This is a genomic window from Pseudarthrobacter sp. MM222 (genome assembly GCF_947090775.1).
GTDB lineage: Bacteria > Actinomycetota > Actinomycetes > Actinomycetales > Micrococcaceae > Arthrobacter.
The window spans coordinates 57,332-112,008 of sequence record NZ_OX352321.1 but is presented as its reverse complement, the minus strand read 5'-3'; the positions used below and the strand labels follow the sequence as shown (position 1 = coordinate 112,008).

The window sequence follows — 54,677 nt, the reverse complement described above, 5'->3', positions numbered from 1 at the left end:
GCGTTCGAGGTCGGCATGCAGAACTCGGGCCTGGCCGCGACGCTGGCCACGGCGCACTTCAGCCCGCTGACCGCGCTGCCCTCCGCTGTATTCTCGCTCTGGCACAACATCTCCGGCGCGATCGTCGCTGCCTGGTTGGCGCGGCGCCCGCTGCGCGACGCCTAAGCCAGGGCAAGGCGGCGGTCAGGCGCGCAGCCGCCCGGCCAGGGTGGCGACGGCCAGCTCGAAAAGCGGGCCGGCCCCGTCCGGACCAGGAGTTTCCGGCGGGAGGACGTCGACGCCGTCGATGTCCAAAGTGTTTGAGAAGACCAGCTGGGCCACGCCCCGTGTGACAAGTTCGGCCATTGTCTCGAGGTCGGCGGGGCTCCGGTCGGCAGGCACGGAGCCGAGGATGACGCCGTCGGCCCCGCCGGAAAGCATGAACGGCCGCCAGCTGTCACCCACAAGAACCACCGGCTGGTACCCGTACCGGGGGAGGATCCCTGCTGCGGCGGAAGCCAGCTCCCGGTCCCAGTCGTCCTCGAGGTCTGTGACGGCGACGGCCACGAGGTCCGTCCGCCCGCGGCGCATGCCGCGGGCGGCCCGGTTGGGCACGTAGCCGAGTTCGCGGGCTGCGGCGTGGACGCGGTCCTGGGTGGGCTGGCTGATCCGGGTGGTCCCGCCGCCCCGGCCCGAGAGCACGTAGGAGACGGTGGTCAGGGACACCCCTGCTGCCTCCGCCACGTCTCGGATGGTCGGTGTGGATCCATACCGCACTGCTTGCTCCCCGGGTGCTTCCCCGCCGCGAAACCGGGGCGGTCCTGAAAATGCCGTTCCGGGTTGAACTTTAGCCGGTGGGGCCTCCTGCGGAATCCTGGTGCAAGTTCTTGGTGAAGGCCAGCGGACCGATGGTTTCCGGATCGGCGGACAGGTCGAACTGGGGCTCGTAGCCGGAGCTGAGGTACAGGTGCTTTGCCTCGGGCTGGCGGGGCCCGGTGGTCAGGTAGATCCCCCGATAGCCGCGCCGGGCCGCCAGCACCTCGAGCTCAGCGAGCACAAACCGGGCCAGTCCGCGGCGGCGGTGGCCGGAGTGGGTCCAGATCCGCTTGAATTCAGCAGTCTGCGGATCTCGCCGGCGGAACGCGCCGCCGGCCACGGATTCACCGCCCTCCTGCACGATCAGCAACGCGCCGCCGGGGCCCGCGAATTCGCAGGCCGGGTACCGGTTGAGCTCCTCCGCGGCGGCTCCCCGGCCGAAGAGATTGCCGTACCGGGTGTCGTATTCGACGGCCAGTTCGTCCAGGAGCGGCCGCACGCGGGGATCGCTCATCGGCAGGTTGAGGACGGTCAGCTCGGCAGGACGCAACGGCGCTGCTGCGCGGGCAGTTGCAGAGTTCATGGTCGGGCCTTTCCGCCGGCGGCCGCCGGCGACGCGGATTCGGACGTGGTTTCGGGTGCGGTTTCAGACGATGTTTCGGGTGCCGGCTGGCCGGAGTGATCGCCGGCGAGGATCGTCAGGATACGCCGGGCCAGGGCGTCGTTTTCGCGGAACGGCGCCGCGTTGGTGCCGGGCCGGGCGAACGCCCCTGCCCCCCACCCCGAGGTTCCCGGGCCGACGCCGAACAGCCGCGGCTGGCGCTCCCCCACCGGGTTGAGCAGCTCGTTGTGCTCTGAGACGAGCAGCCGCCCGGTTGCGTGCAGGCCATCGGCGCTGAGCAGTTCCTGGCCGGCGCCGATCCCGGCCCGGTGCAGCTGGCGCAGGAGCGGGTTGGTCGAGCCGGCGACGGACGGTGCGGGCAGCCTGGCCTCGATGAACGCGGTGGCCGTTAGGGTGCTGCCGGCGGCAGCCGAGGTGGCGACGAACAGGCCGGAGGCCTCGTCCGCCGTCACTTCCAGCCCGGGGCCAAGGAAGCGCAGGACGCCGGCCCGGTGCAGCGCCAGCATCTCCCGCAGGCGGCGCGGCGGCGGGCCGGAATCCACGAAGCTGAAGAAGCCGTGCCACCAGCCGTGGACGTGCTGCTGGGAGCGGGAGTTCAGCCGTTCCGGCGGGACCAGCCGGCCCAGCTCCATGTAGACCTTGAGCAGCGCCGTAAACAGGGCCAGGGTTTCGGAATGGTCCGGGCTGGTGCGCAACCGCAGATCCGTTTCGATGTAGGCGGTGACGGCCTCCTGAACGTCGTCCGCGCCGGTGAAGCTGCGGCTGCCGAAGGGGTGGTCCAGGTGCTCGAGGTCCAGGTGCAGCCCCGGATCCGGGACAGTCTCACAAACCAACTGGCGGCGTTCCGGGCTGTACCAATCCACCGCGGCGAAACGCCCGGCGAACTGGTCCCAGGTAGCGCTGACTCGGTCCGGATAGCCCGTGAAGAGCTCCCGGTAGTAGCCGTACCCGGCGTCCTTGGCGATCAGCGGCCAGAGCTGGGTGCGGAAATCGAGTTCGCCATGTTCGGACAGGAGCGCCTCAACCTCCCCGGCGGTGAAGAACCGCGGCGACCCGGCCGGTTCGCCCCGCAGGGCGGAAGAGATCTTCGAGTGGTAGGGCACGCCCCGCCGCGAGCCCGCCCAGATCCGGGGCTCGGCACCGGACGGGAGGTAGCGCAGGCCGCCGTCCGGAGCGTCCTCGAAGCGCCCGCCCCGGCCTTCCATCAGCAGGACCAGCAGGTCCACGAACGCCAGCCCCATGCCGGAGACGATCACGTCCTGACCGGCGCGGATCGCGGAGTAGTCGACGTCGGTGGTGTAGCTGGGCGGGGCGTGGAATCCCCCGCGGCGGGCGGCGAATTCTGCCCAGGCCGCGGATTCCGCCCCGGGCAACGAGTCCGTGTGCCCGAGCGCGGAGACCACGACGTCGGCCCGCAACGACGCGCCCGTGGCCAGCCGCACGGTGTAGGCCGCCTCTCCCTCGCCACGTGCCGGCACTCCGGTTCCCGCCGGTGTTGCCGGCTCGACGGCGACGGCAGTGTCCCGGTGGACGGTGACGGCGGCATCCGGGGCGAGCTGCGCCACGGCGCGACGGAAGAACCATTCGAGATAGCAGCTCTGGAGCTGCCTGGTGGGGAACGTGGCGCCGGAGAGTTCCTTCAGCTGATCCCGCAGCGCCGCGGTGAACTCCGGAACGTCAGGAATGGACCCGTCCAGCACTCCGGCGGCCCAGTCGGCGAGCGCGGGCCCCTCCGCTGCGGGGCCCTCGCACTGCACCGAGGCGTCGGTGAACATGGTGACGTCCGCCGCGGCCGAGTTGAGCATCAGCCCGGGGTGCTGTTCGTAGCGCCAGATCCGTCCCGAGCCGGCAGTGTGGGGCTCGACGACGTGGACGTCCAGGCCGCCGCTGAAAAGCTCAGCCCGGTTGGCGGCCAGACGCTCCAGAATGCCGGCGGTGCGGGGGCCGCCGCCGACAAAGACGACGGAGGGCAGTTTCGCGGGCATGGGACTCCTTTCGGGACAGGTCCAATTCAGGTGCTTCAGGGCCCTCATGCTAGGCACCGGAAACGGTGCCGGGCGACGCTGCGGTAATGGCCGTTCACGCCGCGTCACGAGGCGTCAGAAAGCGCAAGAAACCGCCTCATGACGCCGCGTGTAGCCGCGTGAACCAATGCAACCTGCCGCCTTGCTGGGCCTTCGGGGCGCCCCTAGATTTGCAGCCAAGCCAACCCAAACGAAGCGAATGGAAGCGAGGTGGCGCATGAGCCCGATAACAACCACGGCGACGCAGTCCGCACCCGAACCTGCGGTGACAGACACCCGGGCGGGTGCTGCGCCGGCCATCGACAGCAGCACCGTCGGCGGCACGGACGGCACCGACGGCACCGGCGGAGCACGCCCGGGTCTCCGCGGGCCCGCCACCGACTACGCCGACTATCGGGTGGTTGCGGCCCGGCATCCTTGGCGCTGGGTGGGCACGGCCGTCGTCGCCCTCGGTGTGGCCGCCGTCGCCTGGTCCCTCGCCACCAACCCGCGCTGGGAATGGGGCGTCGTGGCGCAGTGGTTCACGGCGAAGTCAATTGTGGACGGCCTGCTGGAGACGCTGAAGCTGACCGCCATCTCCGGAATCCTGGGCTTTGTGCTGGGGTTCATCCTGGCGCTCATGCGGCTCTCCGCGTCGCCGCTGCTGGTGTCCGTGTCCTGGACGTTCTCCTGGATCTTCCGCTCCACGCCGTTGCTGGTGCAGATGCTGCTCTGGTACAACCTCGGCTACCTCTACGAGAAGATCAGCCTCGGCATCCCTTTTACCGATGTCCGCTTTTTCGAGGTCCAGACCACCACCCTGATCAGCCAGTTCGCGGCAGCCGTCCTCGGCCTGACGCTGAACCAGGCGGCCTACTCGGCCGAGATCATCCGTGGAGGCATCCTCTCCGTGGACCAGGGCCAGCTGGAAGCCGCCGCGGCCCTCGGCATCCCGGCCTGGCGGCGCTCCACCCGGATCGTCCTGCCCCAGGCGATGCGCGCCATCCTGCCCACAGCCTTCAACGAAATCATCGGCCTCGTCAAGGGCACCTCGATCGTTTACGTGCTGGCCTACTCCGAACTCTTCTACACCGTCCAGGTGATCTACAACCGCACCCAGCAGGTCCTGCCGCTGCTGCTCGTGGCGACCCTCTGGTACGTCGTGATCACGTCGGTCCTGAGCGTTTTCCAGTACTACATCGAGCGGCACTACTCCAAGGGCGCGGTCCGCACCCTGCCGCTGACGCCGTTGCAGAAGGTCAAGAAGTTCCTGTCCACCCACGCCACCCCGGCCACCAGCCGAGGGAAGGGAACCCGATGAGCACCACAGCCTCCGCCCCCGCCGACACCCTCCAAGAGGGTGCTCCCGCCGACACCGCCCTCCACAACCCGCCCGGATCTACCCCGGGCGAGTCCACCCGCGGGCTGGTGGAAATCACCAAGGTCCGGAAGTCCTTCGGCGCGGTAGAAGTACTCAAAGGCATCACGCTGACCGTGGAGCCCGGCGGGGTGGCCGTGATCGTGGGGCCCTCCGGGTCCGGCAAGTCCACCCTCCTGCGCACCATCAACCACCTGGAAAAAGTCGACGGCGGCTTCATCGCAATCGACGGCACGCTGGTGGGCTACGAGATCCGGGGCAACACGCTCCATGAACTCCGCGAGAAGGAGGTCCTGAAACAGCGCACCGAGATCGGCATGGTGTTCCAGAACTTCAACCTCTTCCCGCACCTGACCGCGCTGGAAAACGTGACCGAAGCCCCCGTCGTCGCGCCGCGCGCCGGCAAACCGCGCCTCTCCAAGGCCGAAGCCCGCGAGCGCGGCCTGGAACTGCTGGACCGCGTGGGCCTGAAAGACCGGGCGGGCGCCTACCCGCGCCAGCTCTCCGGCGGCCAGCAGCAGCGCGTGGCGATTGCCCGGGCCCTGGCCCTGGACCCCAAAATCCTGCTCTTTGACGAGCCCACTTCCGCCCTGGACCCGGAACTGGTCAACGAGGTCCTCGACGTCATCCGCGAACTCGCCACGTCCGGGACCACCCTGATTATCGTCACGCACGAGATGGGCTTCGCCCGCGACGTTGCGGACACCGTGGTGTTCATGGACCAGGGCCAGATCGTGGAACAGGGCAGCCCGCAGGACATCTTCACCCGCCCGCAGGAAGAACGCACCCGCAGCTTCTTCTCCAAGGTGATCGAACCCGCTTTCAACATCTAAGGACCACCCAAAATGGCATCTCCCATCACTCCCCGTCCCGCCGGCCGCCGCAGACTCGCCGCACTTCCCGCCGTCGCGCTCCTCGGCACGCTGGCCCTCAGTGCCTGCTCCGACCCCGGGGCCGCTGCGGCCGACGCCCGGCCGGCTACGACGGCGGCGCGCAACGGAGTCGTCTACAACACCTCACCGGAGCAGCAGCGCATCCGCTCCGAGAAGGACGCAGCCCTGGCCGCAAAGGTCCCGGAACTGATCAACAAGGACGGCAAGCTGACCGTGGCCACCACGGCAGGTTCCATCCCCCTGTCCTTCCATGCCAGCGATGACAAGACCCCGATCGGCGTCGAGCTGGATATCGCCCAGCTGGTCGCGGACAAACTGGGCCTCGAGCTGGACATCCAGGTCACGTCCTGGGAGAACTGGCCGCTGAAGACGCAGTCCGGCGACTTCGAGGCCGTGTTCTCCAACGTGGGCATCAACGCCGCCCGGGTGAAACTGTTCGACTTCTCCAGTTACCGGGCGGCGTACATGGGCTTCGAGGCGAAAAAGAGCTCCACGTATGACATCAAGGGCTCCGACGACATCTCGGGCCTCAAGATCTCGGTGGGTTCCGGCACAAACCAGGAGAAGATTCTTCTCGCCTGGAACCAGGAACTGCAAGCCAAGGGCAAGGCCCCCGCCGTGCTGCAGTACTACTCCTCCGACGCGGACACGATCCTGGCGCTTTCCTCCGGCCGGACCGACCTGAACATCGCGCCCTACCCCTCGGTGACGTACCGCGAAAACACCCGCGATGACCTCAAGGTGGTCGGCAAGGTCAACGCCGGCTGGCCGTCCGAGACCCTGGTGGCCGCCACCACACTCAAGGGCAACGGGCTGGCACCGGCGGTCACGGACGCGCTGAACTCCGCGATCAAGGATGGTTCCTACGCCAAGGTCCTGGAGCGCTGGGGCCTTTCGGAGGAAGCCCTGCCCGAGTCCAAGACTGTCACCGAGGCCAACTTCGGGGCGAAGTAATGAAATTCCAGGTTTTGGACATCATCCCGCATCTGAAGAACCCGGTGACCGGAGAGATCGTTTCCACCGCCGATCGGCTCAACCAGGTGATCGAAACCGCGCAACGCGCCGAGGAACTCGGTTATGACGCCTTCTCGGTCGGGGAACGGCATGCCGGTGAGTTCATTTCCTCCTCCCCCACCACCGTGCTGGCAGCCATCGCCGCGGTGACCACCAGCATCCGGCTGCAGAGTGGCGTCACGGTGCTTTCCCGTGCTGGATCCGGTCCGGGTGGCGGAGGACTACGCGACGATAGACCAGCTCAGCCGGGGCCGGCTGGAACTCGTGATCGGCAAGGGCAACGAAGTGCTGCAGTATCCGCTGTTCGGCCTGGACCTGAGGGACCAGTGGGACCTGCTGGCGGAAAAATATGGGCTGCTCCGGCGGCTCTGGACGGAAGAAGACGTCACCTGGTCCGGGAAGTTCCGTCCCGCCCTGACCGAGCCCACCACCACGACGCCCCGCCCGTTCGCAGGCTCACCGCGCGTCTGGCATGGCTCCGCCACGAGCCTGACCTCGGCGGCCCTCGCCGCGAAGTGGGGCGATCCGCTGTTCACCGCCAACGCGATCCAGCCGCGGGAGAATTACGCCGTGCTGATCGAGCACTACCGCGAGGAATACGAACGCCACGGCCATGACCCGCGGCTCCGTTACCTCGGCGCGGGCGCCGGCGCGGGCGGCGTGTTCATTGCGGACACCACGCAGGAAGCCAAGCGCCAGTTCGGCCCGGTTTATGAGGCGCTAACTGCCGGCCGCAACGTCCCCGGCAACAACTCGCCGTACCGGGACATCCACCATGCCGTCGCCGAAGGACCGGCCCTCGTGGGCAGCCCGGAGCAGGTCATCGACAAGATCCTCAGCTACCACGAGCTCTACGGTCACGACCTGCAGTCCATTTCGCTGCCCACCACGCAGCCGTTCGAGCAGCAGCTGGACATCCTGGAACGCTTTGCGCTCGAGGTCATCCCTGCCGTCCGCGCGGCCGCCCGCACCACGCTCTGGGGCGAGGGCGATCCGTTCGCCGGGCGTCCCGAGGCTGCCGCCGCCTCTCACACCCACGCAACCGCCTCCGCCTCCGCCTCCGCCAACCACAGGAGATCCCATGTCTACGCGCACTGACACCGCCGCCGGAGAACCGCCTGCCGGTCGCCGTCGAAGCGGGCGAGCAGATTCCCTACGAACGTCAGGACGCCTCATGAGCACCTCACAGCACAACGGCGCTGCCCGCCCCGCGGCACACGGCACTTCCGCCTCCGGCACGTCCGCGCCGGGCCGGGGCCTGCTGCTGCTGGAGCTCGACGGCGCCGGCAGCCACCCCGCCGCGTGGCGGGCCGCCGGAACTGCCCCCGCGTCGGTGCTAACCCCGGCCCGGCTCCGCGCCGTGGTGCTCGCGGCCGAAACCGCCGGTTTCCACGCCGCGACGTTCAGCGATCCCTCCCCGTCCGGGCAGAGGGGCGGCGAGAACACCGCCGCGCGCCTGAACGCGCTGCAGCGCGCGGCTTTCGCCGGTCCGATCACCCGGTCGATCGCGCTGATCCCGGAAGTGGACACGGTCTACACCGAACCGTTCCACGTCTCCACCCAGCTCGCCAGCCTCGACTACGTCTCCGGCGGCCGGGTTGGCTGGCTGGTGGCCGCCTCGACCGACCCGGCCGACGCCGCCGCCGTCGGACGGAACGTCGTGGGCGCGGACGGCGTTGCGCAGGAAGCCGCTGACTCGATCGAAGTCAGCCGCAGGCTCTGGGATACCTGGGAGGACGATGCGGTGATCCGGGACGTCGCCACCGGGCGCTACCTCGACGTGGACAAGTTGCACTATGCCGACTTCCACAGCACTGCCGACACTGAGGGACGCAGCTACTCGATCAAGGGCCCGTCCATCATTCCGCGCCCGCTCCAGGGCCAGCTTCCCGTGCTGGCACCGGCCGGTCTGCTCGCCCCGGAGGCGGTGGCCAGCGGCGCCGTCGACGCACTCCTGGTCTCGGCGCCCACGCCGGAACTTCTCACCGCCGAAATCACGGCCACCCGGGATGCCTTCACTGCCGCGCCCGGCGCACCGGGCGCACCGGCGCTGATCGCCGAGCTCGACGTCGTCCTGGACTCCCGCGGCCAGAGCGCAGCCGGGCGGCTCGCTCGGCTGGATGCGCACGCTTCCTGGGAGAGTCCGCGCGCACGCTTTGTCGGAACGGCGGCCGAGCTGACCGAGTTGCTCGAGGAAGTCCTGTCGGTGGCGGACGGGATCCGCCTGCACCCGGCAGTGCTGGACACGGATCTGGAAGAACTGGCCACGCTGGTGCTGCCGGAATTGCGCCGCCGCGCCGTCCTCGCCCCGCTTGAACGGGATGCCACCTTCCGGGAGCAGCTCGGCCTCGCCCGGCCCGCCAGCCGCTACGCCGCCGACCCCGCCGCCTTCACCGCCAGCGCAGGAAACTAAGGAGAATACCGTGAGCCATTCCACCAACCCGGCCCGGGACTTTACACCGTCCGGGCAGCTCAGCCTCGGCGTCTTCTTCCAGGGCGTCAACTCCGGGACCATCTGGAAATCGGACGAGTCCGGCTCGCAGACAGATTTCGCATCGTTCCGCAGGATCGCACAGACCGCCGAGCGGGGACTGTTCGCGGCGTTCTTCCTCGGGGAAGGGCTGCGGTTGCGTGAACACCTGGGCCGGCCGCACGCCCTCGACGTCGCCGGGCGGCCGGACGCGCAGACGGCGCTGGCAGCTCTGGCCGCGGTGACCACCCATATCGGGCTGGTGGCCACGCAGAACACCACCTACAACGATCCCGCGGACCTGGCCCACCGGCTCTCATCGCTGGACCTGCTCTCCGGGGGACGCGCCGCCTGGAACATCGTCACGACGGACAACGCCTGGACCGGCGCGAACTTCCGCCGTGGCGGCTACCTCGACCATGCCGACCGCTACATCCACGCGGAAGCCTTCGTGGAGACCGCCAAACAGATCTGGGAGGCCTGGGACGACGGCGCCATCGCCTCCTCGCCGTCCGCGCCGCGCTGGGCAGCCGCCGGCGCGGTCCGCCGCGTGCAGCACGCCGGGCAGCACTACACGGTGGACGTGACGCCGCGGCTGCCGCGGAGCGCCCAGTACCGGCCGGTCCTTTTCCAGGCAGGGGACTCCCCGGATGGCAGGGACTTCGCCGCCCGGCAGGCGGATGTCATCTTTTCCGCGCATCCCGAGCTCAACGACGCCTTGGCGTTCCGCCGTGACATCGTGGACCGCACGCTTAAGGCCGGCCGGGGCGCCAACGACGTCAAGATCATGCCCGCTAGTGAGTTCATCCTGGCCGCTACCCCGCAGGAAGCGCTGGACAAGAAAGCCTGGGTGCGGAGCCTGCAAATCGGCCCGCAGCAGGCCCTTGCCTACCTGGAGCAGTTCTGGGGACGCGAGCTGCAGGACTTCGATCCGGACGGTCCGCTGCCGGCCATCGATCCCGTCGTGGAGGAAACCTCGGAAACCCGCGGCAGCGGCTTCCACGGCGCGAAGGCCCGGCAGCTGGCGGACCAGTGGCGGGCCGAGGCCAAGGAAAAGGGCCTCTCCATCCGTCAGTTCGTCTCCGCCAAGACCTCCCGCGGGGACTCCACCTTCACCGGTTCGTACTCGGAGGTGGCGGACCGCCTCGTGGAATACGCCCGCACCGGCGCCGTCGACGGTTTCAACATCTCCCCGTGGCTAATCCCGAGCGGGCTGGACGACATCGTCAATCATCTGGTTCCTGCCCTGCAGGAGCGCGGCATCTACCCGACCGAATATGCCGGAACCACCCTGCGGGAAAACCTGGGCCTCGCGGCGCCCGTCCGCGCTCCGGACCAAACACCGGATCAACCCGCGGACCAAACGGCGGACCTGCACGCGGACGAAGCCGAAACAGCCTCGACTCCGGCGCGGGAATAGCGGTGGACAACGTGGAGTCCGGCGTCGAGCGCGGCGGCCAGGGAAGCGCCGGGGCGGGCACGGTCCGGCTGCAGCTCACCGTCTGGGAACAGCTCCTCTAGTCCGCTCCTGCCCTCGACACGTTCCGGGGTCGCGGCTAGGTTGTGGAGGGAACCGCACCACACCGCAATCCGCAACTGGAGGCACCCATGGCCGAACGCGTTGTCGCTGACGTGATCGTCGATCGCTTGAAAGCCTGGGGCGTGGACCGCGTCTTCGGCTACAGCGGCGATGGCATCAACGGCTTCATGGGCGCCCTGCGCCGGGCCAGGGCGGACATCGAGTTCGTGCAGGCGCGGCACGAGGAGACTGCCGCCTTCATGGCCGTGGGACATGCCAAGTACACCGGCCGGGTCGGCGTCGTGACCTCCACCCAGGGCCCCGGGGCCGTGCATCTCCTCAACGGGCTCTACGACGCCAAGCTCGACGGCGTGCCGGTGGTCGCGATCGTCGGACAGCAGGCGCGCAGCGTGCTGGGTTCGGCCTACATGCAGGAGATCGACCTCGCGACGCTGTTCAAGGACGTCGCCGCCCAGTTCGCCCAGCTGGTGAGCACCCCCGAACAGCTCCCCATGGTTTTGGACCGTGCCTTCCGGACGGCCCTCGCCACCCGCTCCCCCTGCGTGGTGATTGTTCCGCATGACATCCAGTCGGCTCCCGCCCCGGAGCTGGAGCAGGAACATGGCATCGTGATCACAGCGCCGCGGTGGGGCACCGCCGTCGCCGTCCCCCGCGAGGAGGACCTGGACGCCGCCGCGGAAATCCTCAACGCGGGAGAGAAGGTAGCGCTGCTGGTGGGGCAGGGCGCCCGGCACGCCCGGGACGAAGTGGTGGCCATCGCGGAGAAGCTCGGCGCCGGGATCGCCACCAGCCTGCTCGGCAAACCCTACGTGGACGAGAACCTACCCTTCGCGGCCGGAACCATGGGCCACCTCGGCAGCACCGCCAGCGCACACCTCCTGGGCAACTGTGACACCTTGCTCATCATCGGTTCCAACGATCCCTGGACCGAGTTCTACCCGCCGCCGGGCGCGGCGCGGGCGGTCCAAATCGACCTCGACGAGCGCAAGATCGGCAACCGCTACCCGGTGGAGGCCGGACTGCCGGGTGATGCCGCACGCACCATCACGGAGCTCCTGGGCAGGCTACGGCAGCGGGATTCCGGACCGTGGCGTCAGGACGTCGAAAGCGAGGTCCGCAGCTGGCACCGGCTCCGCGGTGAGCGGGCCGCAGTTCCGGCGCGGGCGGTCAACCCGGAACGCGTCGTTCATGAGCTCAACGGGCGGCTCCCGGACAACGCTCTGGTGAGCGTCGACGTCGGCAGTTGCGTTTACTGGTACGCCCGGCAGCTGCTGCTGCCGCCGGGGGTACCGGCGCACCTTTCCGGAACGCTGGCGAGCATGGGCTGCTCCATCCCCTACGGGCTGGCTGCGAAGCTTGCCTACCCGGACCGGCCGCTCGTCGCGCTGTCCGGTGACGGCGCCATGCAGATGGCCGGCGTCGCGGAATTGATAACCGTGGCCCACCGCTGGCGCGACTGGCAGGATCCCCGGTTTGTAGTCTGTGTCTTTAACAACCGCGACCTGGCCGAGGTGACCTGGGAGCAGCGCGAGACCGAGAGCGAGCCGAGGTTCCAGGACAGCCAGGAGCTGCCCGACTTCCCCTTCGCGGGCTACGGCGAGCTGCTCGGCCTGACGGGTATCAGGGTCGAAGCTCCGGAGCAGCTCGCCGACGCCTGGGAACGTGCCTTTGCAGCGGACCGGCCGGTGGTCCTCGAGGTAGTGACCGATCCGGATATCCCGCTGCTGCCACCGTTCCCCGCGGGCGGTGAGAAAGCCGAAAACATGCGGACCGCCCTCGCCGCCGAAGGCGAGGACGGGCGCGGAGCTTCCCGGCTGCTGGAGACCTACACCGCCCAGGAAGAGAGGCAGTAGGGCTACTTCTTGGGCAGGCCGGCCGGGTTCAGCTCGGACTTTGGAACCGCTTCGGAGCTCAGCCCCCAGCGGTCCAGGATCTTGGCGTAGCTGCCGTCCTCGATCAGGTGGTTCAGGCCGGCCGTGGCGGCGGCGGCGAAGCCGTTGCCCTTCTTGGTGGTGGCCGCGATGCTGGCCTTCAGCGGCCAGCCGCCGTCCACGAGCCCCACCAGCTTGGTCTTGGCATCCGTGGCCGCCTTATAGGCTGCCGTCGCGTTGGGGCCGAAAGTGAGGTCTGCCCGGCCCGACTGGAGGGCCAGTGCGGAGGCGGAGTCGTCGTCGTAATACTGGAACTCGACCGGCAACAGGTCCTTTTTCTTGTTCTCCTCGTCCCAGCGCAGCAGGATGGATTCCTGGTTCGTGCCGGAGCCCACGATGACGCGCTTGCCGGCCACATCCTCTGCCGTCTCCACCTTGGTGATGGCGCTGCTGGCCGTGGCATAAAAGCCCAGGTCGTCGCGGTAGCTCGCGAAGTCGAACTTGAGCTTGCGCTCCTCCGTCACCGTCACATTGGACAGCACGGCCTCGTACTTGCCGGACTCGACGCCGAGGGGCCAGTCGGCCCAGGCAGTCGGAACGATCTCCGCTTCCAGGCCCAGGGCCTGGGCCAGCGCGACGGCGATGTCCACCTCATTGCCCACCGGCGTCTTGTTGTCGGTCGCGTACACGGCCAGCGGGGCGGCGAACGGGCTGACTGCAACGGTCAGCTTGCCGTCCTGCTTGATTGCTTCCGGGACCAGGGCGGCCGCTTCCGTGCTGACGGTAACCGGCACCCGGTCCTGCTGCGGAGAGAGGTTGAACTGCTTGACCCCGGCGGACACCGCGGTCGCGGCGGGGTTGGCGCCGGCGGCAGCTGACGCGCCGGGATCCGAGCAGGCTGTCAGGCCCAGCAGGGTGGTGGCGGCAAGGGCCGCGCTGACGCCGGATAGAAGCGTGGTTCTGGACATTGTTCTCCTTTGGAAGTCTGCGGATTGGTGCTGATGCCAGCAACTATCCGACGCCGCCGGAAGCCGGTCAAAGCGCCTCGAAACCAAGGGATACGGGGGGTCACGGTGCTTCACAGGGGCGCCCCGGGGATGAACCGGGGTGGCCCAGTGTTACCTGAGGTTTCCCAGCGTGACGCGCCGGGAAGATTACCTGCGCGGCAGGGCATCACTGACCTAGCCTGCTAAGTAGGTCCGCGGAACTTAGGAGGTGTGGGACTTGTCGAAGACCACGCGCCGGACAACTCACCGGCTCAGCATCGATGCGCCAGGCGAGCTGATCTTCCGCATATTGCGGGACTCCTCACACTGGCCGTACCTGGACGGACTCACGGCGTACTCCGAGCGGGTCAGCGGCGACGATTCGAGCCATGAGCTGCGGACCTCCGTCGTGTCCAACGGCTCACTGAATTCCACGCACTGCCACCGGGTTCTAAATGACGCGGAACTCCGTGCCGACTTCCGCCAGCTCGGGCTGGAGGCTCCGCTGGTGCATCTTGGCGGCGGCTGGGTGATCCGCCCGTCCGAGGGGTTCTCCGAGGTAACGCTGGATCACGAGTTCGAGGTGGACGATGACGCCGGGGAGCTCCTCGAACTGATTCACCACAACATCGACGAATACAGCCGGCGTGAACTCGAGGCCTTGCGGCTGAGCTGCGAGCGCCTGGCGCTGCTGCTGGAGCAGCACCTCGGGAGCACCGCCGCGCCGGCGGTCGCCAGCGCACCCGTACCGTCAGCCGCAAGCGCAACCGCGCCCATCGTCGCATGGGAAGCCTAGCTCCGATGGCGGAAGACAGGTTCACCACGGAACGGGACGGCTTCGGGCGTCTCCTTGCGGACCGGGAGGTCTGGCGGCAGGCGGCCAGCATTCCGGCCGCCGGCGAGCTGACCGCTCGCTGGCTCGAAGGCAGGAGTCAGTACCAGCCGGGCACCTTTGCGTCGAGTTTCGACGACGAAACCCGGCCGATCGCCCTCGAGCTCGCCCAGCTGAACCGCAACGGGCTGTTCACCAAGGAGTCCCAGCCGGGCGTGCTCGCCGGGGGGCATGCCCAGCGCGCCTACGTGACGGGCTTCTGCACTGTGGAGTCGGCGGCGGCGCTCCTTGAGCTTTCCGGCCGGACCGGCCTGGTCACCGTGGCGCATGCCCCCGGCGAAGCCAGCCAGGCGTCCATTCCCGTGACCCTAAGGGACGGTGAAGTCGTGACCGTGCTGGGTAGCAGCGAGGGCCCGGTGGGCGACGATCAGCTCCGCGACTGGGCCGAGGAGGCAAATGACGGCCTGGCACTGGTTCTGGCCGAGTCCTGGTATGTCGAGATCTTCGATCCGGTCTGGGGCCGGAACGGCGTGTTGTGGTCCGCGGTGCTCGGTGCCCTGACCGACGAAGAACCCGCGAATCGGGCGCCGGGCGGTTAGGCCGTATCGCGTCCGATGCTGGCGGCCTCATCCAGGGTGTGCGGCTCGAAGTGTTCCAGCATGTCCTTCATCGCCTCGACGCCCTGCTTGTACATCGATGAGGCCCGCCACTGCTCAATCTGCTCGATCGATTCCCACGGTCCGGTGCTGATGAACCGGTTGGGAACATCATGGTCGTGCATCAGCACGCCCTTGGCGTGCGGGAAATCCTCCTGGGTCTTCCTGGCCAGATCCCGCCAGGCCTGCACGAAATCGTTCTCACGGCCCGGGTGGACCAGCCAGATTCCAAGCGTATAGACCGACACGTCAACCGCCTCCTTGTTTGCGCTGGGTGGATAGTCCTGATTATGTTCCCGGCGCCGGGAAGACGGTAGGGTCCATTTGCCCGAGGGGCCGCACCGTCAACTTTCGGCCGGACTCTGATTCGGCCGGGAAGTTGAGTGCCATTCTGCCCAGTCCCGGGGATGCACGGAGGGCCTGCCGAGGAGGTAGCCCTGCCCCGCGGTCATGCCGATCCCGGTGACCGCGACGAGATCCGCCGGTGACTCGATGCCCTCGGCCACCAGGGTGGCCCCGATCTGGCTAGCAAATTCGACCATGGCGGCGCCAAGGGCGCGTTGGCCCTGGTCATCATTTATGCCCGCGATAAGGCTGCGATCGAGCTTAATGATGTCAGGCCGCAGATGGAGGACATGGCGCATGGAGGCGAAGCCCGAGCCTGCGTCGTCAACGGCAATACGCAGGCCGCGCGCCCGCAGCGGCGCGAGGGCTGCGATCAGCGGACCATACTCCGACACTTCAAGCCGCTCCGTCAGCTCCAGGACGATCCTGTGCAAGGGAACGCAGGAAGCTTCGAGGATTGCGGGCAGTCGCCAATCGAGGCAGGTGCCCGGTGAGATGTTCAACGCTACATAGATGTGCGGCGGCAGCTGCTTCGCAGCCGCGAGCGCTGATTGCAGGGCAGCAATGTCGAGCTCTGCGGCGAGGCCCACAGCATCGGCCTCGCTGAACCAATGTTCCGGGCCGGCACCGTCGTCGCTGACAAAACGCGATAGCGCCTCGACGCCGATCACGTCTCCGCAGTCCAGTCCACGAATCGGCTGGAACGCGGTCAGCAACAGGCGCCCGTCGATGATTTCCGTGATGCGTGCACTGCGGTGTGCTGCCATTGCTTCCTGCGCGGTCTCGTGCGGGACGGACCGGCTGGTCCCCTCAAATCCGCCTCGTTGCCCGTCCTGGGGAAGGCGTGCCGTGCCGGACACGTCCATCCAGACGGCGTTGCCGTTGCGGTGCCGACAGCGCACGAGGATGCCGCTCCACCCGCCAGCACCTGCCTGCGGGAAGGATTTTACGTCGCCGCGGGCCCGGCCGAGATCCTTCAGATTGATGACCAGACTGCAGTGCCTCCCAACGAGTTCCGAGGGCAAGAAGCCCAACAATGCGGCGCTGGCCGGGCTGCAGAAGGTGAACACCCCCTCGTCGTCTACGGCCCAAACCCATTCATGGCTTGTTGCGAGAACCGTGTCCATCAGGCGAGCGTCGCCTCTGGCGCGGTGTCGCTCCAGGACGTGGCCCCGGTGGAACCTCAGGACCAGCAGGCACGCCACGACGATCGGTGTGAGAATGAACGGCGCGGCCAGGACCCGCGTGACGGGGTGGTCAAACATCCCGGCCGGGTCAAGGATGAGGGCGGCCCCGGCAGTCAGGGCGAACACCACTTGGACCGTCAGCACGCCAAGCAAAACGTCCCGCACCCGCGACTTGCCGGGTTCATTGCCCCGCATCCCGTCGCCCCCTGAAACGTCGGCTGGGCCGATGGCATGCCGGAGCTTTCGGGAACGGCGTTGGCCGAATACCAGCGACGCATGAGTGCGGCGATTCAATGGATTGGTGCCCTCCCTGGATCAGACGATTCTCCAGGTTGGAACCTGGCCGGTCCGCGGAGGATGCGCTGCCAAACAGAACCGCCCCCACAGTTCCTTCAACGTTACTGGCACCGTGAGCCCTGACGCTGGAGTTGCGGCAATACTGCCCAGTTCCTGTGCTCCGTGCGGGTATGCACAAGCCTTGGGCCTAGCGGGCTTGGCGTAGGAGGGCCCGTCCGATGATGCGCGCACCCTCCGGGAACGCTCCTGGATTGGGACCGGCGTAGTTGAGCCGGATGAACGGGCCTTCCGGTTCTGCCGGGAACCATTCCGTGCCGGCGGCGATGATGACTCCGGCGCTCTCACAGTCACGGGTGAGCTGTTCGAGGTCGGTTCCATCGGGCAGGCGGGCCCATAGGTTCAGCCCACCGTTTGGAATACGTTCGAGGTGCGCCTGCGGGGCGAATTCCCGCAGGCCCGCGACCAGCAGGTCGCGGCGCGATTGGAGCTGGTGCCGCAGGCTGCGCAGATGCGTCTGCCAGCCGGGCTGCGTGACGACGTCGAGCGCCGCGGACTGGAGCAGGCCGCTGACATACATCGACTCGGCTGCGCGGTCCGCAAGGATGCGTTCACGCGCCGGGCCGCGGGCGATCACGGCAGCCACGCGGATGGCCGGCGATACGCTCTTCGTCAGCGAACGAAGATAGATGACGTGACCTGACTCGTCGTGCGCTGCGATGGGCACGGGCGTAGTGCTGATGCCAAAGTCATGCGCCCAGTCGTCCTCAACGAGGAACGCGCCGTTCCTGCGCACAACGTCCAGAACTTGTTCTCCGCGCCGGGCGGGCCACTGCGCTCCGGTGGGGTTGGCGTAGTTGGGTTGGGCATAAAAGACCCGGGCTCCGCTCGTCTCGAAGGCACGTGCCAGCTCTTCCGGGTCGGGGCCGTCGGGCCCGCTGGGCACCGGGATGAGGCGGACGCCCGCCTGCGCGGCCGCGTGGATGGCTCCCCAGTAGCTTGGGGATTCCATCAGCAGGGGCTGCCCATGACCGACCAGCGCCCGGAAGATCGAGCTGAGGCCGCTCTGGCTCCCTGGCAGCACGATGACGTCGCTCGGTGTGGGCGGCGTGACCCCGACCGGAGTTGAAGCGCCGAGTTCCCGCGCGAACCAGGACTGCAATTCCGGAAGCCCCGGCGCCGGTGGGCGCGACAAGGCCGCGTCGCTGCGGGATGCCCGGGCGAGCGCTGCCCGCACTAGGCGCTCCGGCAGGAGGTCCCGGTCCGGGTAGCCCGAATGGAACGGGATGACGTCGTTCGTGGTGCTGCGCATGGTGCTGGAGGCCGATCGCGGCGGCGCCTGGGGTGAACCCAGTGCCGCCGTCTGCCAGCCGTAGTCCGCCGGCCGCGCGGTCCGGACAGCCCGCACGAAGGTCCCGACGCCCGGGCGGCTCTCGATCAGGCCGAGCGTGGTCAGGGATTGCAGGGCCTTCTGCACCGTCACCGGGCTGGCTTGGTACTCGGCCACGAGGGATCGGGTGGACGGCAAACGGGATCCCGGTGAAGCCCCTGCGATCCACTCGCGCAGTCGCGCCGCAATCCGGGAACTGCTATCGTTGTTCATGAAAGACAATAGTAGCGCTACTACGCTTATCCGCCCAGCGATACCGCCCCGGGAGCCTGATGGTCTGTGGTGGGGTCTCATTGGAGTAGCGGCGTTCTCGTTCACCGTACCCTTGACCAAGGTGGCGGTCGCGGGGCTCTCACCCTTGTTCATCGGATCAGCCCGCGCGGTCATGGCCGCGGTCCTGGCCGCCCTGGCCCTCTCACTCACCCGGCAGCGCTTTCCTCGCGGCGCGCAGTGGGCGCGGCTTGCGGTGGTCGCCGGCGGGATCGTTGTGGGCTTCCCGCTCCTCACCTCCTTCGCCCTCACGACGGCGCCCGCCACCCACAGCGCCGTCGTCATCGCGCTGCTTCCGGCCGCGACCGCAACGGCCGCGGTCCTCCGTGCCCGCGAGCGTCCGCGGGCAGCCTTCTGGGTGGCGACAGCCGTAGGTGCGCTGGCCGCGACAGCTTTCGCCTTCACGCAGTCCGGCGGCTTCGGGCAGCTGCACTGGGCAGACCTGCTGCTACTCGGCGCCGTGGTGGCCGCCGCCATCGGCTATGCGGAAGGCGGCCTGCTCGCCCGCGAGCTGGGACCGTGGCAGACCGTGTCCTGGGCACTTGTCCTCGCGTCCCCCCTGATGGTCTTTCTGGCAGCGCTCTCGGTGGCCCAGCATCCGCCGTCGGGCACGCCGGTGCAGTGGGCGGCCCTTGCTTACCTCGGCGTCGTCAGCATGTTCCTCGGTTTCTTCGCCTGGTACCGCGGCCTGGCCATCGGCCCCATGGCCAGGGTCAGCCAGATCCAGCTCATCCAGCCAGTACTGAGCATCTGCTGGGCCGGACTCCTGCTGGGCGAAACCTTGACCGTGACCACGATCATCGGCGGCCTCGCCGTCATTCTCTGCGCCGGCATCGCGGTCAGCGTGCGCCAAAACCCGCCGCCTGCCGCATCGAAGCCCTGAGGGCACTGCCCACCATCCAAGACCCGAACCTCCATCCAACGAAGGAAGCGACCCATGTACACCCCAGCACACTTCGCAGCAGACCCCGACGCGGTCCGGGCGCTCCTGGCCCGGCCGGTCGCCGCCAACCTGATCACCATGACCTCGCAGGGCCTCCTGGCCACCCTGCTGCCCTTCGTCTTCGACCCCTCGGTCGGTGAGCACGGTGCACTGCTGGGGCACCTTGCCCGGAACAACGTCCAGTGGTCCGAACCCGCGATCGGGGAGTCACTCGTACTGATTCAGGGGGCGGACGCCTACATCTCACCGTCCTGGTACGCGTCGAAGGCCGAACACGGCCGCGTTGTCCCGACCTGGAACTACTCCACGGCCCATGTCTACGGCAATCTCGTCGTCCACGACGACCCGGCATGGCTGGACAGCCTTGTGCGACGGCTGACAGACCTTCACGAGGCCGGCTCAGAGCGGCCCTGGGCCGTGGACGATGCGCCCGAACGCTTCATCGCCGGCCAGCTGCGCGCCGTCGTCGGCGTCGAGCTGCGCATCATCAGGATTGAAGCAAAAACAAAACTCAGCCAAAACCGGCCGGACGCCGACATCGACGGCGTCGTTGCGGGTCTGGCCGCCCGGGGGCAGGCGGAGAGCGCCGACGACGTCGCGCGGGCGAGGCGGAAAAGATCCGACCGGGAGTCCGGCTAAGCACTCGGAAGCCATTTGGCTCCGCTTAGCCTCGTCCGGGCCGCCCGGCCGGACGGCTCAGGTTCCGCAGAAGGTACGGTAGGGGCCAAAGCTTTCCGGTGCGGCGGCGGCGTGGCGCTCGAGACCGGGACGCTCGTCGTAGGGGGCAGTCACCGCAGCCAGTAGACGATGCAGCGGATCCAGGTCACCCCCGGTCGCGGCGGCGAGGGCCTCTTCGACAAGGTGGTTGCGCGGGATGTAGACAGGGTTGACCCGGCCCATCGCCTCGGCGTCGGGGCCCCGGGCACGCCAGCGCACCGCCCAGGCATCAAACCCCACCGGGTCGGGGAACATGCCTCGCGCGGGTTCGTCCCGGCCGCTGGCAGCCGTGCCGAGGCTCCGGAAGAACGAGGTGTAGTCAACCTGCCCCTCCTGAAGGAGGGGCAGCAGCTCGTCCACCAGCGCTGAGGTCTCCTCGTCGTCGGGACCATCGGATAGCCCGAGCTTGGCCGCCATACCGGCGGACCAGGCGGCGCTGTACTGCCGGCGGAAGGCGCCGAGTGATTCAACGGCGAGCGCGACCGCCTGCTCCTCGTCATCATGGAAGAGGGGAAGCATTGCCTCCGCGAGCCGGGCAAGGTTCCATTCGGCCACTACCGGCTGTTTGCCGTACGCGTAGCGCTTGCCCTCGTCGATCGAACTGTAGACCGCGGCCGGGTCGAAAGCTTCCATGAAAGCGCACGGCCCGTAGTCGATCGTCTCGCCTGAGATGGTCATGTTGTCTGTGTTCATGACCCCATGGACGAAGCCGACAAGCATCCACTGCGCCACCAGCGCCGCCTGGGCGGCGACCACGGCCTGGAACAGCGCGAGGTACGGGCGCTCGGCGTCCGTGGCCGTGACGCAGTGCCGGGTGATGGCATGATCGGCGAGGCGGCGCAGGAGGTCCAGGTTGCCAGTGGCGCGGGCGTACTGGAAGCTGCCCACGCGCAGGTGGCTGCTCGCGACCCTGGTGAGCACAGCTCCGGGCTGCAGGGTCTCGCGTTGCACCGAGCGGCCCGTCGCCACCACGGCGAGCGACCGCGTCGTGGGGATACCCAAGGCGTGCATGGCCTCACTCACGACAAATTCCCGCAGCATCGGGCCGACCACGGCCCGGCCGTCGCCATTTCGCGCGAACGGCGTGCGCCCGGAGCCCTTGAGGTGGACGTCGAGAAGGCGGCCGTCGGCATCGGCGAGCTCACCGAGCAGGAGTGCGCGCCCGTCGCCAAGACGCGGGGCGTACCAGCCGAACTGGTGCCCCGCATAGCCCTGGGCGACCGGTGTAGCTCCAGGCGGGACCAGATTACCGGTCAGCAGCAGCAGTCCCTCGGGACTCCGCAGGAAGAGGGGATCAAGGCCGAGCTCGGCGGCCAGCGGCTCGTTGAGTACGAGCAGCCGCGGGTCAGGGGCCTCCTCGGCCTTCCACGGAAGGGCCATCTCCGCCAGCTCCCGGGCGAAGAGACCGTTCAGGGCGACGACTGACTGCGCTGCGGCTTCCATCCATCAACAATACCGGTGAACCCGTGTGCGGTGCCCGTTTCCATCAGCCTCGTGCGAGGCCTTCGGTATGCAGATCCGGTGGTGGTGGAGGTTCCCGGAAACCTCCACCACCACCGTATCTGGAGGGGGTCGTTAGCGCTCGGAAGTCGCTGCTTCCACCCTTGCCAAATTTTCAGCTGCCGGGTCTCCCGCAACCAGGTGATGCAGCTTCTCCGCGTGCCCGCGCGGAGCGTGCGCCTTGTCCTCGCCATTCTCATAGGCATTTTCCGCGTGCAGTACGACGTCCAGTCCCACAGACTCCGTCTCGGCCGGCACCCGGATGCCCATGGTCTTGTCCAGCACCTTCGCGATAACCCAGGTCACGGTAAACGTGTAGGCAAAAACCGCGAGAATGGCGACGGCTTGCCGCCCAAGGAGCTCGAAACCGCCTCCGTAGAACAGGCCGGCAGCCCGGCTGGGAGCCTCCGGGGTCGAAAGGATGCCGATGAGGAGTCCGCCGACAACGCCGCCGATGAAGTGCAGGGCTGTCACGTCCAGGGCGTCGTCGAAGCCCAGCTTGTACTTGAGTGAGACCGCGAAGTAGCAGACCGCACCGGCAGCACCGCCGATGGCCAGCGCTGCGAGCGGGGTGACCGCGCCACAGGACGGAGTGATGGCGACCAGCGCGGCGATCGCGCCGGAGGAGGCGCCGAGTGTGGTGGTGTGCCCGTCCCGGACCTTCTCTACCAGCAGCCAGACAACGACGCCGGCGCAGGTGGCGGCGACTGTATTGAAGGCGGCGACGGCAGCGTTGTTGTCTGCAGCCCCCAGGCCGCTACCGTCGAAGCCAATCCAGCCGGTGAACAGGAGCCCGACGCCGAGGAGGGTCAAGGGCAGGTTGTGCGCCTTGGGCTGGACGGGCCAAGTGCGGCGCTTGCCCAGCACGAGGGCCAGGGCCAAAGCGGCTACACCCGAGTTGACGTGGATTGCGGTACTGCCGGCGTAGTCAATCGCACCGAGCGTGTTGGCGATCCACCCTCCTTGGAACGAGCCGTCCTCAGAGTCGAAGGAGAAAACCCAGTGGGCCACCGGGAAGTACACCAAGGTGGCCCAGATTCCGGCGAAGGCCAGCCAGGCGCTGAACTTCATGCGGTCTGCAGCCGCGCCGGCGACGATGCCCGCCGTGAGGCCCGCGAACATCAGGTGCAGTGCCGCGAGCGCCAGGGGAGGCAGGGCTGCATCGTCGGGCGCTGTCAGCAGTTGTCCCAGCCCGGCGTACTCGAGCGGGTTGCCGAGCAACCCCAGCCCGCCGAGGGAGTTTCCGAAAACAGCGGAATATCCAAAGGCAACCCACAGCACTCCGACAACGCAGAACGAGCCGAAAACCATGAGCATCATGTTCATTGTGGTCTTACGGCTGACCATTCCGCCGTAGAAAAGGGCCAAGCCGGGCAACATCAGGGCGACTGCAATGATGGCGGTCAAAACCCACGCCGTATTGCCCGCGGTGGTGGCAGTGTCCATAGGGGTCTCCAAGGATGGCTAGATGACAAGCACGCCGCACAGGGAGCGGGCGCCAGCGTTTCGATACGCTATCTAAATACTCGGAGACGACCTTTTCTATGCGGTATCGAATTCGTTTCCGGTTCGTTAACTCTCGTCCGCCGCCTCGGTGCTGGCGCCCGGGCCAGGCTGAGCACCTGCGAGCCCGCGCGCCGTCGCACGGATGTCCGGCAGGGTTCCCGGCGCGGACAGCAGCGAGGAGAGGCTGGTGTCAGCGCTGAGTTTCGAGACCTCCTCCGCTGTGTACGGCCGGAGGCCGGGCAGCGGCTGTCGGTAGTGGCGCTGAAGTCCCTCGTTAAGGCCAAGGGCGGCGGTCGCGGCGGCTTCCGGGTCGGCCTGCCGGAACTCCCCCGCAGCGACGCCTTGGCGCACGATCGACGCAGTCAGGCGGTGGAGGGCGGCGTAATCATCGAAGAAGGCGCCGAAGTTCTGGGGCTGGGACCTCGCCACCCGTTCAAACTCGTAGAAATCCAGGGGCGCGGAGCAGAGCTGGATCACATCTGTGTGCAGTACGGCGTAAAGCCGCGGTCCCGCCGGGCCGGGTGCGGCCTCAAGCGCCTGAGCCAATACCAGCGAGCTTCGGTTGTCCTCCAAGAGGGCGTGCAGGATGTGCTCCTTGCGGGCAAACCAGTAATAAAGCGAGGACTGCCGGAGGCCGGCGGTGCGTGCGATCTCGCTCATGGTCGTTTCGGCGTATCCCTTGGCAACGAAGAGCGCGGTGGCCTCGCGGACGATGTCCTCCCTTGGCGATCCCGTCGGGGTGCCACTGAGCCGCGGCCGCCCGGCCGGCGAAGCCGCCACATCTTTTGTCATCACTGCTCTCCTGTTGCCGTTGTCGCGTGCCTGCCCTAGAAGAGTATCGGTCGAGAGTTTACCGGCCCGAAATAATTTCGACACGGTATCGAAATTGGCGTCAGTCAGAGTTTCTATAACTTATCGAAAGGCATTCACCAGTGGTGCCGGACAAGCCCAACGAGGAGACAACATGAGTGTCGAAACAGCACAGACCGCCGTGGAAGCCGTCCAACGGAAGCTCCGGGACGCCGGCGTGAAGTACGCCATGTCCAGTTTCGTTGATTTGCACGGGAACATTAAGACCAAGTTTGTCCCGCTGGCGCATCTGCCGCAGATGGCTGCCGGCTCGGAGCTGTTCACCGGGGCCGCCCTCGACGGGCTCCCGCAGGACATCAGTGACGAGGAGCTCTCGGCCCGTCCGGACCTGAATAGCGCGGTGCAGCTGCCGTGGCGCAAGGAGGTGGCCTACTTCTCCAGTGACCTCTACAGCGAGGGGAAGCCCTTCGAGGCCGCCTCCAGGAACATCCTGAAGCGACAGCTCGAAGTGGCCAAGGACCTCGGGTTCACCTTCAATCTGGGCATTGAGACGGAGTTCTTTGTCCTGAAGGACACCCCGGAAGGTCCCACCGAAGTCAGTGACCGCGACACCCTGAGCAAGCCCTGCTATGCCGCCCCGGCGGCCCTGGACAACTTCGACTGGCTCACCGAAATGGTCGAGGCCATGAACGACATGGGGTGGGGCGTGTACTCCTTCGACCACGAAGATGCCCAGGGGCAGTTCGAAATCGACTTCAAGTACTCCGACGCCCTGACGATGGCTGACCGGGCCGTGTTCTTCCGGCTGATGGCCAACGAAATGGTGCGCAAACACGGGTATTTCGCCACGTTCATGCCGAAGCCCTTTGCCGACCGCAGCGGCTCCGGCGCACACTTCAACATGTCCCTTGCAGACGCCGAAACCGGGGTCAACCTCTTTGAAACCGACGACGACCCCCGCGGCTGCGGCATCTCTGAGCTGGGCTACAAATTCATCGCCGGCGTGCTGAAGCACGCTCCGGCCATCTGCGCGGTCATCGCACCAACCGTCAACAGCTACAAGCGGCTGGTCCGCAAGGGCAGCATGTCCGGATCAACCTGGGCGCCCGTGTTCGTCAGCTATGGCAACAACAACCGGACGAACATGATCCGTGTGCCCTTGGCCGGCGGGCGGGTGGAGTGCCGGGCCGCCGATATCAGCTGCAACCCCTACCTTGGCGCCGCCATCATCCTCGCCGCAGGCCTGGAAGGTATTCGGGAAAACCTGGACCCGGGAGAACCGCACACCGAGAACATGTACAACTACACGGAGACTGAAATCCTGCAGAACGGCCTCGGCCTGTTGCCCCGCAGCCTCGGGGAAGCCATCGACGAGTTTGCTGCCGACAGCCTGTCCCGTGATGTCTTTGGGGAATCGATGTACAACGCCTACATCGATTACAAGGGGCAGGAATGGAATGAATACCAGGCCCACGTCTCCGAGTGGGAGACCAAGCGCTACCTGAAGTTCTTCTAGGCCGGTCCTGCATGCACCAGGAATTTGAACTCGGCAGGTTCGAGCTGGTCTCCGGCTCGGACCTGCCGTCCGCCCGGCTGGCCTACCGGAGCTACGGCAAGCTCAACGAGGCAGGAGACAACTGCATCCTCCTGCCCTCCTATTACACCGGCACCCACGCCAGCTACGAGCCGTGGATCGGCGAGGGGCGGCTGCTGGATCCGTCCCGCTGGTTCGTTGTGGCCGTCAACATGTTCGGTAACGGGCTCTCGACCTCCCCCTCGTACGCTGATCCGACCGTGCGGGGGGCGGTCTTCCCTGGCATCGACGTTGCCGACAACGTAATTGCCCAGCACCGGCTGCTGACCGGCCTGGGGGTGCGAAGGATCCGAATGGTGGCCGGCTGGTCGATGGGGGCACTGCAGGCGTACGAATGGGCAGTCCGGTACCCCGCGATGGTGGAAAGCGTCCTTCCCATCGCCGGTGCAGCGAAATGCTCGCCGCACAACGTCGTCTTTCTTGAAGGCGTGAAGGCAGCGCTTGAAGCCGACCCGGTCTACGATTCGGGCCGTTACCGCCGCCAGCCGCGGCAGGGCCTCCGCGCCTTCGGAACCGTCTATGCCGGGTGGGCGTACTCGCAGGCGTTCTTCCGGAATAGCACCTACCGAGACCTCGGCTATGAGAGCCTGGCCGCGTTGCTGTCGGGCTGGGCGTCCGACCACGAGCAGATGGACGCCAACAACCTGCTTGCCGTTCTCGGCACCTGGCAGCGGGCCGACGTCGGGACGGCCGAGCGGGGCGGACTGGAGGGCGCGTTGCGCCAGGTCGAGGCACGCTGCATCGTGATGCCGAGCACTACCGACCTGTATTTCCCCGCGGCGGACAGCATCGCCGAGGTGGACCTGCTGCCCAACGCGGAGCTGCGGCCGCTTGAGTCCGAGCTGGGACACGTCGCCGGCCGGCCCGGAATCCGAGCGGCGGAGACAGTGCAGATCGGTGAAGCCATGCGTCTGCTGCTGGACCGGTCCTGAAGCGGCGCCACCCGGCGCCCAAGGAAAACTGAAGGGCGCCCGGGGTTACAGGGTGCGGGGACCTTAAGACACTGGCCTCCAGGCGCGTACCGGTGGGCGGGCCGAACAGAGTCGGGGGCGTCCAAGGCTTGCCCCCTTGACAAGCCAGCCGCCCTTCGGGAATATCTGAGACGGTCGCGGGGCGCAATCAGGATGGACCAGAGGGCCCTGCCGGCGAGAACGCGGATTGAATGCCCCGCAGTGCTTCCAGATGCGCTGACTTCTGGAAGCCCTGCTTCGTCGCAGATTGCAGGAGGAACCGATGCCGGAGAATAACGATGACCTGCCCCTCGCGCCGGAGGAGGTGGCGGCGGCCGCGCGGCTTGCCGATGAGGCCCAGTCAAATCTCAGGGATCTGGCCATGTTGGTGATGCGCCGACTAGGCGGTACGGCTGACGCGGGTCAGCCCACGGCTGGTGTGCCGCAGCCCAATTACTGGGCGGAAATCATGCCGGGCCCGGACGGCGGCACGGTATGGAAGCTCCATGAAGGCGACCAGTGCCTCGGTCTTTACGACTATGATCGCGGTGTCTGCCGCCAGTGCTGAGATGCCCTTGAGCGGGACGCCAACCACACGGAAGAATGGATACAAGGCGCTGGATGACTCTGACACCGGGGATCCGTCGTTGCAGAACTGCCGTAGCAACATAATCCGAGAGCAGCAGTGGAGGAACCGTGAGCGAGACAACGTCTATCGAGAAGCTGTGGGACAAACTGGATCCGACGACGCAGGAGTGGCTGAGGGCCAATCCGGGAAGCGTCGTGCTGCCACGGAGCGTGACCGCGGTCATCCGTAAGGCCATGGGAGATCCGGACACCCTGGACGGAACGGATCGGAACGATCAACTCAGCCTCTCCCCGGAGGACCTTGCCTTCATCACTTCCATGGCCAACTCCGCACCCGTGGGCCACCCGGTCTCCATGACTCGACCCACCGCCTGATCGAGGGGAACGCTCGCCCGCTGAGGGACACCTGTTTCCTGGCCTTCCGCCGGTGCAACGTGCCCTGACCGCGTTCGCGCGGCGTGCGCGGTCGCGGCGGCGGCCCTGGCAAGTTCCAACGCCCTGCCCGGGCCGCCTACCCCGGCTTCAACCGCATCGTCGCGAACCGCCGTGGTAAATCCACTTGTACGCCCACTCGCCCGTCAGCGCTAGGGACGTTTGGCCCCTGTCGCCGCGGACGCCGTCCGCTTCCAGCGCTAGGCGCGACCCCTACGGGCTCTGAAGCGGCCTCACCCGTGGTTCGGGGAAACGTGTCAGGGCCGCGCGGCTGCCGCTTCACGGGCCTTTGACCGGATGAATTCCCGGTCCTCTGCAGTGAGCACACTTTCGCCGTGGGAGTTGATCTCGGCGTTTTCGCTCGTTTCCTTATTGAATATCGACGTTAAGGTCCGCGGCAGGACCATGCACCCCGGGTTGTCCATCAGCCACTGTTGTGTGGTCGAGTCGAGCAAGTTCCATTGTTCCTTGATGTGCATATCTACCACTGCTGCCTTTCAGGCATCGGTTCGACGAAAGGACCGATCAGGTGTTTTGCTGACCGGGTAATGCGTGCGATGCGCTCGGGCTGTCCAGATACGGACTGTCACCGGCGGACATGGTTCCCCTCGTCCGCTGCTCCCCCTACCCTATGGGTTTTGGCGCATGAAGAACCGTCCAGCCACATGACAATCTGCCTGTCAATTCCAAAGCACGCGTGCCGAAGGAAACTTTGGTCCCCATCGGTTTCCGGTGTCCTCCCCGGGCTAGGGTGGGCACTGTCGGCAATTGCCGCGAGGAGCCAAGGACGCTGCAATGAGGTGTGGGAGGTGTGGACTATGAACCAGCCGGGAAAAAAGCCCAGAATCGTCGTCGGGGTCGACGGCAGTCCCCCGTCGATACTGGCCTTGCGCTGGGCCGGCGCCCTCGCACCGCTGCTGGAGGCAGAAATAAGGGCTGTTACCGCGTGGGAGTTCGAGATTCTCCCGGGCCACCTAACTCCCGCCGTAGCTAACCCGGATCGCGTCGCCCGGGATGTCTGTTCCGAAGCCGTCTCCAAGGCCTTCGGGGCCGCCGCTCCCCCGGCTCTTGAGCTGGTCATCAGGCAGGGCCCTGCCCCAAAGGTCCTGATCGACGAAAGCCGGCAAGCGCAGCTGCTCATCCTTGGGAGCCGCGGCTGCGGCGGACTCGAAGGCTTGCTCATTGGCGCCGTAAGCGCCGCGGTTACCGAACATGCGAAGTGCTCGGTGCTGGTCGCACATGGCACCGAACTGCCACCATCACTAGCGGCTGCGGCAGAAACAAATTGGGATCACGCTGTCCCCCGGACGTCAGAGGCAGGGCAGAACCATGCAGGAGTCTAGAAACGTCGTCGTCGGCTACGACGGGTCGGTGGAGGCCGGTCATGCGGTCCGCTGGGCCGCGAGACAGGCCGTCCTCAGCGGCTGTGGGCTGCATCTGGTGCACTGTTCCCTGTGGCCGTTGTTGACCCACGACCTGGGTCCGGTCCCAGGGGTGGACAACAGCGGACTCGAACGTTCCGGCGAGATTGCCATGGACGAGGGCGTTGCCCTGGCTCAGGACGAAGCCCCCGGTCTGGAAATCAGAACCAGCCTTATATATGGGTGGGCTGCAGAACATCTGCTGCAGCTCTCCGCCGGTGAAGCGATGCTCGTCGTCGGGAGCCGCGGTATTGGCGGTTTCATGGGTCTCCTGGTGGGGTCCGTGAGCCTGGAAATGGCCGCGACGGCCAGGTGCCCGGTCGCCGTGATCCGTTCTGACGAGCACCCTGAGGGGCCCGTCGTCGTCGCGGTGGACAGCTCGGGCTCCCCAACGGCGCTCCGGGATGCGTGCGTTCTGGCGTCCTCGACGGGCGCGGCACTGACCGTTGTCCACGTCCAGCATGCACCTGCAGGTTTCAAGAGGCTTCGAGACCCGGCCGGAGACAGTGCGGAACTACTCGAGGCAGTCCTGCACAGCGCGCGGGAGACGGCACCGGGAATCAGCATTGAGGGACGGCTGCTGACCGACGCCTCCATTCCCAGAGCCATCCTGGAAGCCGCACGCGGCGCACGCATCACCGTGGTGGGGACCAAAGGAGACGGACTCATCCGAGGCACCATCGGCTCCACAGCCCACGCCGTCCTGCACCATGCCAAGGGGCCCGTTCTCATGTCCCGCCGCCGCCTTGGTCCGGTCGGGGAGGAAATTGCAGATGCGTTCCCCGAGGACAAGCCGATCATAGTTGCCTAACTGCGGATCCCGGCGACCTCTGTCAGCCAGGTGATGGCGGCGTCCTTGGAGGTAAAAAACTCGTGCGGGTATTTCGTGTGCCGGCTCGTGCCTGCAGCCATCACCCGGTCGACTGCGCTGGATCCAAGGACCGCGATGGCCAGCACATCCTTACTTTGAGCGAAAACGTACCTGGCCGCCGCGCTGAACTCAACATCGGTCATTTCGGAGAGCATCGGCATCGGCGTCCCGCCAGTGATACGTTCCACGGCACGCATGGCGTCCCTGGCGTCGTCAACGTCCACAACGGAACCGGGGCGCCAGACACTCTCCAGTATCCCTGCGTTCACCGTGAGGGAGTTCTTCCCGTCAGCGGCGTCCATTCGTCCCGGCATCATGCCGTTGATTCTAGGCCTGATCTGCGACGATACTCTCCGACTCGCTCTCGGCGTGGCCAGCCGGCCACTGATTGGTCGACTCCTCAGCCCCTCCCTATCGTGAGCTCCACCTGTCGGCTTAGGCTGGTCGCATCCTACTCAGTGGAGTATCGACGACGGCGGCCGGCACCTTGGGCTGCCGATGGCGGTTCGGCGAGGATGAAGGGAGGCCTGCGATGGTGCAGGCGGACACGCCATGGACACCCGAGGATCAGGGCTGGCTCCGCGAGAACCTCCGGGAAGCCATCGACCATCTAGTGGAAATGGGCTACACGGTGCGCGGGGGCCAGGGCGAGGATCCGGAACTGATCCATCCCGGCGGATCAGCCGTGGAGACCTGGCGGGAGGACTACCCGTACGACGAGCGGATGTCCCGTGAGGAGTACGAGCTGGAGAAATACCGGCTGCAGGTTGAGCTGCTGAAGTTCCAGTACTGGGGTCAGGATCAGGAGCTCAGGAACGTGATTGTTTTCGAGGGCAGGGACGCGGCTGGCAAGGGCGGAACGATTAAGCGCTTCACCGAGCACCTGAATCCCCGCTCCGCCCGGGCCGTGGCTTTGAACAAACCGTCCGACCGTGAACTGGGCCAGTGGTATTTCCAGCGCTACGTCCAGCATCTGCCAACGGCCGGGGAGATCGTGATGTTCGACCGCTCCTGGTACAACCGGGCGAATGTGGAGCGGGTCATGGGCTTCTGCACGGAACAGGAGTACGACACGTTTATGTGGCAGGCGCCGGTCTTCGAAAGGATGCTGGTGGACTCCGGGATCCATCTCACCAAGTTCTGGTTCTCGGTGACCCGCCACGAGCAGCGAACGCGCTTCGCGATCCGGCAGATCGACCCGGTGCGGCGCTGGAAGCTCTCGCCCATAGACTTGGCCTCCTTGGACCGGTGGGAGGACTACACGGAGGCCAAGGAAGAGACGTTCCTGCGCACGGACACCGATCATGCGCCGTGGATAACCATCAAATCCAACGATAAGAAGCGGGGGCGGATCAACGCCATGCGCTTCTTCCTCAACCAGTTCGACTACGAGGGCAAGGACACGTCAGTGGTCCACGAGCCGGACGCTCTGATCGTCCGCCGCGGCCGCGATGCCGTCGGCGACTAGCGCCCCCGACCTGAAGGAGATTTCATGGGTAAGCTCACCGTCACGGCTTTTACCACTCTGGACAATGTCGCCGAGGATCCCCATCTCTGGTCAGGCCCGTTCTTCAGCGAAGCCACCGGCGCGTTTAACGACGAAGTCCTGGCCCCGGCGGACTCGATGCTGCTCGGCCGGGTCACCTATGACGGCTTCGCCGCCGCCTGGCCGTCGCGATCGGGCAACTACACCGCCGACAAGTTCAACGCCATGCCAAAGTACGTCGTGTCCACCACCATGGAGCACGCGGACTGGAACAACAGCACGATTGTCGCCGAGGACATACCCGGCCGGATCCGGGCCCTTCGCGAGCGGGAGAACGTGATCGTCTGGGGAAGCCCGACGCTCGTCAAGACGCTCATGAAGGAGGGTCTTGTCGACGAGTACGTTCTGCTGGTTTCGCCCATCGTGCTCGGGCGCGGCAAGAAGATGCTGCCGGAAGACGGAACCCGGCACACGCTGCGCATTGTCGAACCGCGGCTCCTCGAAGGCGGGATGCTCGCTCTACGGATGACACCGGCAGCGCCCTGAGGAGCGACTCCATCAGTCATCAGTCCGGGAGGCTGGCATCGACAGGGAAGGTCATGAACGCCGGCACCTCGTACGGGTGCACGGACAGTGCGGCAGCGACGACGGCGTTGCGCCTGGAGCGCGGGTAGATTGCCTCGATCCGGGTTTCCGGAACCTCCTCGGGGGAATTGACGACGCCGATCGTCGGGTTCGCGCCCGGCAGGGGCGTAAAGCGCCCCACGCCTTCGAGGCTGAACGAGCAGTGCGAGTAGTTGCCCAAGCCGCCCGCCCCGGCGTCGCCAATCGCCTGCCGGACTGCGTGGGCAGCCTCCGTGGGGACGTAGATGACCAGACAGTCCATTGGCTCCATGGCAGAAAGTCTCCCATGGAGCACAGATGAGTATGGGGCCGCAGACGGCGGTACTGCCCGCCGCATACGCCCCGCCATTCCGGCATTTCCGGGATGAGATTGTCCTTGACTTTAGCCCTCGACGGGACAAACGTGGGCTCCGAGGGCAGCATACCTGGCCGGCCGTTCGGCCGAATCGCCTCATTCAGCGACCCGGACGGCAATGGCTGGGTTCTCCAGGAGATCAAGTCCCGGCTTCCGGACCGCCGAGAGGAGACGCGACGTTCTCGGAGATTTACACCGCCGCACTGAAAGCGCTCCGCAAGGAGATTTCGGCAACGCGCTCGGCACGCGGCCATTCATGGTGATCTGACGAAAGGAACACAAACCGCGAAGGAGGAACCCATGATGAAACTTAAGGCACGTGGCGTTGCGTTCCCTCTCCGAAGCCAGACATTTCGCCGCCCGCAGGAAGACGGCCCTGCCGGGGTCCGGCGGCAACCGGCAACCGGCGGGGAACCCCCGGCCAGGATCATTGATAGCTACAACCATCGGCATTTCTCCGCGGTAAGGCCGGATGAACCGGCAATCAGCGGGCATACCCTGACGACCAGCGGAGGGGCACAGTCTGGCTGTATGTGCTCGGCATCGTCACCACCCTGTACCTGCTCGGTCTGCTGTTTATCCTGTTCGGCTGAGCTAATCCACCTGCGCCGGGGTTCGGGCGGCGCTGGGCCGCTACTTAGAGTCCTGCCCACTTTCCTTCATAGATACGACCATCTGGCGGGAACCTCGCTTCTAGTCCGTCAATTGGCGTACCGGGGCGCCAGCCAGCCATGATTTGATGTCCTCGAGGGCTCCGCCGTAGAAGCGCGCGTAGCTCTCATGGGTGACGTACCCCAAGTGCGGTGTCAGGAGCGTGTTCGGGGCGGCCAACAGCGGATGGCCCGCTGGCAACGGTTCCTGATCGTAGACATCCACGGCAGCACTCCGGATCCAGCCTTCTTTGAGGGCGCGAATGAGGGCAGCTTGGTCGACGAGGGGGCCCCGGGCCGTGTTGACGAGCATGCCGCCCGGGCCCAGCAGCCGCAGTTCCTTTTCACCGACTGTTCCTTCCGAGCGCTTGGACAGGCGGAGGTGAAGGGTCACGACGACGGATTCCCGGAAAAGGTCATCCTTGCTGACTCTCCGCACTCCTGCGGCCGTTGCTGTCGCCTCGTCCAGGTTCTGGCTCCAGGCCAGGACGTTCATGCCGAAAGCGTGCGCGTAGGCTGCCACCTTGTGCCCGATCTTCCCCAGCCCAACTATCCCCAGGGTCTTGCCGGCAAGTTCAGAACCCACTGTGTTCTGCCAACGGCCGGCGCGGAGCGCGTTCTCTTCAGCGGCTACGTTTCGGGCCAAAGCCATGAGCAGCGCCCACGTCAGCTCCGGGGCGGCCGACGGTGATCCGCCCGTCCCGCAGACGGTGACGCCATGATCCGCCGCCGCTGCGAGATCGATGGCGGCGTTTGCGGCGCCGGTGGTGACCAGCAATTTCAGGCGGGGCAGCTTCCCCAGTACAGCGCGCGGAAAAGGCGTCCTTTCCCGCATGGCGACAACTATGTCGAAGCCCGAGAGGGCCTGGATGGCGTCGGCGTCCGAGGCGAACGGCCGGCTGAAAACAGTTACGCTGACCCCGTCCGCACGGAGGGAGTTCCAGTCGGCGTAGTCGGCTGAAACCTGCTGGTAGTCATCCAGAATTGCCAGCCGATATCCGGTCATATGTGTTCAGTCCCCTGGTTCCAGGCGGGTTTCCCGACAAGGTGCACGGAGTTCCGACTGTCGCCCAGATTCGCGGACCCGTGTGCGGTCTCAGTGTAGACGGCAAATCCTTCGCGGTAGATCCGCTCTGGAAGTGGCCGGTCGTCCTGGCGCAGGGGACGAATGGGCGACCTGGGTGTTTCCGTCGGTGTCAGAGGGAAGACAAGAGTCCGGCGGCCTGTTCCAGCGCGCCCGGCACCAGGGAGTAATAGGCCCAGGTGCCGCGCTTCTCTCGGGTCAGCAACCCGGCCTCGACCAGAATTTTGAGATGGTGGGAGACCGTCGGCTGGCCCAAATCCAGGGGCTCGGTGAGGTCGCAGACGCAGGCTTCCCCGGACGCGCCGGCCTTGACGATGGAGAGCAGGCGCAGGCGGTTCGGGTCGGCCAGTGCCTTGAAAACCAGGGCTCTCCGCTGTGCTTCGTCAGTGCTGAGCGACGGCTTCGCCGACGGAGCACAGCACGCGGCTTCGGTCCCGGGCTCGAACGTGGGCAGAGAGATCATGAACCCATTATGCACATACATTGACATTCATCGATATAGATGCGGATACTTCACATATCGACATTCATCAATCCTGCCCGAGCAGCATGGGAGCACCGTGAGTATCCGGACGCAATTACCGCCTCCCGCCACCGGAGAGGCCGCCGTCATCGGCAAACTCTCCGCGTTGGACCGGTTCCTGCCGGTCTGGATTGCGGCAGCCATGCTGCTGGGCCTGGCGCTCGGCAGCGTGATCCCCGGCTTGAACACCGCCCTGGACTCGGTCAAGGTCGGGGAAGTGTCGCTGCCGATCGCCGTCGGCCTGCTGGTCATGATGTACCCGGTGCTGGCCAAGGTTCGCTATGACCAGACACACCGCGTCCTCGCGGACCGCAGACTGATGGTGTCCTCGTTGGTGATCAACTGGGTGTTGGCGCCGGCGTTCATGTTCGTCCTCGCGTGGCTCTTCCTGGCTGACCTTCCGGAGTACCGTACTGGCCTGATCATCGTGGGCCTGGCCCGCTGCATCGCCATGGTGATGATCTGGAACGACCTCGCCTGCGGCGATCGCGAGTCGGCCGCTGTGCTGGTGGCCATCAACTCCGTCTTCCAGGTCATCGCCTTCGGCTCCCTGGGCTGGTTCTACCTCCAGCTCCTGCCCTCCTGGCTGGGCCTACCGACCGCCAGCGCGGACTTCTCCTTCTGGGCCATCACCACCTCGGTGCTGGTATTTCTGGGACTCCCGCTGCTTGCCGGTTTTCTCACCCGCACCCTGGGTGAACGTGCCCACGGCCGGGATTGGTACGAGGGCACCTTCCTCCCCAAGCTGGGTCCGTGGGCGCTTTACGGCCTGCTGTTCACCATCACCCTGCTCTTCGCGCTGCAGGGCGGCACCATTACCGCCCGGCCGCTGGACGTCGCCCGGATCGCCTCGCCCCTGCTGGTCTACTTCGTCGTGGTCTTCGGCGCCAGCATGCTGGTCGGCAAGGGGCTGGGACTCGGCTACGCGAAAACCACCACGCTGGCGTTCACCGCCGCGGGCAACAATTTCGAGCTGGCCATCGCTGTGGCGATCGGCACGTTCGGGGTCACCTCCGGCCAGGCGCTGGCCGGCGTCGTCGGACCCCTGATTGAAGTCCCCGCCCTCGTCGTCCTTGTCTACGCCGCGCTCTGGGCACGGAAGCGTTTCTTTACCGACGTCCCTGCCTCCCGCTAATCACCGATAAACCTCAGGAGAACACGAGCATGACCACGGAAACCGTCAAGAAACCCTCCGTCCTCTTTGTCTGCGTCCACAACGCCGGCCGCTCCCAGATGGCTGCCGCGTTCCTCATGACATTGGGCAAGGGCGCGATCGAGGTCCGTTCCGCCGGGTCCCAGCCGGCAGACAAGGTCAACCCGGCCGCCGTGGAGGCAATGGCCGAACTCGGTATCGACATGTCCGCCGAAATCCCCAAGGTCCTCACGACGGCAGCCGTGAAGGAGTCCGACGTGGTCATAACCATGGGCTGCGGTGACGAATGCCCGTATTTCCCCGGCAAGCGTTACGAGGACTGGGTCCTCGAGGATCCGGCCGGGCAGGGCGTGGACGCCGTCCGCCCGATCCGAGACGAGATCAAGTCCCGCATCGAGGGACTCATCGCATCCCTCACCCCCGGGGCCAAGTAGGCCCGCCTTACGACTCGGCCGGCCCGCCAGCTAAATCACCTACTCGGAAAGGCGCGCAGTGAATCCCACGAGGGACGAGATCCTGGCCGGGTACAGCCGCGCCGGCCAAGACCTCGGCGCCTGGCTGCAGAGCGCAACGCCCACCGAGCTGGGCCGCGCGAGCCACGGCACACGCTGGACCAACGAGGAACTGCTCTTCCACATGGTCTTCGGCTACATGGTGGTCCGCGCCCTGCTTCCGCTAGTCCAAATTGTCAGCCGCCTCCCAGAACCGGTCGGCAGGGCATTCGCCGCTTCCCTGAACGCGGGAACGCGCCCGTTTGATGTCGTCAATTACTGGGGCTCCCGCGCAGCCGCTGTCCTCTACAACAGGCACCGGATGCTCCGGAAGCTGCAGAAAACCACCGCAGCGATCTCACGCCGGCTCGAACACGAGACCGCCCGGTCTCTCTCCAGGTCGATGCCCTTCCCGGACAGGTGGGACCCCTTTTTCGCCCCCTCGATGTCGGTCATTGACGTCTACGCCTACCCCACACTCCATTTCGATTTCCACGCCAAACAACTGAGCCTGGGGCGGCCGCGCCCGTCCTGAGGACAAAGTCAATCGACGGTAGCGAAAGCCGCGGCGATCCGCTCCAGCGACTCTTCCTTCGACATCCCGGCCATCTCGGCGATCATGCCCACCAGCGCCTCGCACACTCTCCCTAGTGCGGCGATGGCTTCCGAGCTTCCGCCGCGGAGATCCCTGGTAATCGTGGTGAAGCTCTGCGGGTCGTTGAGGACAAAAGTCGTGAGGATCGCTAAGCCCAGATCCAGTAGCTCGTCCGGCCCTTGCTCGTCCATCGCAAATCCTCCTTGATTTGGAAGGAAGGCCGGCGCTAAATCCGGCTGTCTAGCCGAAAATAACCCTGGGCGGTTGTGAACAGCTTGTAGAAAAGCTGTAACTGCTGACAAGAGGCTTCGGCGTGTCCGGGCACGCAGTGCATCGGCGTCGACGTCGCGACATGGCAAGGGCGGGACCCCGCCAGTGCTGGCTATCAGTGCCAGAGCCTGATCTAACTGCCGTTCCCCGACTTGCCATCCAGCCCGCTCGGACCAGTGCGACCATAACGCGCTTTTAGGGTGGGATGGTGATGCAAGACGGGGCCGCGTTCGTGTGGACGAAGCGTGGGCAATTGCCTCACCGCTGACAGCGACGGCTGCTCAGGCGTTTCGGCTCCGCCAGCATCCTGCTCGGCGGGCAACCATTCGACGGGAATGCCTGTGGCGGCTGCCTGTCGGAGGTCGCTCAGGTGCTCAGCCAGCGCAATCTCCGGTCGTCCCGGGTTGGCATCCACACATTTACGCAAGTGATCCTGGGCGCGGGACTGCTCCGGTGCAGAATCGGCAAGCACCATCGCGATAATCCCTGCGGCCTGCCGGCGTATCCCCCAGGCCTCGCCGGACCCGGGTTCGGCGGTCCACTGGCCTGCGGTCCGGTTCAAGGGGGGAATTTCGGAAAAGAACGACTGCTCCATCGACATTGGCTATTCCCTTCCCGGTCCGGCTGAGCCCGCATCTGGCACGTCCTCTACGCTTCCGCCTTCACTTGTCGTACCAGCGGAACGGAGGACCTTAATGGAACTTTACAACGGTACCGACCGGTCTGTCCCTAGGGATAAATAAACCTTCAAAACGTCGAAACGCTTCCAGCCTACTGAGGCGTCTCGTGGCGTGAGGACGGTTGTTTCCGACCTGCCGCAGCCGGGAGGGCGGTCCCTTCAGCCGCCGTTGCCAATCCAGGACTACAAGTCCCGGTGGTGTTCGATGAGCCAGCGGGCCATCTGCTGGGCACGCTTGGAAGCCAGGGTGTCCCCTTCAGACGCAGAGATGATGGAGCCTTTCATCAGAATGTGCCAGGATCGCGCAAATTCCTCTGGTCTGTTGAGCCCTGCTTCCTCAGCCAAGGCCTGAATGTGTCCCCGGATGCCCGTGAGGTAATCGATGCTCGCCTTCCCCAAGGGATGCCCAGGCCCCATCTCCAACAAGACGTTAATAAACGTGCACGCCTCGAAGTCCTCGCGCTGGAACCAGTCCCCGAACACGTCAAAAACAGCGAGCAGCCGCCCCTCCGCGGTGTTGCCCCGCCTCCGTGCCTCGGCGACGATGAGATCCACGGTCCACACCTGATCCCGGAGCTCCAAGACAGCAAGCACCAGTGCGTCCTTGGAAGGAAAATGCCGGTAGAACGTTGCCTTGGAGACCTCTGAACTCACGATCAGCTCGTTGACGCCGACACCGCGGATACCGCGGCTGGCGAACAAGTCATAGGCGGTAGCGAGAATACGATCCACCGGCTCATGGCGTCCTGCCATGGCCGTGGCGGGCAGCAGTGTGGGACCGGCGGCATCGTGGGCAGTCATCGTGGAACAAATTTTACACGGCACCGGAAGGGACCGACTGGTCTGGAGAAGGGGCGACGGACGGATCTGGCGCCTTACTACCGCTGGCGGTGAAGAGTTCGGCCGCCCTCGTGATGCCCCACGACGCGGCCGTCGACTGCATGGACGAGGCTGAGCAGCGGGTTGGGCTCCTGCGTATTGTTAGCCAGCCGGAGGATTGCCGCCGCCACGTCGGCGATCTTGATGTTGTGGCGCTGGCTGTAGGCGCACAGCCGCTCGAAGGCGGCGTCGGAGCCGATGTGCAGGATTCCCATCAAGACGCCTTTGGCCTGTTCGATGACGCCCCTTGCGCCGATCGCCCCGGCGATCGCATCGCGGGCGGACCTGTCCGTTTCCAACTGAAGCGTCTTTGTCAGGTCCAGGATGAATCCATCGATGAAAAGCAGTCTCCCATCAATATCCGCCACGCCCTCGCCCGCGGTCAGAACGCGGCGCTCCCGCCGTCGTGAGTCGACAAGACGGTGGTAGCTCGCGAAAAAACCTCCCACGCGACACGCTTCCTCAAAGATCTCCCGGCACCTCTTTCGGTCGTCAGGATGCTTGTGCGACATAACGACGCCGATAGTGGGCACGACGTCCCCGCGCTGGTATCCGTGGATGAGGTAGATCTCATCGGACCACTGCATTTCCCCGGACACGACGTCGTAGCGAAAGGTCCCCGCCAGGCAGTCCTCGGCGACCAGAGCACTGGAGTAGGCCTGCAGGGCCTTCAATTGAGTTACAGACATGGACACCCTCTTGGCCCATCGGCGGCCGCGACAGTCAGCACGGGCTGAGCCCGGCCGGAACGCCCCGCGTCCCCAGGGTCTGCCGCCACCGCCCGATCGTCTTCTGTGCGCCCCCGTCCCGAATGCTGGCGCCCACCGGCATTTCCTCGGTCACAGGCTGGGGGGCGGCATGATTTTGGGCTGCCGCAAGTTCCGTTACCAGCCCCATGCCGGCATACTCGCGTACTGCCGCGATTCCGGCCACCGCCGACGGCTTGTCGGGAAAGCGCCTGGAAAGGGCCATCTCCGTTCCGTCAGGAGCAGTGAGTCGAAATCGGTACGAGGCGTCGGAGTCGGTGAACAATTCGAACATGCCGGTCATTGAATTCTCCTTGAAGCCGGGACCATTCCGTTCCCGGTGACGCCTTTGTCACCGGCAACAGCCTGAATCCATCTGTTGGATGCCAACCCTCAGCGAAGGGTCGATCCGAATTGATGAATTCATGAAAGTCTGAACTACGGTTCCGCCCGGCGCAAGAGGGGTCCGCCAACTCCCGCGTGCCACGACACGACGCCGGTCCGGGGCTACCATGAGATATGCAGAAGGGGTGTTCTTTGCGCCGGCTGCGAGACAGACTTTTCTGTCTCGCACATGCTAATTTTTTCTTTCAGAGGGTTCGCGGACGGGCCTCATCGTATTTGAATGTGAAGGAGGGAGGTCCCAATGCCGGATGATCTTCCCGCAGGTCTGGTCATGACCGAAGTGAAGGCCGAGCTCTTCAAGTCAATCGGCCACCCCGCCCGAATCCAGCTCCTGGAAATGCTCGCTGACGGGGCCATCGCCGTAAGTCAACTACGCGATAACACGGGACTGGAGCCATCGAATCTTTCCCAGCATCTGGGTGTTCTGCGCCGCCAGCGCCTGATTGTCCCTTCGCGACGCAACGGACGGCTGTTTTACGAACTTGCAAGCCCCGAGGTCAATGCCCTGCTCGCGGCCGCCCGGTCCCTGCTCGGGACACTCCTTCACACCCCGCGGTTGACCCTGAGCCCCCTGGAGGAAGCACCGCGGGAGGAGGCACTCCGCTAGCATTTGGAGGCGGGACTGACCTGTCTGTCCCGCCGTAGTCTAAAATGACCGCTCGGCACCAATGATGGACGCGCCGCTCGGCTTGACCGCAATGAAGCAGTTAAAGGACTGGAGGACCACCGGTGAACGACGAGGAAATCCTGGCCGTAGAGGCGGCCGCAGCACGGCTCGAATCATCAAGCCCCAGCGGAGAGTATGCGGCGGCAAATCTTCAATCCGCTGTGGCTGCGGCAGTTACCAAGGGCAAATCCATAAGGGACGTGGCGGTGGCAGCACACCTCACGGTCCTGGAGGTTTTGGACGCGGCCGACGCAGCCACCTACCGAGGGCCCGCTTAGTAGGCGGCGCGGACCACCCGGGCACTGGAGGCCTCTTCTGAGCCGCCCCCACACCGGCCCGGCTGCGACCGGTCGCCGGCCGGTCGAACCGGCAGCCGTGGCCGGCATGCTCGGGGCAGTTCTTTTCGTGTCCGTCTTTACAGTTGGCGGGTGGCTTTCTCCCAATTATTCCGCGACCCGCATGTTCGTCAGCGAATTGTCCTTGGGCCCCCTCGGCTGGGTCCAGATCCTCAACTTTGTAATGACCGGCATCTTGGTCCTGCTGTTCGGCCGCGGTCTCGGCGCGCACTTCAGCACCGGCGCGGCATCGAGGGCCGGACCGGTGCTTGTGCAGAGCATCGGAGTCAGCCTCATTGCGTCCGGACCATTCACCACCGATCCGTCGTCGATGTTCGACCAATCCACCGTGCACGGAATTGTGCACGGCATTTTTGGCGCCCTCGTGTTCACATTCGCGCCTCTCAGCTGCTTCGTCTTCTACCGGCGGTTCCGCAGCGACCCAGCCTGGCGCCCACTGGCGGGGTGGACGCTCGCAATCGGTGCCATCCTCGCCGTCGGGATCCCTCTGCTCAAGATCAGCCAGCAGCCCGGGAGCGGACTGTTCGAGTGGAAAGGCCTGGTGCAACGCGTCCTCCTGGTCGCGTTCATGGCCTGGGTTTTTACGGTCGCAGCCCGCCTGCGTTCCCACCACTCGGGCCGAAGACAAAGGCCCGAGGCAGCATTGCATTGACGGCTGCCGACTCTCCGGATGACACTGGTCCGGTGAGCTACGCAGAAAGCGAATCAACCATTCTCAAGGTTGTTGACCGTCTGGCCGTGCGGTTTCCTGGCGCTCCCAAGACTCGCATCGCAGAAATCGTGCGCGAGGAATATGAGTCCCTCGCTTCCGGCCGGATCCGGATCTATATCCCCACCTTGATCGAGAACGCCGCAAGGAACCGGCTCCACAGCGAGTTCGACAGCTTAGCAACCTTCGACTGACGGCAGGGGTCTTGGGCCCGTCGCCGAACCGGTCCGCCTGCCCTCAGTGAACAGCCGCATCCTGATCGCACAGGCCAAGGGCGTCATTGGCCATCTACGACACCTCTGAAAAAGTCATCCCCTTCGAAGCACTGTCTGACCGCACGAAACCTGCAAGACGTTTGCCTTCCGCGCAGGACCCGGATGCCGGACACTGTGTTCAGGGGGTGTCATCCGCGAACCGAGGAAGGCCTGGCCGTCATGAACCCTTTGATCACGCTCGCTGCATCGACCCGGCCGCACGATGGGCCTGCGGCTGGCGTCCCCGTCCGGCCCATTGAAGCCGGGGACCTTCCTGAACTCATCCGGATGTACGCGCATGCCTATGCCGACGTACCGGTCCCGTCCGACGATGGCAGTCCCGAATGGATCCTTGCCCTGTTCGACGGCGTCCACGGCCGCCTCGTTCCCGGAGCGTCCCTGGTCACCATCCACACGGATGGCAGTCTCACCGCCGCCATCATCACCACGGACGCGCCGCCGGGAACCAAAGGCGGCGGGGAAGCTTTCATCGCCGAACTCATCACACGCCCCGAGCACCGCCGCCAAGGGCTGGCTGAAGAACTCCTCCGCCACTGCATGCAGGCCCTGCATGCCATGGGCCGAAGCACCGTGGCCGTCAGCGTCGACAGCGCCAATGCTGCGGCGATGGCTCTCTACCTGTCCAGGGATTTCCGCCGCCTCACGGATGACAGCGACTCCGACGGGGATAACGACTGAGTCGGCGGCTGGCCCCATGGGCTCGAGACCACGGGGCCAGCGTTCAGGGCGCCGACATTCAGGGGGTGAATGCCGTCTGGCCCGCCCCGCGCTGGGCTCATGGGCCACGTCCTGGGGTAAAACTAGGCGCGTGACCTCCACTTTTCCTTGGCCTGTCCAGGCCGGGTCCGTGAGCCGGTAAAAAGGTGATCATTGCCCGCATGACGATGCTGCCGGAAAATGGATTAGCGGGATCAGCCGATCAGCGCCAGCACCGCGCCCGCGATCACGACGCCGCCGGCTTCGGCCCGCACGTCCGTGACAGTGCCGCCGCGGTGGGCGGCCACTTGGGTCTCCATCTTCATCGCCTCGAGCACGACGACGGGGTCCCCCGCGGCGACCTCCGCGCCCGGCTCGACCAGCCACTTCACCACGGTCCCGGCCATGTCCGCGCGCAGTTCGCCGGGATCAGCCGTGCCGCCGCCGTCGGACGCGGCATTCAGGGCCACTCCGGCGGGCAGCGCCGCTCCGGACCTCGCCCAGCCGTTCAGCAGCTCCACGGGCAGACCGACCGCCATCCGGCGGCCGTCAACCTCAACGGTGATGGTGCGGCGATCGCCGTCGGGCGCGGCGGTGCTGTAATCCGGGTCCGCCGGGATCCGCTCCGCGAAGTCCGTTTCGATCCAGCGGGTGTGGATGCCCAGGCCGGTTGCGGCGGTGAAGTCCGGGGATTCGAGCACAGCCCGGTGGAACGGCAGCACAGTGGCGACGCCGCTGATGCGGATTTCGGCGAGGGCCCGGCGGGCCCGGCGCAGCGCCTGCTGGCGGTCGGCGCCGGTGACAATGAGCTTCGCCAGCAGCGAATCGAACTGGGGCGGCACAAAGGAGCCGGCGCGGACACCGGTATCGAGCCGGATTCCGGGGCCGGTGGGGCCGGTGAACTCAGTGATGGTCCCGGGCGAGGGCAGGAAGCCGCGGCCCACGTCCTCGGCGTTGAGCCGGAACTCGAAGGAGTGCCCGCGCGGGGCCGGGTCTTCGCTGAACCGCAGCGGTTCGCCCGCGGCGATCCGGAACTGTTCCTGCACCAGGTCGATCCCGGTGGTCTCCTCCGTGATCGGGTGTTCCACCTGCAGGCGCGTGTTGACCTCGAGGAACGCGACCGTCCCGTCGGCCGCGACAAGGAATTCGACCGTGCCGGCGCCGGAGTAGTCGGCTTCGCGGCAAACGGCCTTGGCGGCGTCGTAGATCTGCCGGGTTTGCTGCTCGGTGAGGAACGGCGCAGGGGCCTCCTCCACAAGCTTCTGGTGCCGGCGCTGGAGCGAGCAGTCGCGGGTCCCGACGACGACCACGTTGCCGTGGGAGTCGGCCAGGATCTGCGCCTCGACGTGCCGCGGCCGGTCCAGGTAGCGCTCCACGAAGCATTCGCCGCGGCCGAACGCGGCGACGGCCTCACGGACGGCGGAGTCGAAGGCCTCTTCGACCTCATCGATGGTCCGGACCACCTTCATCCCGCGGCCGCCGCCGCCGAAGGCCGCCTTGATGGCGATCGGCAATCCGTGCTGTTCGGCGAAGGCCCGGGCCTCGGCGGCGGAATGCACCGGCCCGTCGCTGCCGGCGACGAGCGGTGCGCCGGCGCGGACAGCCGCCTCGCGGGCGGTGATCTTGTTGCCGAGCAGCCGGATGGCGTCCGGCGTCGGACCGATCCACGTCAGGCCGGCGTCCAGGACGGCCTGGGCGAACGCATCATTTTCGGATAGGAAGCCGTAGCCGGGGTGGACGGCGTCGGCGCCGGATTCCGCCGCGACGGCGAGCAGCCTGGGGATGTTGAGGTAGGTGTCCGCGGGCGAGTTGCCGCCCAGGGCGTATGCCTCGTCCGCGGCGGAAACGTGCACGGCGTCGGCGTCGATGTCCGCGTAGACGGCGACGGACGCGAGCTCTGCGTCGTCGCAAGCCCGGGCAATCCGGACAGCGATTTCGCCGCGGTTGGCGATCAGGACCTTGCGCATCAGGGACTCGCTTTTCGTTCGGGGGTGAGGTGTTCTGGGCTGGCGGACTGCTTCGGGCCGGCAGGCGACCAGCGGAAGCGGATCTTGCCGCCGATGGGGACTTGGGCCGCGAGATCGAGCTGCGAGTCGACGACGACGGCGATCACCGGATAGCCGCCTGTGATGGGATGGTCGGCGAGGAAGAGCACGGGCAGGCCTTCGGGCGGAACCTGGAGGGCACCGGCTACGGTGCCCTCGCTGGGCAGTTCGCCGGCGCGGCTGCGCCGCAACGCGGTTCCGTCCAGGCGCATGCCCACCCGGTTGGACTGCGGCGTTACGGACCATTCCTGGCCGGCGAAGGAGTCCAGCGCGGCCTGGTCAAACCAGTCGGCGCGGGGGCCGGGGACGACGTCGAGGACGGTCACGCCGGTGCCGGGGAACTCCGGCTGCAGCTCGGGACTGCCGACGACGCCGGAGTCGGCTTCCCCGCCGGCGGCGAGGAGCTCCCCGGCGGCCAGCGGCGCCGGTCCGATCCCGGACATCGTGTCAGTGGACCGGCTGCCGAGGACGGGTGCGGCATCCACGCCGCCGCGCACGGCAAGGTAGCTGCGGAAGCCGCTCCCGGGTGCACCGAGCGTCAGGGTTTCCCCGTCCAGCAGGGCGAACGGGGTGGCCATCGGGACGGTTCGCTGGAACGGCCCGGCCTCCGTGTCCGATTGCGTCTCGATCACCAGGTCCGACGGCGCCCCGGTGACGGCGAGGACCTGGTCCCCGACCGCCTGCACGGTGAGCCCGCCGGCGACGGTTTCGATGGCGGCGGCCGACGGCGTGTTCCCGACCAGGCGGTTGGCCCGCCGCAGCGAGGCCCGGTCCAGGGCGCCGGCGGCGGAGACTCCCAGGCCGGAGTGGCCGTGCCGGCCTAGGTCCTGGACCAGGCTCTGCAGTCCCGGCGCCACGATCCGCAGCCCGGTGCTCACTTCCGGGGTAGGAGCAGAAGCAGGGGTCTGCTCTGGAGCCAGGGTCACAACATCCCGGACCGCACGGAACTGGACCCGGTGGCCGGGGCTGGCCAGCGCGGGCTGTTGCCGGTCCAGGTCCCACATTTTGGCGCCGGTGCGGCCGATCAGCTGCCAGCCGCCCGGTGAGCGGCGCGGGTAGACGGCCGAGTAATTGCCGGCCAGCGCCACGGAACCGGCGGGGACGGCCGTGCGTGGGGAGCTGCGCCGCGGTACTTCCAGGGCCTGGTTCTCCCCCACCATGTAACCGAAGCCGGGGGCGAAGCCGGCGAACGCCACCGTCCAGACCTGGCCGGTATGGGCGGCAATCACACCCTCCGGCCCGAGGCCGGTCAGCTTTCCGACTTCGGCGAGGTCCTGGCCGTCGTACAGGGTGTCAATGACCACCAGCTCGCCTTCACGCTGCACCGGAGCCGTCAGGTCGAGCCTGAGCAACTGCTCGGCAATCCGTCGGGCGGACACCGGCGAGTCCGCGGTGACCAGGACGGTCTCGGCCGCGGCCAGCACGTCCAGCTGGCCGGGCAGCGGTTTTTCGAGGAGCAGGGCCTGCAGGGCGAGCACGTCCTGGGTGCCGGAAAGTTCGGCGAGTACCGCGCGGGTGCCCACCGCCCGCACGGAGCGGACCTTGTGTGCTGCCGCGTGCTGGGCTGCCGGGGGTTCCCCCGCTGTCTCAATCATGAGCTGCTTCCATCGTTGCAGGTTGCCGGTGAACAGGATCCGCGCCGCTTAGGCGTGGGTATCCTGCAGGAGCCGTTCCTCTTCCTCGGTCTGCGGGTTGCGGCCGAGGGCCAGTCCGATGATGGTTACGGTCGAGGCGACCGCGAGGTAGCCGGCGATCAGGACCCAGTTGCCACTGGCAGCGTAAAGGGCGGTGAAGATCAGGGGTGCGACGGCACCGCCGATCACGCCGGCCAGAGTGTAGGCCAGCGAGCTGCCGGCGTAGCGGAGCCGGGCCGGGAACTGCTCTGTGATGTACGCGGCCTGCGGGCCGTACATGAAGGCGTGGAAGGCCAGCCCGATCACGACGCCGAGGGTCAGCATCACGACGGACTTGCCCTCGATCATCAGGAAGAACAGCGGGATGTAGACGGCGGTGCCCACGGCGGCGATGCCATAGACGAGACGGCGGTTGAACCGGTCCGTCAGGGCGCCGGCCGCGGGGATCAGGAAGATCTGGAAGGCGGAGCCGATCAGGATGGCGCCCAGGACGTTGCCCGTGGTCATGCCCAGCTGCTTGGTGGCGTACACGGCCACGAAGACGGTAAAGAGGGCGTACAGCACGTCGGGGCAGACACGGGAGAGGGCGGCGGCCACGAGGGCGCGGGGTTCCTTGGTGAAAACCTCCTTGATGGGTGCCTTCGGCTGCTCGCCGTGGGCCTGGATGGCTTTGAAGACCGGGGTTTCCTCGAGCTTGAGCCGGATCAGCAGGCCAAAGACCACCAACAGGGCCGAGGCGAGGAAGGCGACGCGCCAGCCCCAGGAGAGGAAGTCCTCGTTGCTGAGCGTTGCGGCCAGCAGGGCCAGGACACCGTTCGCCATCAGGTTGCCGGCCGGCGGACCGATCTGCGCGGCAGAAGACCAGAAGCCACGCCTCCTGGCGTCGCCGAATTCGCTGGAGAGCAGGACGGCACCGCCCCATTCGCCGCCGACGCCGATGCCCTGGGCCAGGCGCAGCAGCACAAGGATGATGGGTGCTGCGACACCGAGGGTCGCGTAGCCCGGCAGGGCACCGATCAGCACGGTGGCAACACCGATCAGCATGAGGGTGACGACAAGGACATGCTTGCGGCCGATCTTGTCACCGAGCCGGCCGAAGATCACGCCACCGATGGGGCGGGCGAGGTACCCCACCGCGAAGGCGGAGAAGGAGAGCAGCAGGCCGACGAATTCGTCGTTGCCGGGGAAGAATACCTTGGGGAACACCAGGGCTGAGGCCACGGAGTAGATCGCGAAGTCGTAGTACTCCAGCGAGGTGCCGGTGAGGCTGGCGATGTAAGCCTTGAGGGCGCCGGGCGGCAGCTTCCTCTTGCTGGCGGCCGGATTGGCCTGTTGCGGTGCGGTCATGGTTTTCCTCCAGGTGTGCGGATGCTGCCTGCTGCTCGGGTGTACGTGCGGGATTGGCCCGGTGGGGACCGGGTGAAGCAGTGGTGCTGCTGCTTAGACGAATGCGGCGGTGGTGATGCCCGCGGCGGTGAGCGCTTCGCGGACGGCTGCGGCCATGGTGACGGCTCCCGGGGAGTCGCCATGGACGCAGATGCTTTCGGCGCTGATTTTCAGGATGGAGCCATCGATGGTGCGGACGGCGGAATCGGTGGCCATCCGGAGGACGTGCTCGGTGACGAGGGCGGGGTCCTCCAGCACGGCCCCGGGGAGCGTACGGGATACGAGGGTGCCGTCCGGGTTGTAGGCGCGGTCGGCGAAGGCTTCCCTGACGGCACGGAGGCCGGCGGCTTCGGCAAGGCGCAACACTTCCGAGCCGGGCAGGCCCAGGATCGGCAGGTTCGGGTCAACGGATTTCACGGCGTCGACGACGGCCTGCGCCTGGGCGGTGTGCGAGACGATGGCGTTGTAGAGGCCACCATGCGGCTTCACGTACTGGACCGTGCCCCCCTCGACGGCGGCCAGCGCCTGCAGTGCGCCGATCTGGTAGACGACGTCGTCCGCCAGTTCTTGCGGATCGACATCCAGGAAGCGCCGGCCAAAGCCGGCTAGGTCGCGGTAGCCGACGTGGGCGCCGATCACCACGCCGGCGGCCACTGCCTCGCGGCAGGTCCGGCGGATGACGCTGGGGTCCCCTGCGTGGAAGCCGCAGGCCACGTTGGCGCTGGACACCGAGCGGAACATCGCCGTGTCATCGCCCAGGGTCCAGCGTCCGAAGGATTCGCCGACGTCGCTGTTCAGGTCAATAGTTGCCATTTGTGATCCTCGTCTCATGATAGCCCCGTACTAAGGATGCATCACTTTGGCGGATTGTTCAACAATCTGACGATTCAACATTGGAACAATCGTGTAGATTCGGCATCATGACGACTTCCGATGCACTCGCCGGCACCGCCTCAGGCGCGGCTGCGGCGCGGTTGCGCGTGACCGTTCCCTCGGTGGCGGACCGGGTTGCCGCCGAGCTTCGCCTTCAGCTGGCTGAGGGTCTGTTGCTGCCGGGCGCCCGGTTGACCGAATCGACCATCGCCGAGGACCTGGGGGTGTCCCGCAACACGGTCCGGGAGGCCTTTGCCGAACTGGCCGCCGAGCGGCTGGTGGTCCGCCTCCCTAACCGCGGCGTGTTCGTGGCGAGCCTTGGCCCGGGCGACATCCACGATGTCTACGCGGTGCGCCGCGCGGTAGAGGTCAGCGCCATCCGGGCGGGAGGCACCCCGGAGCGGGTGGCCGCCGTCCGGGCCGCGGTGGAGGAAGGCAAAGCCGCGGCAGCCGCGGATGACGAGGAAGCCCTTGGCACGGCAAATCAGCACTTCCACGGCGCGATCGTGGGGCTGGCCGAAAGCCGCAGGCTGGATACGATCATGTCCCAGGTCCTCGCCGAGATGCGCCTTTTCTTCCACAAGGCCACTGTCGACGCCCATTTCTACCGCGGCTATCTCGGTGACAACGAGGAGATCTGCGCCGCACTGGAGGCCGGCGAACTCGACCGCGCCGGCAGTCTCCTGCTGTCCTACCTCGACCGCTCGGAAGCCAAGCAGAGCGCCGTCCACGGGGACTAGTTGACAGTTCGTAACTTGCATCACATACTTGTGGAACCGATTCCATGGAATCGATTCCACGAGGCGTTCAAGAGGCGCCGTGCAGTTCAACGGCGAGAGGCGCAACAGTGACGGGACCTTCCATCACCATCAAGGACGTGGCGGCACTCGCCGGCGTCTCCGCCGCCACAGCCTCGCGGGTGCTCTCCGGAAACCCGGCAACCTCCCCGCAGTCCCGGGAGAAGGTGGCCGCCGCCGTCGCCCAGCTGGACTTCCACCCCAACGCCCAGGCCCGGGCACTCCGCTCCACCAAGACCAACGTCATCGGACTCCTGGTCTCCGACGTCCGGAACCCGTTTTTCGCCGACCTGGCGCATGCCGCCGAGCAGGCAGCGCTGGCGGAGGGACTCGTCACCCTGCTGGGCAACGCCAACGAGAGCATCCTCCAGCAGGACCGGTATCTGGACACCTTCATTTCACAGCGCGTGGACGGCGTCATCGCCGCTCCGCAAGGCCAGGGAAGCTCCAGCCTGCACGCGCTGCTGGAACGGGGCATCCCCACGGTCTTCGTCGACCGTACCGTCGACGGTATCGACGTGCCCAGCGTGACAACGGACAGCGATTCCGGCATCCGCCAGGCCGTGGAGCATCTCATCCGCCAGGGCCACGAACGCGTCGGCTATATCGCCGGGCCCCAGTCGACCTCAACCGGACGGGACCGGCTCAGGTCCTTCTCACGGGCTGCCCTGGATTTCGGGCTCAGCACCGACCCTGCACTGACGTATTTCGGTGACTTCCAGTCCGCCAGCGGCTCGGCCGGAGCTCACCACCTGCTGGGTCTGGCCCAGCCTCCCACGGCCCTGCTGGCCGCGGACAGCCCGATGGCCGTCGGAGCGCTGGCCACCCTGAACCGGAAGGGGCTGCGCATCGGCCGGGACATGGCCCTGATCGCCTTCGACGACATCGAGTGGTTTTCGCTGCTCGACCCGCCCCTTACCGTCATTTCCCACGACGTGGAGGCCATGGGCAGGACCGCCGTCCGGCTTCTGCTCGAGGTCATCGACGGGCAGAACCCCGAATCGGTGGTCCTCTCGAGTGAGCTGATCGTCCGGGCCTCCTCGGGCACGCCGGATCCCAGCCTCGGACAGCTGTGACAGTGCCCGTTCACCCTCCCACCATCCCCCTTGCCTCGCGGTTCGGGGGCCCCGAAGACACCACCGAAGGAGCAGGTCCAATGAGCACGGTTTTTGTGGTCGGAAGCCTCAATATCGACCAGAACATCCGCGTCCGTTCCTTGCCCCGGCCGGGCGAAACCGTCCGGGGCTCAGACGCCACGTACAGTCCCGGCGGCAAGGGCGGCAACCAGGCGGTCGCGGCGGCCCGCGCCGGCGCCCCGGTGAAGTTCGCCGGGGCTGTCGGGGACGACGCCCACGGACGGCGGATTCTCGAGGTCCTGGCCGAGGCGGACATCGACGCCAGCCGGGTGCGGGTCCTCAGCACGGCCGCGACCGGAACGGCGATCATCGCGGTCGATGACCGCGGCGAAAACCAGATCATCGTCAGCCCGGGTGCGAACTCCGGCCTCACGTCCGACGACGTCGACGCCGGACTCGCCACCCTCATGGCCGGCGACGTCGTGGTCCTGCAGCTGGAGATCCCGACGACGCTGGTCCGGCAGGCCGCGCGCATCGCGAAGAACGCCGGAGCATTCGTCATCCTCAATGCCGCCCCGGCCCCCCGCCAGCTCGACGGCCTGCTCGACGACGTCGACCTCCTCGTGGTCAATGAACAGGAAATCCGCGTCCTGGCTGACCTTGCCGGTATCCCCGGCGACCACCGGCAGCTGGTCACGGCACTGCCGCCGGTCCTGGGACCGGCCATCGTCTGCACGGCCGGCGCGGAGGGGTCCTTCACCGTCCTGGACGGCGGGCTCGTCCATGTGCCGGCGGCCGAGGTGGCCGCCAAGGACACCACCGGCGCCGGCGATACCTACGTGGGCTACCTCGCCGCGTCACTTCTCACCATCCCCCGCGACCTGCCGGCCGCGATGAAAACAGCCAGCCGCGCCTCGGCGCTGGCGGTCACGCGCAGCGGCGCCATGGAATCGATTCCATGGCACCATGAGCTGCCCGCCTCCGTTCCTTCCCCCGCCCTCGTCGTCCCGAACTAAGGAGACCCATGAAAATCGCACTCGGTAACGATCACGCAGGCTTCCCCCTGAAAGAGTTTGTCCGGTCCGTCCTCGAGGACCTCGGCCACGAGGTCATCGACTGCGGCGCACCCAGCGAGGCCCCGGTCGACTTCCCGGACATCACCCGCGCAACCTGTGACCTCGTGAAATCCGGCCAGGCCGAGCGCGCGGTCCTGGTCTGCGGGACGGGCGTCGGGGCCGTCATGGCCGCCAACAAGATCCCGGGCATCCGCTGCGCGCTCGGCCACGACGTTTACTCGGCCCACCAGAGCGTGGAGCACGATGACGCCAACGTGATTGCCATGGGCGCCTGGCTGGTGGGGAGGGCTACGGCCAAGGAAGTCCTGCAGTCCTTCCTCGACGCGAAGTTCGACAACGACGAGGACACCATCCGGCGCGTCCAAAAGCTCCGCGACATGGAGCTCGAGGCAGCCCGGGAACTGGCCGACCAAATCTGACCCGGCCGGGACTGTCCAACAAACGTTTACCTGGCCTTCGGCAACCGCCCGAGCCACCCAGCAATATCAAAGGAGATATAGAACATGACGGCAGCAATCACGGACCGGCCGCGCCAGGCCGCCCACGGTTCACCCGGCAAGATCAAGACCGCCATGGCTTCGGCCGCCGGCACCTGCGTGGAGAACTATGACTTTGTCGCCTACGGCACGGCCGCGGCCCTGTACTTCGGCAAGGTCTTCTTCCCCAACACCGACCCGGTCGTCGGCACGCTGCTGGCCTTCGCCACGCTGGCGGTGGGCTTCCTGATGCGCCCCATCGGCGGAGCTGTCGGCGGCTACCTCGGCGACAAGTACGGCCGGAAGCCCGTGCTCGTCGGCGCGCTGCTGACCATGGGTATCGCGACGGTCCTTATCGGCTGCCTCCCCACCTACGCGCAGGTCGGCATCCTCGCTCCCATCCTGCTCGTTATCATCCGGATGATCCAGGGCCTCGCCTTCGGCGCGGAATGGGGCGGCGCTGTCATGATGACCTTCGAGCACGCACCCTGGAAGAAACGCGGCCGCTTCGCCGCCATCCCCCAGGCGGGCAACCCGCTCGGCATCACCCTGGCCAACGCCGCGTTCCTGCTCTCCGCCTCCCTGCAGACCGACTGGGCCTGGCGTCTTCCGTTCCTCGCCAGCGCCATCCTGATCGTCGTCGGCCTCGTTGTCCGGATGAAGCTTGAGGAATCCCCCGAGTTCGAACACAGCAAGGCCACCGGCGCGATCGTCAAGAACCCGCTGACCACCGTGATCAAGAACGACTGGCGGAACATCCTGCGGGTGATCTCGCTGCGGATCGTGGAGAGCTGCGCGTACTACGTCACGGCGACGTACCTGCTCTCCTACATCACGAAGAACAACCCCGACGACCGGGCAGTCGGTCTCACCGGCATCGTGATCGCCAGCCTCCTTGCCATCCCGGTCACCCTGATGGCCGGCGCGCTCACGGACCGCATCGGCCGTCGCAAGCTCTACCTCGGCGGAACCATTGCCGTCATCGTCTTCGGCTTCCCGATGTTCCTGCTCAGCAACACCGGCAACCCGTTCCTGATCGTCCTCGCGTTCGTGATCGGCATCGGCATCATCCACGCGACGTTCACCGGCACACAGGGCGCCTGGTTCGCGGAGCTGTTCCGGACCAACACCAGGACATCCGGTGCCTCCATCGGGTACCAGGTTGCCGCCTCCATCTCCGGGTTCGCGCCCTTCCTGGCCGTGCTCCTGGCTTCCGTCTTCGGCTGGGCCGGCGGCGCCTCGCTGTACGTCCTGGTCGGTGTCATTGGCCTGGTCGGCGTGCTCAACACCCGCGAAACGTGGGGCGCCAAGGAAAAGGCCGAGGTCGACGCCATCATCGCCGGCGAGCCGGCCGCGGCTGATCTGTCCGCAACGACGTCCGCACGCTAATACCGGCGCAAGAGAGCGACCCTGGTTGGCCCCTTGGGGGCGGACCGGGGTCGCTCTCTTTAAGGCGTCCTGACCTACGGCGGAAGCCGTCCGGCCGACGTCGACGCTCCCGCCAGGCGGGCTAGTTGCCTGCCGTGACCGGAAGCGGGCGTTCCTCCGCCGGCTTGCCTGCCTCCGAGGCCGCGGGAGGGGTTTTGCGCTTAAGGCGCTTATCGATTGTGGCGCCGCCGCCCCTGCCGCTGCGGTTCTTGTTGAAGATGTCGAAGCCGACGGCGAGGAGCAGCACCAGGCCCTTGATGAGCTGCTGGTAGTCGGTGCCGAGGCCCAGGATGGACATGCCGTTGTTCAGCACACCCATGATCAGGCCGCCGATCATGGCTCCGGCCACGGTGCCGACACCGCCCTGGACGGCCGCGCCGCCGATGAACGCCGCGGCAATGGAGTCCAGTTCGAAGCCGGTGCCGCCGGCCGGCTGCGCGGAGTTGAGCCGGGCCGTGAACACCAGGCCGGCCAGTGCGGCGAGCACACCCATGTTCACGAAGAGCCGGAACGTGACCGCCTTGGTCTTGATGCCGGAAAGCTCGGCGGCATGGAGGTTTCCGCCGATGGCGTAGGTGTGGCGGCCGAAGACGCTGTTGTTCATCAGGGCCGTGTAGACGATCACCAGGACCGCGAGCACAATCAGCACGATCGGGGTTCCCCGGTAGCTGGCGAGGAGGAAGGTGATGGTCAGCATGAGCAGGGCGATGAACGCCGTCTTGGTGGCAAACCAGGCCATCGGCTCGTTCTCGAGCTCGAACTTCTTGCGGATCCGGCGTTCCTTGACCGCCTGGATCACCAGCGCGAGGGTGGCGCCGACGCCCAGGATGACGGTCAGCCACTCCAGCGCCGAGGTGCCGCCGGAAATGTCCGGCAGGAAGCCGCCGCCCAGCGCCCGAAGTTCGGACGGGAAGGGCGTGATCTGCTGGTTTTTGAGCGTGATCAGGGTCAGGCCGCGGAAAATCAGCATCCCGGCGAGGGTGACGATGAAGGCGGGGATACCGACATAGGCGATCCAGTACCCCTGCCAGGCGCCCACCAGCGCGCCGACCAGCAGGCAGGCCGGAATTGCCAGCCACCAGGCCCAACCCCAGTGCACGATCATGACACCGGCGACGGCGCCGATGAAGCCGGCAATTGATCCGACGGACAGATCGATATGCCCTGCGATGATCACCATCACCATGCCGATGGCCAGGATGAGGATGTAGCTGTTCTGGACCACCAGGTTGGTGACGTTCTGGGGCTGCAGCAGGATGCCGTCCGTCAGGATCTGAAACAGCAGGACGATCAGGATCAGGGCGACAAAGATGCCAACCTGGCGGAGGCGGCTTGTCAGGAAGCCCAGGGATTCTCGGAGGGCGG

57 protein-coding genes and 1 pseudogene (2 of these 58 running past the window's edge) are annotated in these 54,677 nt (G+C 66.6%); 33 read left to right on the top strand and 25 right to left on the bottom strand.

Annotated elements, in window-relative coordinates:
• Positions 1-165, top strand: the final stretch of a protein-coding gene (locus tag OM977_RS00560; protein ID WP_264355629.1) for a bile acid:sodium symporter family protein. 843 nt of this gene lie to the left of the window's left edge; 165 of the gene's 1,008 nt are visible here — the last part of the coding sequence; its start codon lies beyond the left edge, outside the window; its stop codon occupies positions 163-165.
• A gap of 18 nt (positions 166-183) precedes the next feature.
• On the opposite strand, the gene OM977_RS00555 is transcribed toward OM977_RS00560, so the two are convergent.
• From OM977_RS00555 to OM977_RS00545, 3 genes are all read right to left on the bottom strand, one after another.
• Positions 184-723 (bottom strand): LacI family DNA-binding transcriptional regulator, encoded by a 540-nt coding sequence (locus OM977_RS00555; protein ID WP_264355628.1) that lies wholly within the window; start codon positions 721-723, stop codon positions 184-186.
• Positions 724-826: 103 nt separating this feature from the next.
• Complete coding sequence (locus tag OM977_RS00550; protein ID WP_264355627.1) at positions 827-1,378, bottom strand: GNAT family N-acetyltransferase; 552 nt, start codon at positions 1,376-1,378, stop codon at positions 827-829.
• Positions 1,375-3,402: an FAD/NAD(P)-binding protein gene (locus OM977_RS00545; protein ID WP_264355626.1), complete on the bottom strand. Its 2,028-nt coding sequence runs from the start codon at positions 3,400-3,402 to the stop codon at positions 1,375-1,377. The genes OM977_RS00550 and OM977_RS00545 overlap by 4 nt, the downstream gene beginning before the upstream one ends.
• A gap of 256 nt (positions 3,403-3,658) precedes the next feature.
• Between OM977_RS00545 and OM977_RS00540 the strand changes: the two genes are divergently transcribed.
• The 7 genes and pseudogenes from OM977_RS00540 to OM977_RS00510 all read left to right on the top strand — a co-directional run bounded on the left by OM977_RS00540 (position 3,659) and on the right by OM977_RS00510 (position 12,568).
• The gene (locus OM977_RS00540; RefSeq protein ID WP_264355625.1) at positions 3,659-4,741 is read left to right on the top strand and encodes an amino acid ABC transporter permease; all 1,083 of its coding nucleotides are present in this window, start codon (positions 3,659-3,661) and stop codon (positions 4,739-4,741) included.
• Positions 4,738-5,631, top strand: a complete 894-nt coding sequence (locus OM977_RS00535) for an amino acid ABC transporter ATP-binding protein (RefSeq protein WP_270103056.1) — start codon at positions 4,738-4,740, stop codon at positions 5,629-5,631. Before OM977_RS00540 ends, OM977_RS00535 begins: the two co-directional genes overlap by 4 nt.
• A 12-nt stretch (positions 5,632-5,643) precedes the next feature.
• Positions 5,644-6,645 carry an ABC transporter substrate-binding protein gene (locus OM977_RS00530; protein ID WP_264355624.1) on the top strand — a complete coding sequence of 334 codons (1,002 nt, stop codon included), beginning with the start codon at positions 5,644-5,646 and terminating at the stop codon, positions 6,643-6,645.
• A pseudogene (locus OM977_RS00525) lies at positions 6,645-7,803 on the top strand (LLM class flavin-dependent oxidoreductase). Before OM977_RS00530 ends, OM977_RS00525 begins: the two are co-directional and overlap by 1 nt.
• Positions 7,804-7,879: 76 nt before the next feature.
• The gene (locus OM977_RS00520) at positions 7,880-9,118 is read left to right on the top strand and encodes an LLM class flavin-dependent oxidoreductase (RefSeq protein ID WP_264355623.1); all 1,239 of its coding nucleotides are present in this window, start codon (positions 7,880-7,882) and stop codon (positions 9,116-9,118) included.
• A gap of 10 nt (positions 9,119-9,128) precedes the next feature.
• Positions 9,129-10,595 (top strand): NtaA/DmoA family FMN-dependent monooxygenase, encoded by a 1,467-nt coding sequence (locus OM977_RS00515; RefSeq protein WP_264355622.1) that lies wholly within the window; start codon positions 9,129-9,131, stop codon positions 10,593-10,595.
• A gap of 188 nt (positions 10,596-10,783) precedes the next feature.
• Positions 10,784-12,568, top strand: coding sequence for a thiamine pyrophosphate-requiring protein (locus OM977_RS00510; protein WP_264355621.1), 1,785 nt, complete (start codon positions 10,784-10,786; stop codon positions 12,566-12,568).
• A gap of 2 nt (positions 12,569-12,570) precedes the next feature.
• Here the strand turns inward: OM977_RS00510 and OM977_RS00505 are convergent, their stop codons facing one another.
• The gene (locus OM977_RS00505) at positions 12,571-13,554 is read right to left on the bottom strand and encodes an ABC transporter substrate-binding protein (protein WP_264355620.1); all 984 of its coding nucleotides are present in this window, start codon (positions 13,552-13,554) and stop codon (positions 12,571-12,573) included.
• A gap of 256 nt (positions 13,555-13,810) precedes the next feature.
• Here OM977_RS00505 and OM977_RS00500 point away from each other — a divergent pair, with 256 nt between their 5' ends.
• Both OM977_RS00500 and OM977_RS00495 read left to right on the top strand, forming a co-directional pair.
• A complete protein-coding gene (locus OM977_RS00500; protein WP_264355619.1) occupies positions 13,811-14,368 on the top strand; it encodes an SRPBCC family protein in 558 nt (185 codons plus the stop codon).
• Positions 14,369-14,373: 5 nt separating this feature from the next.
• Complete coding sequence (locus OM977_RS00495) at positions 14,374-15,003, top strand: DUF6919 domain-containing protein (RefSeq protein WP_264355618.1); 630 nt, start codon at positions 14,374-14,376, stop codon at positions 15,001-15,003.
• Here OM977_RS00495 and OM977_RS00490 read toward each other — a convergent pair.
• From OM977_RS00490 to OM977_RS00480, 3 genes are all read right to left on the bottom strand, one after another.
• Positions 15,000-15,308 carry a putative quinol monooxygenase gene (locus tag OM977_RS00490; RefSeq protein ID WP_264355617.1) on the bottom strand — a complete coding sequence of 103 codons (309 nt, stop codon included), beginning with the start codon at positions 15,306-15,308 and terminating at the stop codon, positions 15,000-15,002. The genes OM977_RS00495 and OM977_RS00490 overlap by 4 nt on opposite strands.
• A 96-nt stretch (positions 15,309-15,404) precedes the next feature.
• Complete coding sequence (locus tag OM977_RS00485; RefSeq protein WP_264355616.1) at positions 15,405-16,787, bottom strand: sensor domain-containing phosphodiesterase; 1,383 nt, start codon at positions 16,785-16,787, stop codon at positions 15,405-15,407.
• Positions 16,788-17,076: 289 nt separating this feature from the next.
• The gene (locus tag OM977_RS00480; RefSeq protein ID WP_264355615.1) at positions 17,077-18,489 is read right to left on the bottom strand and encodes an aminotransferase-like domain-containing protein; all 1,413 of its coding nucleotides are present in this window, start codon (positions 18,487-18,489) and stop codon (positions 17,077-17,079) included.
• Here OM977_RS00480 and OM977_RS00475 point away from each other — a divergent pair.
• Positions 18,488-19,429 (top strand): DMT family transporter, encoded by a 942-nt coding sequence (locus OM977_RS00475; RefSeq protein WP_264355614.1) that lies wholly within the window; start codon positions 18,488-18,490, stop codon positions 19,427-19,429. The two genes, OM977_RS00480 and OM977_RS00475, sit on opposite strands and share 2 nt — an antisense overlap.
• Positions 19,430-19,483: 54 nt before the next feature.
• Positions 19,484-20,128 carry an FMN-binding negative transcriptional regulator gene (locus OM977_RS00470; RefSeq protein ID WP_264355613.1) on the top strand — a complete coding sequence of 215 codons (645 nt, stop codon included), beginning with the start codon at positions 19,484-19,486 and terminating at the stop codon, positions 20,126-20,128.
• Between the two features lie 57 nt (positions 20,129-20,185).
• Here OM977_RS00470 and OM977_RS00465 read toward each other — a convergent pair whose 3' ends face one another.
• The 3 genes from OM977_RS00465 to OM977_RS00455 form a co-directional block, all read right to left on the bottom strand.
• Positions 20,186-21,649: a protein adenylyltransferase SelO gene (locus tag OM977_RS00465; protein WP_264355612.1), complete on the bottom strand. Its 1,464-nt coding sequence runs from the start codon at positions 21,647-21,649 to the stop codon at positions 20,186-20,188.
• Between the two features lie 132 nt (positions 21,650-21,781).
• The gene (locus OM977_RS00460; protein WP_264355611.1) at positions 21,782-23,152 is read right to left on the bottom strand and encodes an ammonium transporter; all 1,371 of its coding nucleotides are present in this window, start codon (positions 23,150-23,152) and stop codon (positions 21,782-21,784) included.
• A gap of 126 nt (positions 23,153-23,278) precedes the next feature.
• Complete coding sequence (locus OM977_RS00455) at positions 23,279-24,004, bottom strand: TetR/AcrR family transcriptional regulator (protein WP_264355610.1); 726 nt, start codon at positions 24,002-24,004, stop codon at positions 23,279-23,281.
• A 172-nt stretch (positions 24,005-24,176) separates the two neighbouring features.
• Here OM977_RS00455 and glnT point away from each other — a divergent pair, with 172 nt between their 5' ends.
• From glnT to OM977_RS00435, 4 genes are all read left to right on the top strand, one after another.
• Positions 24,177-25,538 (top strand): type III glutamate--ammonia ligase, encoded by a 1,362-nt coding sequence (glnT, locus tag OM977_RS00450; RefSeq protein WP_264355609.1) that lies wholly within the window; start codon positions 24,177-24,179, stop codon positions 25,536-25,538.
• Positions 25,539-25,549: 11 nt separating this feature from the next.
• Positions 25,550-26,548 (top strand): alpha/beta fold hydrolase, encoded by a 999-nt coding sequence (locus OM977_RS00445; RefSeq protein ID WP_264355608.1) that lies wholly within the window; start codon positions 25,550-25,552, stop codon positions 26,546-26,548.
• Positions 26,549-26,849: 301 nt separating this feature from the next.
• A complete protein-coding gene (locus OM977_RS00440; protein ID WP_264355607.1) occupies positions 26,850-27,134 on the top strand; it encodes a hypothetical protein in 285 nt (94 codons plus the stop codon).
• A 128-nt stretch (positions 27,135-27,262) separates the two neighbouring features.
• Positions 27,263-27,529, top strand: a complete 267-nt coding sequence (locus tag OM977_RS00435) for a hypothetical protein (RefSeq protein ID WP_264355606.1) — start codon at positions 27,263-27,265, stop codon at positions 27,527-27,529.
• 314 nt (positions 27,530-27,843) lie between these two features.
• Here OM977_RS00435 and OM977_RS00430 read toward each other — a convergent pair whose 3' ends face one another.
• Positions 27,844-28,065 (bottom strand): hypothetical protein, encoded by a 222-nt coding sequence (locus OM977_RS00430; protein ID WP_264355605.1) that lies wholly within the window; start codon positions 28,063-28,065, stop codon positions 27,844-27,846.
• A 69-nt stretch (positions 28,066-28,134) separates the two neighbouring features.
• Here OM977_RS00430 and OM977_RS00425 point away from each other — a divergent pair, with 69 nt between their 5' ends.
• On the top strand, positions 28,135-28,929 hold the full coding sequence (locus tag OM977_RS00425) for a universal stress protein (protein WP_333474024.1): 795 nt from the start codon (positions 28,135-28,137) through the stop codon (positions 28,927-28,929).
• Positions 28,916-29,818 carry a universal stress protein gene (locus tag OM977_RS00420; RefSeq protein ID WP_264355603.1) on the top strand — a complete coding sequence of 301 codons (903 nt, stop codon included), beginning with the start codon at positions 28,916-28,918 and terminating at the stop codon, positions 29,816-29,818. The genes OM977_RS00425 and OM977_RS00420 overlap by 14 nt, the downstream gene beginning before the upstream one ends.
• Here OM977_RS00420 and OM977_RS00415 read toward each other — a convergent pair.
• A complete protein-coding gene (locus OM977_RS00415; protein ID WP_264355602.1) occupies positions 29,815-30,195 on the bottom strand; it encodes a DUF7793 family protein in 381 nt (126 codons plus the stop codon). The two genes, OM977_RS00420 and OM977_RS00415, sit on opposite strands and share 4 nt — an antisense overlap.
• A gap of 215 nt (positions 30,196-30,410) precedes the next feature.
• Between OM977_RS00415 and ppk2 the strand changes: the two genes are divergently transcribed.
• Both ppk2 and OM977_RS00405 read left to right on the top strand, forming a co-directional pair.
• Positions 30,411-31,346 (top strand): polyphosphate kinase 2, encoded by a 936-nt coding sequence (gene ppk2 / locus OM977_RS00410; protein ID WP_264355601.1) that lies wholly within the window; start codon positions 30,411-30,413, stop codon positions 31,344-31,346.
• Positions 31,347-31,370: 24 nt separating this feature from the next.
• Positions 31,371-31,910, top strand: a complete 540-nt coding sequence (locus OM977_RS00405) for a dihydrofolate reductase family protein (RefSeq protein WP_264355600.1) — start codon at positions 31,371-31,373, stop codon at positions 31,908-31,910.
• 19 nt (positions 31,911-31,929) lie between these two features.
• Here the strand turns inward: OM977_RS00405 and OM977_RS00400 are convergent, their stop codons facing one another.
• The 3 genes from OM977_RS00400 to OM977_RS00390 form a co-directional block, all read right to left on the bottom strand.
• Positions 31,930-32,250, bottom strand: a complete 321-nt coding sequence (locus OM977_RS00400; RefSeq protein WP_264357498.1) for a hypothetical protein — start codon at positions 32,248-32,250, stop codon at positions 31,930-31,932.
• A gap of 786 nt (positions 32,251-33,036) precedes the next feature.
• Positions 33,037-33,999 (bottom strand): D-2-hydroxyacid dehydrogenase family protein, encoded by a 963-nt coding sequence (locus OM977_RS00395; protein ID WP_264355599.1) that lies wholly within the window; start codon positions 33,997-33,999, stop codon positions 33,037-33,039.
• Positions 34,000-34,189: 190 nt separating this feature from the next.
• Complete coding sequence (locus OM977_RS00390; protein WP_264355598.1) at positions 34,190-34,540, bottom strand: ArsR/SmtB family transcription factor; 351 nt, start codon at positions 34,538-34,540, stop codon at positions 34,190-34,192.
• Between the two features lie 202 nt (positions 34,541-34,742).
• On the opposite strand from OM977_RS00390, the gene arsB reads away from it, so the two are divergent.
• The 3 genes from arsB to OM977_RS00375 are packed head-to-tail and all read left to right on the top strand — an operon-like array spanning position 34,743 to position 36,779.
• A complete protein-coding gene (gene arsB, locus OM977_RS00385) occupies positions 34,743-35,735 on the top strand; it encodes an ACR3 family arsenite efflux transporter (protein ID WP_270103256.1) in 993 nt (330 codons plus the stop codon).
• A 29-nt stretch (positions 35,736-35,764) separates the two neighbouring features.
• Positions 35,765-36,187: an arsenate reductase ArsC gene (locus OM977_RS00380; protein WP_264355597.1), complete on the top strand. Its 423-nt coding sequence runs from the start codon at positions 35,765-35,767 to the stop codon at positions 36,185-36,187.
• A 58-nt stretch (positions 36,188-36,245) separates the two neighbouring features.
• Positions 36,246-36,779 carry a DinB family protein gene (locus OM977_RS00375; RefSeq protein ID WP_264355596.1) on the top strand — a complete coding sequence of 178 codons (534 nt, stop codon included), beginning with the start codon at positions 36,246-36,248 and terminating at the stop codon, positions 36,777-36,779.
• Between the two features lie 8 nt (positions 36,780-36,787).
• Here the strand turns inward: OM977_RS00375 and OM977_RS00370 are convergent, their stop codons facing one another.
• The 5 genes from OM977_RS00370 to OM977_RS00350 form a co-directional block, all read right to left on the bottom strand.
• On the bottom strand, positions 36,788-37,030 hold the full coding sequence (locus OM977_RS00370) for a hypothetical protein (protein ID WP_264355595.1): 243 nt from the start codon (positions 37,028-37,030) through the stop codon (positions 36,788-36,790).
• A gap of 212 nt (positions 37,031-37,242) precedes the next feature.
• Positions 37,243-37,710, bottom strand: coding sequence for a hypothetical protein (locus OM977_RS00365; RefSeq protein ID WP_264355594.1), 468 nt, complete (start codon positions 37,708-37,710; stop codon positions 37,243-37,245).
• A gap of 261 nt (positions 37,711-37,971) precedes the next feature.
• Complete coding sequence (locus OM977_RS00360) at positions 37,972-38,589, bottom strand: TetR/AcrR family transcriptional regulator (RefSeq protein ID WP_264355593.1); 618 nt, start codon at positions 38,587-38,589, stop codon at positions 37,972-37,974.
• Positions 38,590-38,666: 77 nt separating this feature from the next.
• Positions 38,667-39,356, bottom strand: coding sequence for a PAS and ANTAR domain-containing protein (locus tag OM977_RS00355; RefSeq protein ID WP_264355592.1), 690 nt, complete (start codon positions 39,354-39,356; stop codon positions 38,667-38,669).
• Between the two features lie 34 nt (positions 39,357-39,390).
• Positions 39,391-39,717 carry a YegP family protein gene (locus tag OM977_RS00350; RefSeq protein ID WP_264355591.1) on the bottom strand — a complete coding sequence of 109 codons (327 nt, stop codon included), beginning with the start codon at positions 39,715-39,717 and terminating at the stop codon, positions 39,391-39,393.
• A gap of 342 nt (positions 39,718-40,059) precedes the next feature.
• Between OM977_RS00350 and OM977_RS00345 the strand changes: the two genes are divergently transcribed.
• The 5 genes from OM977_RS00345 (at position 40,060) to OM977_RS00325 (ending at position 42,503) form a co-directional block, all read left to right on the top strand.
• Positions 40,060-40,425 (top strand): ArsR/SmtB family transcription factor, encoded by a 366-nt coding sequence (locus tag OM977_RS00345; RefSeq protein ID WP_264355590.1) that lies wholly within the window; start codon positions 40,060-40,062, stop codon positions 40,423-40,425.
• A 122-nt stretch (positions 40,426-40,547) separates the two neighbouring features.
• The gene (locus OM977_RS00340; RefSeq protein ID WP_264355589.1) at positions 40,548-40,763 is read left to right on the top strand and encodes a hypothetical protein; all 216 of its coding nucleotides are present in this window, start codon (positions 40,548-40,550) and stop codon (positions 40,761-40,763) included.
• 106 nt (positions 40,764-40,869) lie between these two features.
• The gene (locus tag OM977_RS00335; RefSeq protein ID WP_264357496.1) at positions 40,870-41,493 is read left to right on the top strand and encodes a DUF998 domain-containing protein; all 624 of its coding nucleotides are present in this window, start codon (positions 40,870-40,872) and stop codon (positions 41,491-41,493) included.
• 32 nt (positions 41,494-41,525) lie between these two features.
• Positions 41,526-41,744 carry a three-helix bundle dimerization domain-containing protein gene (locus OM977_RS00330; protein WP_264355588.1) on the top strand — a complete coding sequence of 73 codons (219 nt, stop codon included), beginning with the start codon at positions 41,526-41,528 and terminating at the stop codon, positions 41,742-41,744.
• A 240-nt stretch (positions 41,745-41,984) separates the two neighbouring features.
• A complete protein-coding gene (locus OM977_RS00325) occupies positions 41,985-42,503 on the top strand; it encodes a GNAT family N-acetyltransferase (protein ID WP_264355587.1) in 519 nt (172 codons plus the stop codon).
• A 233-nt stretch (positions 42,504-42,736) separates the two neighbouring features.
• Here the strand turns inward: OM977_RS00325 and OM977_RS00320 are convergent, their stop codons facing one another.
• The 4 genes from OM977_RS00320 to OM977_RS00305 all read right to left on the bottom strand — a co-directional run bounded on the left by OM977_RS00320 (position 42,737) and on the right by OM977_RS00305 (position 48,399).
• On the bottom strand, positions 42,737-44,488 hold the full coding sequence (locus OM977_RS00320) for an acetyl/propionyl/methylcrotonyl-CoA carboxylase subunit alpha (protein WP_264355586.1): 1,752 nt from the start codon (positions 44,486-44,488) through the stop codon (positions 42,737-42,739).
• On the bottom strand, positions 44,488-46,161 hold the full coding sequence (locus OM977_RS00315; RefSeq protein WP_264355585.1) for a 5-oxoprolinase/urea amidolyase family protein: 1,674 nt from the start codon (positions 46,159-46,161) through the stop codon (positions 44,488-44,490). The genes OM977_RS00320 and OM977_RS00315 overlap by 1 nt, the downstream gene beginning before the upstream one ends.
• 48 nt (positions 46,162-46,209) lie before the next feature.
• Positions 46,210-47,547, bottom strand: coding sequence for an MFS transporter (locus OM977_RS00310; RefSeq protein ID WP_264355584.1), 1,338 nt, complete (start codon positions 47,545-47,547; stop codon positions 46,210-46,212).
• Between the two features lie 93 nt (positions 47,548-47,640).
• Positions 47,641-48,399 (bottom strand): LamB/YcsF family protein, encoded by a 759-nt coding sequence (locus OM977_RS00305; RefSeq protein WP_264355583.1) that lies wholly within the window; start codon positions 48,397-48,399, stop codon positions 47,641-47,643.
• A 107-nt stretch (positions 48,400-48,506) separates the two neighbouring features.
• On the opposite strand from OM977_RS00305, the gene OM977_RS00300 reads away from it, so the two are divergent.
• The 5 genes from OM977_RS00300 (at position 48,507) to OM977_RS00280 (ending at position 53,273) form a co-directional block, all read left to right on the top strand.
• Positions 48,507-49,199 (top strand): GntR family transcriptional regulator, encoded by a 693-nt coding sequence (locus OM977_RS00300; RefSeq protein ID WP_264355582.1) that lies wholly within the window; start codon positions 48,507-48,509, stop codon positions 49,197-49,199.
• A 107-nt stretch (positions 49,200-49,306) separates the two neighbouring features.
• Positions 49,307-50,332 carry a LacI family DNA-binding transcriptional regulator gene (locus OM977_RS00295; protein ID WP_264355581.1) on the top strand — a complete coding sequence of 342 codons (1,026 nt, stop codon included), beginning with the start codon at positions 49,307-49,309 and terminating at the stop codon, positions 50,330-50,332.
• Positions 50,333-50,412: 80 nt separating this feature from the next.
• On the top strand, positions 50,413-51,348 hold the full coding sequence (locus tag OM977_RS00290; protein WP_264355580.1) for a ribokinase: 936 nt from the start codon (positions 50,413-50,415) through the stop codon (positions 51,346-51,348).
• A gap of 8 nt (positions 51,349-51,356) precedes the next feature.
• Positions 51,357-51,827, top strand: coding sequence for an RpiB/LacA/LacB family sugar-phosphate isomerase (locus OM977_RS00285; RefSeq protein WP_264355579.1), 471 nt, complete (start codon positions 51,357-51,359; stop codon positions 51,825-51,827).
• Between the two features lie 84 nt (positions 51,828-51,911).
• Positions 51,912-53,273 (top strand): MFS transporter, encoded by a 1,362-nt coding sequence (locus tag OM977_RS00280; RefSeq protein ID WP_264355578.1) that lies wholly within the window; start codon positions 51,912-51,914, stop codon positions 53,271-53,273.
• Between the two features lie 121 nt (positions 53,274-53,394).
• Here OM977_RS00280 and mmsB read toward each other — a convergent pair whose 3' ends face one another.
• Positions 53,395-54,677, bottom strand: the 3' portion of a protein-coding gene (gene mmsB, locus OM977_RS00275) for a multiple monosaccharide ABC transporter permease (protein ID WP_264355577.1). It continues 4 nt past the right edge of the window; the window shows 1,283 of its 1,287 coding nt (coding positions 5-1,287); its start codon lies beyond the right edge, outside the window; the stop codon is at positions 53,395-53,397.

Excerpts from the sequence above, each read along its gene's own strand:
- OM977_RS00480 (WP_264355615.1), bottom strand. The coding sequence starts at position 18,489 with ATGAACAACGATAGCAGTTCCCGGATTGCGGCGCGACTGCGCGAGTGG.
- OM977_RS00325 (WP_264355587.1), top strand. The coding sequence starts at position 41,985 with ATGAACCCTTTGATCACGCTCGCTGCATCGACCCGGCCGCACGATGGG.
- OM977_RS00290 (WP_264355580.1), top strand. The coding sequence starts at position 50,413 with ATGAGCACGGTTTTTGTGGTCGGAAGCCTCAATATCGACCAGAACATC.
- OM977_RS00470 (WP_264355613.1), top strand. The coding sequence starts at position 19,484 with ATGTACACCCCAGCACACTTCGCAGCAGACCCCGACGCGGTCCGGGCG.
- OM977_RS00445 (WP_264355608.1), top strand. The coding sequence starts at position 25,550 with ATGCACCAGGAATTTGAACTCGGCAGGTTCGAGCTGGTCTCCGGCTCG.
- ppk2 (WP_264355601.1), top strand. The coding sequence starts at position 30,411 with ATGGTGCAGGCGGACACGCCATGGACACCCGAGGATCAGGGCTGGCTC.
- OM977_RS00465 (WP_264355612.1), bottom strand. The coding sequence starts at position 21,649 with ATGGAAGCCGCAGCGCAGTCAGTCGTCGCCCTGAACGGTCTCTTCGCC.
- arsB (WP_270103256.1), top strand. The coding sequence starts at position 34,743 with ATGCTGCTGGGCCTGGCGCTCGGCAGCGTGATCCCCGGCTTGAACACC.
- OM977_RS00400 (WP_264357498.1), bottom strand. The coding sequence starts at position 32,250 with ATGGACTGTCTGGTCATCTACGTCCCCACGGAGGCTGCCCACGCAGTC.
- OM977_RS00420 (WP_264355603.1), top strand. The coding sequence starts at position 28,916 with ATGCAGGAGTCTAGAAACGTCGTCGTCGGCTACGACGGGTCGGTGGAG.
- OM977_RS00530 (WP_264355624.1), top strand. The coding sequence starts at position 5,644 with ATGGCATCTCCCATCACTCCCCGTCCCGCCGGCCGCCGCAGACTCGCC.
- OM977_RS00315 (WP_264355585.1), bottom strand. The coding sequence starts at position 46,161 with ATGATTGAGACAGCGGGGGAACCCCCGGCAGCCCAGCACGCGGCAGCA.
- OM977_RS00310 (WP_264355584.1), bottom strand. The coding sequence starts at position 47,547 with ATGACCGCACCGCAACAGGCCAATCCGGCCGCCAGCAAGAGGAAGCTG.
- OM977_RS00395 (WP_264355599.1), bottom strand. The coding sequence starts at position 33,999 with ATGACCGGATATCGGCTGGCAATTCTGGATGACTACCAGCAGGTTTCA.
- OM977_RS00455 (WP_264355610.1), bottom strand. The coding sequence starts at position 24,004 with ATGACAAAAGATGTGGCGGCTTCGCCGGCCGGGCGGCCGCGGCTCAGT.
- OM977_RS00355 (WP_264355592.1), bottom strand. The coding sequence starts at position 39,356 with ATGTCTGTAACTCAATTGAAGGCCCTGCAGGCCTACTCCAGTGCTCTG.
- OM977_RS00545 (WP_264355626.1), bottom strand. The coding sequence starts at position 3,402 with ATGCCCGCGAAACTGCCCTCCGTCGTCTTTGTCGGCGGCGGCCCCCGC.
- OM977_RS00505 (WP_264355620.1), bottom strand. The coding sequence starts at position 13,554 with ATGTCCAGAACCACGCTTCTATCCGGCGTCAGCGCGGCCCTTGCCGCC.
- OM977_RS00320 (WP_264355586.1), bottom strand. The coding sequence starts at position 44,488 with ATGCGCAAGGTCCTGATCGCCAACCGCGGCGAAATCGCTGTCCGGATT.
- OM977_RS00405 (WP_264355600.1), top strand. The coding sequence starts at position 31,371 with ATGGGTAAGCTCACCGTCACGGCTTTTACCACTCTGGACAATGTCGCC.
- OM977_RS00350 (WP_264355591.1), bottom strand. The coding sequence starts at position 39,717 with ATGACCGGCATGTTCGAATTGTTCACCGACTCCGACGCCTCGTACCGA.
- OM977_RS00440 (WP_264355607.1), top strand. The coding sequence starts at position 26,850 with ATGCCGGAGAATAACGATGACCTGCCCCTCGCGCCGGAGGAGGTGGCG.
- OM977_RS00550 (WP_264355627.1), bottom strand. The coding sequence starts at position 1,378 with ATGAACTCTGCAACTGCCCGCGCAGCAGCGCCGTTGCGTCCTGCCGAG.
- OM977_RS00390 (WP_264355598.1), bottom strand. The coding sequence starts at position 34,540 with ATGATCTCTCTGCCCACGTTCGAGCCCGGGACCGAAGCCGCGTGCTGT.
- OM977_RS00415 (WP_264355602.1), bottom strand. The coding sequence starts at position 30,195 with ATGATGCCGGGACGAATGGACGCCGCTGACGGGAAGAACTCCCTCACG.
- OM977_RS00360 (WP_264355593.1), bottom strand. The coding sequence starts at position 38,589 with ATGACTGCCCACGATGCCGCCGGTCCCACACTGCTGCCCGCCACGGCC.
- OM977_RS00495 (WP_264355618.1), top strand. The coding sequence starts at position 14,374 with ATGGCGGAAGACAGGTTCACCACGGAACGGGACGGCTTCGGGCGTCTC.
- OM977_RS00285 (WP_264355579.1), top strand. The coding sequence starts at position 51,357 with ATGAAAATCGCACTCGGTAACGATCACGCAGGCTTCCCCCTGAAAGAG.
- OM977_RS00335 (WP_264357496.1), top strand. The coding sequence starts at position 40,870 with ATGCTCGGGGCAGTTCTTTTCGTGTCCGTCTTTACAGTTGGCGGGTGG.
- OM977_RS00380 (WP_264355597.1), top strand. The coding sequence starts at position 35,765 with ATGACCACGGAAACCGTCAAGAAACCCTCCGTCCTCTTTGTCTGCGTC.
- OM977_RS00430 (WP_264355605.1), bottom strand. The coding sequence starts at position 28,065 with ATGCACATCAAGGAACAATGGAACTTGCTCGACTCGACCACACAACAG.
- OM977_RS00475 (WP_264355614.1), top strand. The coding sequence starts at position 18,488 with ATGAAAGACAATAGTAGCGCTACTACGCTTATCCGCCCAGCGATACCG.
- OM977_RS00485 (WP_264355616.1), bottom strand. The coding sequence starts at position 16,787 with ATGCGGGGCAATGAACCCGGCAAGTCGCGGGTGCGGGACGTTTTGCTT.
- OM977_RS00510 (WP_264355621.1), top strand. The coding sequence starts at position 10,784 with ATGGCCGAACGCGTTGTCGCTGACGTGATCGTCGATCGCTTGAAAGCC.
- glnT (WP_264355609.1), top strand. The coding sequence starts at position 24,177 with ATGAGTGTCGAAACAGCACAGACCGCCGTGGAAGCCGTCCAACGGAAG.
- OM977_RS00540 (WP_264355625.1), top strand. The coding sequence starts at position 3,659 with ATGAGCCCGATAACAACCACGGCGACGCAGTCCGCACCCGAACCTGCG.
- OM977_RS00305 (WP_264355583.1), bottom strand. The coding sequence starts at position 48,399 with ATGGCAACTATTGACCTGAACAGCGACGTCGGCGAATCCTTCGGACGC.
- OM977_RS00520 (WP_264355623.1), top strand. The coding sequence starts at position 7,880 with ATGAGCACCTCACAGCACAACGGCGCTGCCCGCCCCGCGGCACACGGC.
- OM977_RS00280 (WP_264355578.1), top strand. The coding sequence starts at position 51,912 with ATGACGGCAGCAATCACGGACCGGCCGCGCCAGGCCGCCCACGGTTCA.
- OM977_RS00345 (WP_264355590.1), top strand. The coding sequence starts at position 40,060 with ATGCCGGATGATCTTCCCGCAGGTCTGGTCATGACCGAAGTGAAGGCC.
- OM977_RS00460 (WP_264355611.1), bottom strand. The coding sequence starts at position 23,152 with ATGGACACTGCCACCACCGCGGGCAATACGGCGTGGGTTTTGACCGCC.
- OM977_RS00425 (WP_333474024.1), top strand. The coding sequence starts at position 28,135 with ATGCGTGCGATGCGCTCGGGCTGTCCAGATACGGACTGTCACCGGCGG.
- OM977_RS00300 (WP_264355582.1), top strand. The coding sequence starts at position 48,507 with ATGACGACTTCCGATGCACTCGCCGGCACCGCCTCAGGCGCGGCTGCG.
- OM977_RS00535 (WP_270103056.1), top strand. The coding sequence starts at position 4,738 with ATGAGCACCACAGCCTCCGCCCCCGCCGACACCCTCCAAGAGGGTGCT.
- OM977_RS00370 (WP_264355595.1), bottom strand. The coding sequence starts at position 37,030 with ATGGACGAGCAAGGGCCGGACGAGCTACTGGATCTGGGCTTAGCGATC.
- OM977_RS00365 (WP_264355594.1), bottom strand. The coding sequence starts at position 37,710 with ATGTCGATGGAGCAGTCGTTCTTTTCCGAAATTCCCCCCTTGAACCGG.